This is a genomic window from Virgibacillus ainsalahensis (assembly GCF_055380755.1).
Genome location: NZ_AP043943.1, coordinates 980,413 through 1,038,083 on the forward strand (window position 1 = coordinate 980,413; position 57,671 = coordinate 1,038,083).

Annotated in this window: 52 protein-coding genes, 1 pseudogene and 1 riboswitch (1 of these 54 running past the window's edge); of the genes and pseudogenes, 45 read left to right on the forward strand and 8 right to left on the reverse strand. The window is 40.3% G+C overall.

The window, feature by feature from the left end; genetic code table 11:
• On the reverse strand, positions 1-661 hold the 5' portion of the coding sequence (locus ACZ427_RS04535; protein ID WP_461179899.1) for a CvfB family protein. 194 nt of this gene lie to the left of the window's left edge; only the first 661 of its 855 coding nucleotides appear in the window; its start codon is at positions 659-661; its stop codon lies beyond the left edge, outside the window.
• Positions 662-1,441: 780 nt separating this feature from the next.
• Here ACZ427_RS04535 and speG point away from each other — a divergent pair.
• The 3 genes from speG (at position 1,442) to ACZ427_RS04550 (ending at position 3,954) form a co-directional block, all read left to right on the forward strand.
• Entirely contained in the window at positions 1,442-1,960 is a 519-nt protein-coding gene (gene speG / locus ACZ427_RS04540) for a spermidine N1-acetyltransferase (RefSeq protein WP_461179898.1), read from the forward strand.
• Between the two features lie 24 nt (positions 1,961-1,984).
• Complete coding sequence (locus ACZ427_RS04545) at positions 1,985-2,884, forward strand: AEC family transporter (RefSeq protein WP_461179897.1); 900 nt, start codon at positions 1,985-1,987, stop codon at positions 2,882-2,884.
• 278 nt (positions 2,885-3,162) lie between these two features.
• Positions 3,163-3,954, forward strand: a complete 792-nt coding sequence (locus ACZ427_RS04550; protein ID WP_461179896.1) for an SDR family oxidoreductase — start codon at positions 3,163-3,165, stop codon at positions 3,952-3,954.
• Here the strand turns inward: ACZ427_RS04550 and ytaF are convergent.
• The gene (gene ytaF, locus ACZ427_RS04555; protein WP_461179895.1) at positions 3,949-4,548 is read right to left on the reverse strand and encodes a sporulation membrane protein YtaF; all 600 of its coding nucleotides are present in this window, start codon (positions 4,546-4,548) and stop codon (positions 3,949-3,951) included. The two genes, ACZ427_RS04550 and ytaF, sit on opposite strands and share 6 nt — an antisense overlap.
• Before the next feature lie 168 nt (positions 4,549-4,716).
• Here ytaF and ACZ427_RS04560 point away from each other — a divergent pair, with 168 nt between their 5' ends.
• The gene (locus tag ACZ427_RS04560) at positions 4,717-6,888 is read left to right on the forward strand and encodes a DNA topoisomerase III (protein ID WP_461179894.1); all 2,172 of its coding nucleotides are present in this window, start codon (positions 4,717-4,719) and stop codon (positions 6,886-6,888) included.
• A gap of 32 nt (positions 6,889-6,920) precedes the next feature.
• Here the strand turns inward: ACZ427_RS04560 and ACZ427_RS04565 are convergent, their stop codons facing one another.
• Both ACZ427_RS04565 and ACZ427_RS04570 read right to left on the reverse strand, forming a co-directional pair.
• Positions 6,921-7,391: a hypothetical protein gene (locus tag ACZ427_RS04565; protein ID WP_461179893.1), complete on the reverse strand. Its 471-nt coding sequence runs from the start codon at positions 7,389-7,391 to the stop codon at positions 6,921-6,923.
• A 92-nt stretch (positions 7,392-7,483) separates the two neighbouring features.
• Positions 7,484-7,681 carry a DUF2188 domain-containing protein gene (locus ACZ427_RS04570; RefSeq protein ID WP_461179892.1) on the reverse strand — a complete coding sequence of 66 codons (198 nt, stop codon included), beginning with the start codon at positions 7,679-7,681 and terminating at the stop codon, positions 7,484-7,486.
• 185 nt (positions 7,682-7,866) lie between these two features.
• Here ACZ427_RS04570 and ACZ427_RS04575 point away from each other — a divergent pair, with 185 nt between their 5' ends.
• Positions 7,867-8,196, forward strand: a complete 330-nt coding sequence (locus ACZ427_RS04575) for a CHY zinc finger protein (RefSeq protein WP_461179891.1) — start codon at positions 7,867-7,869, stop codon at positions 8,194-8,196.
• 94 nt (positions 8,197-8,290) lie between these two features.
• On the forward strand, positions 8,291-8,530 hold the full coding sequence (locus ACZ427_RS04580; RefSeq protein ID WP_461179890.1) for an indolepyruvate ferredoxin oxidoreductase subunit alpha: 240 nt from the start codon (positions 8,291-8,293) through the stop codon (positions 8,528-8,530).
• A gap of 239 nt (positions 8,531-8,769) precedes the next feature.
• Here ACZ427_RS04580 and ACZ427_RS04585 read toward each other — a convergent pair whose 3' ends face one another.
• Entirely contained in the window at positions 8,770-8,907 is a 138-nt protein-coding gene (locus tag ACZ427_RS04585; protein WP_461179889.1) for a hypothetical protein, read from the reverse strand.
• Positions 8,908-8,989: 82 nt separating this feature from the next.
• The gene (locus ACZ427_RS04590; RefSeq protein WP_461179888.1) at positions 8,990-11,056 is read right to left on the reverse strand and encodes a thioredoxin domain-containing protein; all 2,067 of its coding nucleotides are present in this window, start codon (positions 11,054-11,056) and stop codon (positions 8,990-8,992) included.
• A 173-nt stretch (positions 11,057-11,229) separates the two neighbouring features.
• Positions 11,230-11,330: riboswitch (purine riboswitch) on the forward strand.
• 113 nt (positions 11,331-11,443) lie between these two features.
• Here ACZ427_RS04590 and ACZ427_RS04595 point away from each other — a divergent pair.
• From ACZ427_RS04595 to ACZ427_RS04660, 14 genes are all read left to right on the forward strand, one after another.
• The gene (locus ACZ427_RS04595) at positions 11,444-12,739 is read left to right on the forward strand and encodes an NCS2 family permease (RefSeq protein WP_461179887.1); all 1,296 of its coding nucleotides are present in this window, start codon (positions 11,444-11,446) and stop codon (positions 12,737-12,739) included.
• Positions 12,740-13,141: 402 nt separating this feature from the next.
• Positions 13,142-14,416: an extracellular solute-binding protein gene (locus ACZ427_RS04600; RefSeq protein ID WP_461179886.1), complete on the forward strand. Its 1,275-nt coding sequence runs from the start codon at positions 13,142-13,144 to the stop codon at positions 14,414-14,416.
• A gap of 117 nt (positions 14,417-14,533) precedes the next feature.
• Complete coding sequence (locus ACZ427_RS04605; protein ID WP_461179885.1) at positions 14,534-15,814, forward strand: ABC transporter permease subunit; 1,281 nt, start codon at positions 14,534-14,536, stop codon at positions 15,812-15,814.
• Between the two features lies 1 nt (position 15,815).
• Positions 15,816-16,658, forward strand: coding sequence for a sugar ABC transporter permease (locus tag ACZ427_RS04610; protein WP_461179884.1), 843 nt, complete (start codon positions 15,816-15,818; stop codon positions 16,656-16,658).
• Between the two features lie 133 nt (positions 16,659-16,791).
• Entirely contained in the window at positions 16,792-17,811 is a 1,020-nt protein-coding gene (locus tag ACZ427_RS04615; RefSeq protein ID WP_461179883.1) for a LacI family DNA-binding transcriptional regulator, read from the forward strand.
• A gap of 884 nt (positions 17,812-18,695) precedes the next feature.
• Positions 18,696-19,160 carry a flavodoxin gene (locus ACZ427_RS04620; protein WP_461179882.1) on the forward strand — a complete coding sequence of 155 codons (465 nt, stop codon included), beginning with the start codon at positions 18,696-18,698 and terminating at the stop codon, positions 19,158-19,160.
• Between the two features lie 132 nt (positions 19,161-19,292).
• The gene (locus ACZ427_RS04625; protein ID WP_461179881.1) at positions 19,293-20,273 is read left to right on the forward strand and encodes an N-acetylglucosamine kinase; all 981 of its coding nucleotides are present in this window, start codon (positions 19,293-19,295) and stop codon (positions 20,271-20,273) included.
• Between the two features lie 3 nt (positions 20,274-20,276).
• Entirely contained in the window at positions 20,277-21,131 is an 855-nt protein-coding gene (locus tag ACZ427_RS04630; protein WP_461179880.1) for a MurR/RpiR family transcriptional regulator, read from the forward strand.
• A gap of 327 nt (positions 21,132-21,458) precedes the next feature.
• Positions 21,459-22,364 carry an N-acetylmuramic acid 6-phosphate etherase gene (gene murQ / locus ACZ427_RS04635; protein ID WP_461179927.1) on the forward strand — a complete coding sequence of 302 codons (906 nt, stop codon included), beginning with the start codon at positions 21,459-21,461 and terminating at the stop codon, positions 22,362-22,364.
• Between the two features lie 78 nt (positions 22,365-22,442).
• Positions 22,443-23,801 (forward strand): ABC transporter substrate-binding protein, encoded by a 1,359-nt coding sequence (locus tag ACZ427_RS04640; protein WP_461179879.1) that lies wholly within the window; start codon positions 22,443-22,445, stop codon positions 23,799-23,801.
• A gap of 76 nt (positions 23,802-23,877) precedes the next feature.
• Positions 23,878-24,771 (forward strand): carbohydrate ABC transporter permease, encoded by an 894-nt coding sequence (locus ACZ427_RS04645; protein ID WP_461179878.1) that lies wholly within the window; start codon positions 23,878-23,880, stop codon positions 24,769-24,771.
• Between the two features lie 38 nt (positions 24,772-24,809).
• Complete coding sequence (locus tag ACZ427_RS04650) at positions 24,810-25,652, forward strand: carbohydrate ABC transporter permease (RefSeq protein ID WP_461179877.1); 843 nt, start codon at positions 24,810-24,812, stop codon at positions 25,650-25,652.
• Between the two features lie 659 nt (positions 25,653-26,311).
• Entirely contained in the window at positions 26,312-27,811 is a 1,500-nt protein-coding gene (gene putP / locus ACZ427_RS04655) for a sodium/proline symporter PutP (RefSeq protein WP_461179876.1), read from the forward strand.
• A gap of 16 nt (positions 27,812-27,827) precedes the next feature.
• The gene (locus tag ACZ427_RS04660) at positions 27,828-28,787 is read left to right on the forward strand and encodes an agmatinase family protein (RefSeq protein WP_461179875.1); all 960 of its coding nucleotides are present in this window, start codon (positions 27,828-27,830) and stop codon (positions 28,785-28,787) included.
• A gap of 96 nt (positions 28,788-28,883) precedes the next feature.
• On the opposite strand, the gene ACZ427_RS04665 is transcribed toward ACZ427_RS04660, so the two are convergent.
• On the reverse strand, positions 28,884-30,989 hold the full coding sequence (locus ACZ427_RS04665; protein ID WP_461179874.1) for a catalase: 2,106 nt from the start codon (positions 30,987-30,989) through the stop codon (positions 28,884-28,886).
• Positions 30,990-31,128: 139 nt separating this feature from the next.
• Complete coding sequence (locus tag ACZ427_RS04670; protein WP_461179873.1) at positions 31,129-31,575, reverse strand: SgcJ/EcaC family oxidoreductase; 447 nt, start codon at positions 31,573-31,575, stop codon at positions 31,129-31,131.
• Positions 31,576-31,869: 294 nt separating this feature from the next.
• Here ACZ427_RS04670 and ACZ427_RS04675 point away from each other — a divergent pair.
• From ACZ427_RS04675 to ACZ427_RS04795, 25 genes and pseudogenes are all read left to right on the forward strand, one after another.
• A pseudogene (locus ACZ427_RS04675) lies at positions 31,870-32,241 on the forward strand (protoglobin domain-containing protein); the annotation flags it as partial.
• On the forward strand, positions 32,236-33,054 hold the full coding sequence (locus ACZ427_RS04680) for a methyl-accepting chemotaxis protein (protein WP_464883572.1): 819 nt from the start codon (positions 32,236-32,238) through the stop codon (positions 33,052-33,054). The pseudogene ACZ427_RS04675 and the gene ACZ427_RS04680, both read left to right, overlap by 6 nt.
• A gap of 906 nt (positions 33,055-33,960) precedes the next feature.
• A complete protein-coding gene (locus ACZ427_RS04685; RefSeq protein ID WP_461179871.1) occupies positions 33,961-34,209 on the forward strand; it encodes a hypothetical protein in 249 nt (82 codons plus the stop codon).
• A 235-nt stretch (positions 34,210-34,444) separates the two neighbouring features.
• Entirely contained in the window at positions 34,445-35,359 is a 915-nt protein-coding gene (locus tag ACZ427_RS04690) for a DMT family transporter (RefSeq protein ID WP_461179870.1), read from the forward strand.
• Positions 35,360-35,555: 196 nt separating this feature from the next.
• Positions 35,556-36,017, forward strand: a complete 462-nt coding sequence (locus ACZ427_RS04695; RefSeq protein ID WP_461179869.1) for a chemotaxis protein CheX — start codon at positions 35,556-35,558, stop codon at positions 36,015-36,017.
• Between the two features lie 22 nt (positions 36,018-36,039).
• On the forward strand, positions 36,040-38,025 hold the full coding sequence (locus tag ACZ427_RS04700) for a chemotaxis protein CheW (protein ID WP_461179868.1): 1,986 nt from the start codon (positions 36,040-36,042) through the stop codon (positions 38,023-38,025).
• A 19-nt stretch (positions 38,026-38,044) separates the two neighbouring features.
• On the forward strand, positions 38,045-38,524 hold the full coding sequence (locus tag ACZ427_RS04705) for a chemotaxis protein CheW (RefSeq protein WP_461179867.1): 480 nt from the start codon (positions 38,045-38,047) through the stop codon (positions 38,522-38,524).
• Position 38,525: 1 nt separating this feature from the next.
• On the forward strand, positions 38,526-38,882 hold the full coding sequence (locus tag ACZ427_RS04710; protein WP_461179866.1) for a response regulator: 357 nt from the start codon (positions 38,526-38,528) through the stop codon (positions 38,880-38,882).
• 68 nt (positions 38,883-38,950) lie between these two features.
• Positions 38,951-40,654 (forward strand): methyl-accepting chemotaxis protein, encoded by a 1,704-nt coding sequence (locus ACZ427_RS04715; RefSeq protein WP_461179865.1) that lies wholly within the window; start codon positions 38,951-38,953, stop codon positions 40,652-40,654.
• Positions 40,655-41,186: 532 nt separating this feature from the next.
• Entirely contained in the window at positions 41,187-41,255 is a 69-nt protein-coding gene (locus ACZ427_RS04720; protein WP_464883573.1) for a putative holin-like toxin, read from the forward strand.
• Positions 41,256-41,694: 439 nt separating this feature from the next.
• Positions 41,695-42,912, forward strand: coding sequence for a CynX/NimT family MFS transporter (locus ACZ427_RS04725; RefSeq protein WP_461179863.1), 1,218 nt, complete (start codon positions 41,695-41,697; stop codon positions 42,910-42,912).
• Between the two features lie 69 nt (positions 42,913-42,981).
• Positions 42,982-43,740 (forward strand): 5-oxoprolinase subunit PxpB, encoded by a 759-nt coding sequence (gene pxpB / locus ACZ427_RS04730; RefSeq protein WP_461179862.1) that lies wholly within the window; start codon positions 42,982-42,984, stop codon positions 43,738-43,740.
• A 43-nt stretch (positions 43,741-43,783) separates the two neighbouring features.
• Positions 43,784-45,010, forward strand: a complete 1,227-nt coding sequence (locus ACZ427_RS04735; protein ID WP_464883535.1) for an MFS transporter — start codon at positions 43,784-43,786, stop codon at positions 45,008-45,010.
• A gap of 286 nt (positions 45,011-45,296) precedes the next feature.
• A complete protein-coding gene (locus ACZ427_RS04740) occupies positions 45,297-46,034 on the forward strand; it encodes a LamB/YcsF family protein (protein WP_464883574.1) in 738 nt (245 codons plus the stop codon).
• Between the two features lie 49 nt (positions 46,035-46,083).
• Positions 46,084-47,025 (forward strand): 5-oxoprolinase subunit C family protein, encoded by a 942-nt coding sequence (locus tag ACZ427_RS04745; RefSeq protein ID WP_461179859.1) that lies wholly within the window; start codon positions 46,084-46,086, stop codon positions 47,023-47,025.
• A gap of 14 nt (positions 47,026-47,039) precedes the next feature.
• Positions 47,040-47,636, forward strand: a complete 597-nt coding sequence (locus tag ACZ427_RS04750) for a pyroglutamyl-peptidase I (RefSeq protein WP_461179858.1) — start codon at positions 47,040-47,042, stop codon at positions 47,634-47,636.
• A gap of 41 nt (positions 47,637-47,677) precedes the next feature.
• Complete coding sequence (locus ACZ427_RS04755; protein WP_461179857.1) at positions 47,678-48,415, forward strand: Cof-type HAD-IIB family hydrolase; 738 nt, start codon at positions 47,678-47,680, stop codon at positions 48,413-48,415.
• A gap of 327 nt (positions 48,416-48,742) precedes the next feature.
• On the forward strand, positions 48,743-48,925 hold the full coding sequence (locus ACZ427_RS04760) for a cold-shock protein (RefSeq protein WP_461179856.1): 183 nt from the start codon (positions 48,743-48,745) through the stop codon (positions 48,923-48,925).
• Positions 48,926-49,200: 275 nt separating this feature from the next.
• Entirely contained in the window at positions 49,201-50,721 is a 1,521-nt protein-coding gene (gene exaC / locus ACZ427_RS04765; protein WP_461179855.1) for an acetaldehyde dehydrogenase ExaC, read from the forward strand.
• Between the two features lie 55 nt (positions 50,722-50,776).
• Entirely contained in the window at positions 50,777-51,136 is a 360-nt protein-coding gene (locus ACZ427_RS04770) for a DUF779 domain-containing protein (RefSeq protein ID WP_461179854.1), read from the forward strand.
• 279 nt (positions 51,137-51,415) lie between these two features.
• Positions 51,416-52,456 carry a hypothetical protein gene (locus ACZ427_RS04775; RefSeq protein WP_461179853.1) on the forward strand — a complete coding sequence of 347 codons (1,041 nt, stop codon included), beginning with the start codon at positions 51,416-51,418 and terminating at the stop codon, positions 52,454-52,456.
• A 226-nt stretch (positions 52,457-52,682) separates the two neighbouring features.
• Entirely contained in the window at positions 52,683-53,126 is a 444-nt protein-coding gene (locus ACZ427_RS04780; protein ID WP_461179852.1) for an IDEAL domain-containing protein, read from the forward strand.
• A 288-nt stretch (positions 53,127-53,414) separates the two neighbouring features.
• Complete coding sequence (locus tag ACZ427_RS04785; protein ID WP_461179851.1) at positions 53,415-53,861, forward strand: IDEAL domain-containing protein; 447 nt, start codon at positions 53,415-53,417, stop codon at positions 53,859-53,861.
• A 92-nt stretch (positions 53,862-53,953) separates the two neighbouring features.
• Positions 53,954-55,396, forward strand: a complete 1,443-nt coding sequence (gene aldA / locus ACZ427_RS04790; RefSeq protein WP_461179850.1) for an aldehyde dehydrogenase — start codon at positions 53,954-53,956, stop codon at positions 55,394-55,396.
• A gap of 702 nt (positions 55,397-56,098) precedes the next feature.
• On the forward strand, positions 56,099-57,268 hold the full coding sequence (locus tag ACZ427_RS04795; protein WP_461180031.1) for an IS256 family transposase: 1,170 nt from the start codon (positions 56,099-56,101) through the stop codon (positions 57,266-57,268).
• Positions 57,269-57,671: the final 403 nt, after the last annotated feature.

The following is a 57,671-nucleotide window of genomic DNA, read 5'->3' on the forward strand; positions in this document are numbered from 1 at the left end:
TGCTATGTTTTTTAAGTGGACGCAGTGAGACATTTAGAGTGCCGTCTTCTTTTACATCAATGACACGGCCATGGACAAGTTCACCAAGACGCGGTTCTTCTTTCCGCTCCGTGTAATGAATAAAACCACGATAATCATCATCTGTTATAATCGCTGAACCTTCACGACTTGTATGATAGACAGTGCCAGTAATCGGTTTATTCAGCAATTCTTCCGGTGCCAACTCAATTTCCCTTGCGATAATCCCTTCAGTTGCGGGAAGCGCGAGCAGACGCCCTTTTTGGTCTATTCCCAATGTGATAAAAAGCCAGTCACCAGTTTCAGGCCACACATCTTCAAATAATGGCAAGTCGTCTGTGGACACAAGTATTTCTTTCGATGTTCCAATGTTGACAAAGGCACCTAATTTCGGAATCACTTCCACTACTTCCGCCCATCCATATTCATCCATCACGATTGTCGGCAGTTTTGTTGTAGCAATCATCTGGCTTTTTTTATCAAGATATAGAAATACCTCAATATCCTGATCAATTTCTAATTCTTTCTCTGTTTCATTATGATGTAAAAGCACTTCCTGCATATCCTTTTTCAACACATAGCCCGTTTCAATTTTCCTTAGTACGTTCAGTGTTTGGATGGTGCCGGCCTGTAGTTGATTCATGTTAAAACCCTCTTTCATAATTGTATATGTATTGGAAAAGGGGTACCCCTACTATAAGAGTACCCCTTTAATTTCTAAAGTAACACATAAGTTTTATATTCATTTTAATCCCGATTTTTTTCGGGTGGGAAATTTTATCTTTCAATTTCACTTTACCGCGGTACATGTTCCACAAGTCACAACATAGCAACGATTGGATTGTGACTTTCTAACTTAAGCAACGTAAGCCCTACCTGCTCTTACATCCTTGCGGCCCTTTAGCCGCGCCAGTGTGAATAAGCATCTTTTTTTCTAAAAGATTACGTAGAATGCCAGAGTTACTTATTTGCTACTTCTTTGTTAACTTTACAATAATCTCATAAAATTCATCGCTTGTCAACTTTTCATGCGTGTACCAGTTGAAATAGATTGAGTATACGTAAACATTTATGCTAAGATTAAGTTTTAAAGAAGGCTTTTTCGTAAAAGCATTTTCAAGGTGTCTTGCATTTTAAGCAGCTTAGAATCGCTTTCTGTTTAAGTAAAAAAAATCCATAAAACATAATTTCCTTGAAGTTTTATCCGTACAAAAGAACACCGCTCCCAGCGAAGTATTCTGCCGAAGCGATTGTATAGAGCTGATTCAAAAGGAATGGAAGAAAGCAAAACCACGATAAAGTTAGATGTCGCACTATATGGTTTTTGTGTCAAAGTAACATTTCTTTTCAATGGGGTGAGTAATCGCAGTCCAAACTATTAGAAAACAGTCTTCATGAAAGTTTTGAAAAGGGGGGATAGGCATTGAGTGAACAATTAGGACTTCGTACATTGGAAAAAGAAGATTTGGAATTCATACATAAGCTGAATAATAATGCGGAGATTATGTCGTATTGGTTTGAAGAGCCTTATAAATCGATGGCAGTGCTGAAGGATACTTTTGATAAAAACATGGACAACCCGCATAAAAGACAATTTATCCTCTATAAGAATGAAGAAAAACTGGGGTTGGTTGAATTGGTATCGATTGATTATATTCACCGAAAAGCTGAATTTACCATCATCATCGATCCCGAGCATCAAGGAAAAGGCTATGCAGGGACTGCAACACGTCTTGCCACTGACTATGCTTTCTCGCATTTGAATTTACATAAGTTGTATTTAATTGTAGATAAAATAAATGAAAAAGCCATTCATATTTACAAAAAGTGCGGGTTCGAGGTGGAAGCAGAACTAAGGGATGAGTTTTTTGTAAATGGTATGTATCACGATGCTATATTAATGTGTATGTTTAAAGAAAATTATAGGAAGATGAACGGATAGTTTCATCGTTTTGGAGATGTCATCATGAGTTTATTTTTTAATGTTATTTTACCAATTATCGCAGTGTTTGCTACAGGTTTTATACTACAACGGATACGGATTTCCGATGTGAAAACATTATCAACGGTTACGATCTATATACTGACACCTTCGCTCGTGTTCGTAAATCTGTCGGAGGCCGATTTTGATAGAGGTTATTTAATTATTGTTATTTTTATGCTCGTTTTATTTTTCATCATCGTTTTTCTCAATAAAATACTGGCACGTATTTTCAAATGGTCGCCTTCTGTAGAAAGTGCGTCCATCTTATCAAGCGGATTTATGAATTCCGGGAATTACGGGCTTCCGGTTGTCCTGTTTAGTGTGGGGAATGCTGCCTTACCGTATGCAGTATTCATTATGGTAGTACAGTCAATGATGAATAATTTTTTTGGTGTGTATTATGCATCACGAAGTACAAGCGGGATGAAGCGATCATTGCTTAATATATTGAAAATGCCTGCAACCTATGCAGCGATTCTGGCTTTTATGTTCCAGGGGTTTTCATGGGGACCGCTTCCTGAATCCATCCATTCCACCTTATCTATGGTAGGGAACGCAGCTATTCCTGTTATGATGATTATGCTTGGTATGCAGCTTGCTTCGATTACATCACTTCGAGTGAATTGGCAGGTCATTGCTTCATCTGTCACATTGAAAATGGTCATCTCACCAATTATTGCGTTTGGGTTTGTTTCCCTTGTTGATGTGGATCCGATAATTGCCTCTGTCATTATCATCATCTCGGCGATGCCAACTGCAGCCACTACAACGATGTATGCAATCGAATTTGATACCGAGCCGGATCTTGTGTCGAGTATAACATTGGTAGGTACATTAATTAGTATTTTATCATTGACGGTGTTACTGAACCTCATTGCATAAATTCTGCAGCATGTTTTCAATCAGGAACTTCCGGGTAACTTATAGTATTGAGCGGGATTTCTTATGAAAGGATGAAAATGATGCTACGTACGATTTTAATGATTATTGGTGCTATTGTTGTGATTGGATTTATTCTTTCGCTGCTGTAAAAAGCTATATAGGTACATTTGTTTTAAAAATCCGAATTCTGCCTTATGATAATAGTAGGGTTGAATTTGGATTTTTTTAGTGGTTTAGAAAGTGCAAAACTATTGATAACTCAAAAAGGAGTGTTGATATTGGATCTTGAATTAAAAGGGAAATCAGTCATTGTAACAGCTGCGAGCAAAGGGCTTGGCAGGGCTGTCGCCTTAGAGTTTGCAAGGGAAGGAGCGCATGTCCTGATCAGCAGTAGAAATGAGGAAGCGCTTGAGGGGGCAGTGAAAGCGATAAAGGAGGAAACAGGAAACAGCAATATTGATTTTGCAGTGTGTGATATGAAACAACCGAAACAAATCAAACAGTTGGTGGATAAGGCAGTGGCTTGGAATGGAGGGGTGGATGTCCTAATTAACAACGCCGGGGGCCCGCCAGCAGGAAAGTTTATGGATATGGCAGATGAGGACTGGTACCATGCATTTGAATTGAACTTACTCAGTTTTGTTCGTACCATTCGGGAAGCTGTTCCATACATGAAGAAACAAAAATATGGACATATCGTAAACCTTGCTTCTTCTTCCATTAAGCAAACACTTGATAATCTTGTGCTATCCAATACGATGCGGCCGGGGATTGCAGGATTGGCCAAGACATTGTCTCAGGAACTTGGAGAGGACAATATTTTGATAAATACAGTTGGTCCGGGAACAATTGAAACAGATCGAATCATGGAACTTAACCAGTCCAAAGCAGACATTCAAGGGGACACACCGGAAACCATCAAAAAAGAAGCGCAACAACAGATACCGATGAAGCGATATGGAGAACCACATGAGTTTGCCAAAGCGATTGTATTTCTGGCATCCGGAGCGAATACCTATATTACAGGACAATCACTGATTGTGGATGGTGGTTTGGTTAAGGCATTATAAAATATTGGAAATACCAATGGCAATCAATAGAACTGGTGGAAGGAAGACCATTTGCCGGAGCTTTTTGTTTTTTGCCAATAGAGCTCCTGTTTGAATACCGCAAAACACGAATAATCCGCTCATCAAGGCAATGAGTATAGCGGTAAGCACAGGGGAATAGCCTAACATCGATGCCCCAATTCCTGCTCCGAATGCATCCAGTGCCAATGCCGCCCCAAGTAGAACAGCTTCGCCGGGAGAAATGATACCTGAGTGATCGATGTCCGCTTTGTCCGGTGTTGTCAGGACAGTCGTCCATATGTTTTGGTTTTTCTTCGTCTCTTTCTCCGGCCGGATGATAGAATAGAGGGAGAAGAGGCCAAGAAAAATTAAGATGCTTCCACCGAGTATTTTTGTCATGTCGGGAGAAATAATGTAGCCCAGCATCTGTCCGATTGTCATTGCCAATAATACAATAATCCCGGAGCATAACATGATAATCGCTAATGCGATGATTGGAACACGGATTTTTCGCAGCCCATAAGTTACTCCTACACTAAAACCATCTAAACTTACGGCAATGACTAATAAAAATAATCCGATATAATAGGCCATAACATCAATTCCTTCAAATAATTTCTAGGTTAGTGTATGGTACAGTGCTATAGGGTGTGCGTGAGCAGAAGAAGGGAATAACAACAATCTTTACGAAAAGAGTCTTGCGAGAAGAGCCTTTATGATAAAATAGAATTAGATGTTTCTTTAAAGAGAGGATTTTAGGAAATGAGTAAAACAGTAGTACTTGCAGAGAAACCTTCTGTGGGCCGTGACATTGCACGCGTATTGAATTGCAGCAAAAAAGGCAATGGCTTCATGGAAGGTTCAAAATATATCGTAACATGGGCGCTGGGGCACCTGGTGACACTGGCTGACCCGGAAGTTTATGACGATAAATACAAAACATGGAAGCTCGATGATTTGCCAATGCTGCCGGGAAAACTGAAATTAGTCGTGATCAAAAAGACCGGAAAACAGTTTAATACAGTGAAAACGCAGCTAAACCGGAATGATGTGAGTAATATCGTTATTGCCACAGATGCAGGAAGAGAAGGAGAGCTTGTTGCACGCTGGATTCTTGAGAAAGCACGTGCGAAAAAGCCGGTGAAACGTTTGTGGATATCATCCGTTACCGATAAAGCAATTCGTGATGGGTTCAAAAACCTGAAGCCTGGACAGAAATATGAAAATCTCTATGCTTCAGCGGTGGCTCGTTCTGAGGCGGATTGGTATGTTGGCCTGAATGCGACTCGTGCCTTGACGACGAAATTTAATGCCCAGCTGTCAAGTGGGCGTGTACAGACACCGACACTTGCAATGATTGCCAAACGGGAACAGGAAATCAGGGAATTCAAGCCAAAGAAATTTTACGGTATCGAAGCAAAGACGAATAAAGGGTTTACATTGACATGGCAGGACACGAAAAAAAATAGCCGGATGTTTTCCAAAGAAAAAGCAGATGCAATTCTCAAAAAGCTGAAAAATAAACCGGCTAACGTTACGGATGTGGCTAAAGCATATAAGAAAAAATTTGCACCACAGCTTTATGATTTAACCGAATTACAGCGTGATGCCAACCGGATATTCAATTTTTCAGGGAAACAGACCCTGTCTCTCATGCAGAAATTATATGAGCAGCATAAGGTTCTGACATACCCACGTACCGATTCAAGGGTCCTTTCCAGTGACATTGTGCCGACATTGAAGGATCGTGTGAGGGCCTGTGGTGTGGATCAGTACGCGAAACCCGCTACAAAAATAATGAAAAAAGATCTGAAACTGTCCAAAGCAGTTGTGGACAATGCGAAAGTCAGTGATCACCATGCAATTATTCCGACAGAAGAACCGGCCATTCTGGAAGACCTTAACGACAAAGAACGTAAAATTTATGATTTGGTTGTGAAACGGTTCCTGGCCGTGCTCTCTGACCCGTATGAATATGAACAGACTACGATTACAGCAGAAATTGCAAATGAGCATTTCACAGCAAAGGGTAAAATTGTCAAAAAACAGGGTTGGAAAGAAATTTACGATAATCGCCTGGACGATGAGGACAGTCAGGGAGATCAGCGTTTACCTGCAGTTGAAAAAGGAGATACCTTCAAAGAAATGAACGTATCAATGACATCTGGTGAAACGAAGCCGCCAGAGCGCTTTACGGAAGGGGCTTTGCTTCAGGCAATGGAAAATCCAGTTCGTTATATGAGCTCGGATGAACAGCATTTGGCTAGGACGATCAATAAAACAGGAGGGCTTGGAACGGTTGCAACAAGGGCGGATATCATTGAAAAGCTGTTCAACAGCATGTACATGGAAATGAAGGGGAAATATATTTTCATCACAGCCAAGGGCCGACAGTTGCTCGATCTGGTACCCGAAGATTTAAGCTCACCTGCATTGACAGCAGAATGGGAAAATAAGCTGAGCCTGATAGCGGAAGGGAAATTAAAAAAGGATACATTCATTAATGAAATGAAAAGCTATTCCCGGGAAGTTGTCCAGGAAATCAAAAATAGTGATGAAACATTCAAGCATGACAACATGACAGGGACGAAATGTCCGGACTGTGGAAAACTCATGCTTGAGATTAAGAATAAACATGGACGTATGCTTGTCTGTCAGGACAGGTCCTGTGGGCATAAGAAAAATATTGCCAAAAGTACCAATGCACGCTGTCCAAACTGCCATAAGCGCCTGGAACTTCGTGGGGAAGGCGAAGGGAAAATGTTCATCTGCAAATGTGGTCATAGAGAAAAACTTTCTACATTCAATGAACGGAAACAACGGGAGAAAAAACATAAGGTATCGAAAAAAGATGTAAATAAGTATTTGAAGAATCAGGATGATGGATTTGCGAACAATGCACTGGCGGAACAACTTGCAAAACTGAAGAAATAAAAAAAGCTGTGAGAGGAATTACCTTTCACAGCTTAAAATTTATTTATCGGTTCATCGAGTACATGATGATCGGTTTCTTTGGACTTTTTCTGTTGGGAAGAGGGTTTCATCTCGTTTTTTGCATCTTTCATATCACTGCTTACTTCTTTCAAATCTTCTTGTGCGTCTTTGGCAGTTGAAACAACGTCCTTGGATTGTTCCACCATATCCTGTGTCGTTTCCTTGATTTCCTGCCCTTGATTATCCAGAATTTGCTGGATTTTGTTCACGGCATCTTTCGTAATTTCGGTGGTACGCTTCACTTTATCAATAATCATATTTTTTGTCCCGGCAGGATCTTCTTTCACAGTTGAAGCATAATTGCTGACGGAATCCTTCATCTGACTAGATGATTCCTTTAGTTTCTTCCGGGCTTTTGTATTGCTTAGAATCAGGATTAAACCTGCTGCTACAGTCCCTGCTCCAACAAGCAGGCCTGTCTTATTTTTGTTTTTCTGTACCATCTCCGTCTCACCTTTCAGTGAAAAATGTATTTAATGGGTATTTACCCTGATTGTTAAAGGGAAATTCCTCCAACCCTGCTGTAAAGTGGTGTTTAGTATCTTTTTTCTTCAATGATATTATGGTACTCATCCAGGATTTCCACTTTACTTGGACTATTTTCTTTCGCCATCTGTTCAGCTGCTTCGATGGCTGCATCTTTTGCATCATAGACTTCTTCTGGTGCAACATCTTCCAGTTTAACAAACCATCCTGTTGCATCTACATTTGGTGCTACACTATACGTTTTCATGTTTTAATAAAACTCCTTTTTCGTTTGATATTAATATTTACCCATGCAGTTGATAATCAAAACTTATGATCTTTAAATTAGCGAGAAACCATTGAACATGTACAGAAATAATAATTTTCTGTATAATATATGGATAGAAATTTTTCGGTAAATCGTTAAGTTTTGATAGAAAGGGGGAGGTTAAAATGGAAATCCATGATAAACAAATAAAAGGTGCAATTGATAAAGAAACCCGATGCAGGCATTATCACCAGTCAAACGACCGTATCGCAATCAAATTTTATTGTTGCGGAGAATATTTCCCATGCTATCAGTGTCATCACGAGTATGGCTGTGGTGGGGGACAGGTTTGGCCACGCAAGCGATTTGATCAGAAAGCAATTTTATGTGGATCCTGCGGTACGGAGCATACGATTAAGCAATATCTAGAAAGCGGGAATGTTTGTCCTGAATGTGAAGCATCATTTAATCCAGGGTGCTCGTTGCATTATCATTTGTATTTTGAAAGGATTTAATGGATTTACCATAAGCTGTTTACTTGCATTAAATAAACCCTTATCATTAAATAGAGATAGATAGTTTTAATGAATATAAGGAGGTACACCATAGATGGCTTTCGTTATTTTGGATCCGTGTGGACCGGAGAAATCAGCAGAGTGTGTGAGTGTTTGTCCGGTTGACTGTATCGAAGAAGGTCCGGATCAGTTTTACATAGATCCAGACGTTTGTATAGATTGTGGAGCATGCAAAGCGGTTTGTCCGGTTGATGCGATAGAGGAAGAATATGATTTGGAGCCAAGCCAGGAAGTATTCTTGGATAAGGCAGAAGAATTTTTTGCCAATAGATAGATGCAGAAATAAGGCCGCCTTTTGTGAAGGTGGTCTTATTTTTTTGGCAGTTAAGAAAACTTTCTTACTGTATAAATGTAACTAAGGCTTTTCGTCATAAAAGCTTGGGTGTTTAGCCAAGTTTTCTAATAAGGTGACTAAGTTTTATGTCATCGTTCCACAACACCTGTGTGTTAAGCTAAAAAACAGTCAACAGATTGTCCTGATGACTGTTTTTCTCCTTCAATCTATATCACTTACTATTCTTCTTCTGTTTTTTCGGCTATTTTACTGGCAATCCAGCGCTCTGCAATTGCTTCATCAATTTCATAAACTTTGCCGGCACGAAGCAGTTCACCGTGGTATGCGGTTTGGACATTCATTTTTATTTTCACCATATTAATTTCCCCTTGTTATTCATTAATGATTTAAGTATACAGGAAAAGTGACGTTTCATGCAGTTGAAACGTCACTCCACCGTTAATGTTCCAGTATCATTTCCAGCGCCTGGTTAATATCTATTGTTGGCTGTTTACAGGCAAAGTTCTCACATACATAAACCGTTGTTTTACCAGCGGTCTGTTTATATCCGGAGGCAAATGGAGCGACAGTGGCGAACTGCTCTGGCTCTTCTCCTGCGAGTATCATGACATTTGGCAGGTATCTTTCCTGCAGCTGATGAATCAGTTCAATTCGCTCGGGGTCATCGCTTGCTCCGAGTATGACAACTTCTTTTGTCGGGTTTTTCCGGAGCTGCAGGCTTTGAATGAAGAAAGGACTTGCAGAAGCCATTCGATTTATATCTTCATAAAATGTCCCATCCATTTCCTCCACTTTATCGAGATAAGATGTGTCACCTGTTAAATAGTTTAGATGGGTAAGCATAACTGCTGCAACACTATTCCCTGATGGAATCGCACCATCATAGACTTCCTTATCTTCGGCGATCAGTTTTTCAGCGTCTTTTCCGCTGAAGAAAAAGCCACCATTGGTCTCGTCCCAAAACAGATCAATCATTTGGTCAGCGAGTGTTTTGGACTTTTTTAGGTAATCCAGGTCAAATGTGGACGCGTATAATTCGATATAGCCCCAAAGCAAAAATGCGTAATCGTCAATATATGCTTTATACTTTGTTTCCCCGTCCCGGTAGCGGGCCATCAGGCGGTTTTCTTGAAACAGTTTTTCCTCAATAAATTGCATTGCTTTTTCAGCGAGGTTCGTATATTCCTTATTTCTAAAAGCCTTTCCTGCTTTTGCCAATGCTGCAATCATCATGCCATTCCAACCTGATAAAATCTTATCATCGACATGAGGATAGGTGCGTTTTTCTCGTTTCTCCAAAAGTTTTTTACGGGCATTTTCCAATTGTTCCTGTAATGCTTCTGGAGACAAGTTATTTTCCCGTGCTTCATGTTCTATATTTTTGCCAATCAGATTCGGGATGTTTTGCCCTTCAAAATTTCCCTGTGGTGTGATGGAATATACAGAGCTGTACAGATCACCGAGTTCTTCGCCAAGGATGTCGAATATTTCTTCATACTCCCAAACATAATATTTGCCTTCCACACCTTCTGAATCCGCATCGATAGCTGAATAAAATGCCCCTTCGTCACTCGTCATTTCCCGCTTGATAAAGGTAATGATCTGTTCATTTATCTGTTTATAGAAGGGGTCTTTTGTAACCTGATAGCATTCGGTATAGACGGTTAACAGTAATGCATTATCATAAAGCATTTTTTCAAAATGGGGGACAAGCCATTCCTCATCTGTGGAATAACGAGAGAACCCAAATCCAACATGATCGAATATTCCTCCTTGTGCCATCGCCTTTAAGGTGTTTTCGACTATTTTTAAGGCAGGTGTCTGCCCTGTGAAATGATAATGTTTTAACAGAAACAGCAAATTTTGCGGCATCGGAAATTTAGGTGCACTCCCAAAACCGCCATTGGCTAAGTCAGAGCTTTTGGCTAACTGCTGATAGGCTTTGTCCATTGTATCTTTGGGCAGGCGGTGTTCACTTTTCTCTGTTACTGTCCGATTCAGTGCATTTGTTACACTCTTTGTGACTTCTACTATATGGTCAGGATCCTGATGGTATTTTGCATGGAGTTGTTCCAATGCGTCCATAATTCCAGGTATGCCATATTTACTGTTTTTTGGAAAATAGGTGCCTGCGTAAAAGGGGACTTTATCTGGTGTCATAAAAACAGTAAGCGGCCACCCACCATGACCTGTCATCATCTGACATACTTTCATATAAACAGAATCCACATCCGGCCGTTCTTCCCGATCAACTTTAATGGATACATAATGTTCGTTTAAAAGGGAAGCCACTTCCTCGTCTTCGAATGATTCTTCGGCCATAACATGACACCAATGGCAAGTTGAGTAGCCGATAGAAAGGAAGATCGGTTTATTTTCTTGTTTAGCTTTTTTGAATGCTTCATCTCCCCATGGGTGCCATTCCACTGGGTTATTGGCATGTTGGAGCAGGTATGGGGATTTTTCATTGATTAATCTATTTGACTTGCTATTATTTTCAACCATATATTACCGTCTCCTTTTAATAATATTTATATATGTATGTTACCCAAACAAAAAGAAAAAGACACGCATTGAATCTAAAGTGGATTAGAAAAAGGATTTCGCACTGCCTACAGAAATTGCTTGGAAAGTTTCCCATTGACGTATTAATGTAAACTTGTTATTATTCTTCTATTATTTAAATGAATAGTTTACCTTGTATAAGTTCAAGAATACGGCTTGGACGTTTCTACCAGTTACCCTAAATAGCTAGTCTACAAGGAATGGAAATATAAATGATATTTTTTAATTCCTTGTAGAGAAACTTTGGCATGTTTGTGGCCAAAGTTTTTTTAGTGGATAGGAACCTCCTTCATACGTGTAATATAGCAGAACAGGAGATTGTATATCATGAAGAATTTTTTTCAATTTAAAGAACGGAATACTTCCTTTAAACAGGAAACCCTGGCAGGTGTGACAACCTTCCTTTCCGTTGCGTATATCTTAGTCGTAAATCCACTTATCCTCAGCCAGGCGGGTATGGATAGGGGCGCTGTATTTACCGCAACGGCTGTTACTGCTATCATCGGTACACTACTGATTGGTTTACTTGCTAACTACCCGATCGCTATTGCGCCTAGTATGGGATTGAATTCGTTTTTTACTTTTTCCGTTACTATCGGGATGGGGGTAGATTGGGAAGTAGCCTTAACGGGGGTCTTCATTGCCGGGTTCATTTTTATGATATTAAGTTTAATGAAAATCAGGGAGAAGATTATTAATGTCATTCCACAGAATTTAAAACTTGCGATTTCTTCCGGGATCGGATTCTTCATTGCATTTATTGGGTTGAAAAACGCAGGTATTATTGTTTCCAATCCAGATACGTTTGTTACGGTTGGAAACCTGACAACACCTACGACCGCACTGGCTGTATTTGGTCTGGTCATTACGATATTTATGTTAGTACGTGGAATCAATGGGGCGATATTCTATGGTATGGTAATTTCAACGATTATCGGGATGATAGTGGGATTAATTAGTATTCCTTCATCCATCTTTGGGGAAATACCGAGTATAGAGCCAACATTTGGTGTTGTGTTTTCTCACTTAGATGAGATTTTTACCCCTGAATTAGTAGCAGTTATCTTCACATTTCTATTTGTTGCCTTCTTTGATACAGCTGGCGCATTAATTGGGCTTACCAGTCAAGCAGGAATGGTGAAAGATAATAAGATCCCAAATGTAGGAAGAGCATTGCTTGCTGATTCTTCAGCCGGGGTAGTCGGAGCCATATTGGGAACATCCACACCTGCCACAAGTGTTGAATCTTCTGCTGGTATATCAGTCGGTGGAAGAACAGGTTTTACTGCAATCATCATTGCTGCTTGTTTTGCGATTGCTTTATTCTTTTCACCCGTTCTTGCTGTTATTACTACGGAAGTTACGGCACCTGCATTGATTATCGTGGGGGCGTTGATGGCGATGGAAATAAGTAAGATAAACTGGAGTAAATTAGAAATCGTAATCCCATCGTTTTTAACGATTATCATGATGCCTCTCACTTCCAGTGTAGCAAACGGTATTGCATTTGGCTTTGTGCTTTATCCCCTATCTTTAATTGCACAAAAGCGCTTTAAAGAAATACATCCGATTATGTATGTGCTTTGTCTTTTATTCATTTTGTATTTTGTTTTTGTAGCATAAAACGTTTGTCTTATAATTATAAACAACTTCATATTTTGTAAAGAAATAGCTAACATAGCCTGAGAGACTCTTTTTAAAAGGGTCTTTTTTTATGAAATATTTAAAGCGGAAAGGAGGACAGGGAACTTTACTCAAGTAAACAAACGATTGCACAAGTGAGTAACGGGAGGAAATCATAATATTAATAAGTTGCCGAATTTGGGTAAAGCCAGCGGCAATGCTAACTCCATTCATGTAAGCGATACCTTTGCTGGTGTAATAATGATTAATCAATCTATATATTTTAAATTTTATGTTGATTTTTTATAAAAAGGATGTATAATACAAATATAGCATATGTGCAAACGTTTTCATTCATGTATATGATCAAACGTTTGCAAAAAATCAGGGGAGGTCAATAAAATGAGAAAGGGATTCATGGCTTTATTTGCAATGCTACTTATTCTTGGAATACTTGCTGCGTGCGGTCCGGACGATGAACCGGCTAATGAAGGTACGGATGACGGCGGAAGTGCGGAGGGAGAAAGTACGGAAAAACCGGAAAAATTGATTGTCTGGGAAGATCAGGATAAAGGAGCTGCATTGGAGGATGCTGCAGCGAAGTTTACAGAGGAACATGGAATTGAAATTGAATATGTGGAATATAACATTACGGAAATGCAGGAAAACCTTGCATTGGATGGAAATACGGAAAATGCGCCTGACGTTGTAACGATGTCACATGATGGGGTGGGGCCATCTGTTGTTAAAGGATACATATCACCGCTTGATGTAAGTGATGATATCCTGGACCAGTTCACAGAATCATCTGTGGAAGCGTTTGAATATGAAGGTGAGCTTTACGGATTGCCAAAAGCCACGGAGACTACTGTATTTATTTACAATAAAGAACTGTTGGAAGAAGCACCGGCATCCATGGATGAGGTTTATGAGTTGTCCGAAGAAGCAGCCGCAGGAGATGATTATGGGTTCCTGGCACTTTGGGATGATTTTTATCATAGTCATGGGGTCTTTGAAGGATTTGGAAGCTACGTATTTGGTGACGATGTAACAGATATAGGGTTAAACAATGAACAAGGTGTCCAAGCGCTTGAATATATTAACACCTGGTATGATGAAGGGTTATTCCCAAGTGGGATCATCGGGGAAACTTCGAATGATCAGATGAATGGTCTTTTTAAAGAAGGCAGAGCAATGGCGGTTCAGAATGGCCCATGGGCGTTCAAAGATTATCGTGATTCCGGAATTGATATTGGAATAGCATCAATGCCTGATTTACCGAATGGAGAGCCAATGGGAACTTACATGGGTGTTAAAGGCTGGTTTGTTACGAATTTCACTGACAATAAAGAGTGGTCACAAAAATTTGTTGAATATATTACAAATGAAGAAAACGCCTTAAAACGTTATGAATTAACAGATGAAATTCCTCCATTGGTATCACTGTTGGAAGATGATCAATGGGTTAGTGAAAATGAAGGAGCTGCAGCAGTTATGGCGCAGTCAGAAAATGCTGTAGCAATGCCGTCCATTCCAGAAATGGCAGAGGTTTGGGATCCAATAGCAGAAGCGGTACAAACCGTAGCTACCGATAAAGCGGAACCGAAAGAAGCATTGGAACAATCAGTCGAACTGATTATCCAAAACATTGAAACAAACCATGGTGGAGCTAACTAATTAATTATTGTCGGTAGTATCTTATCCAATTAAGATACTACCTGCATATTCACTAGATTCATTGTCTGCCTGGTTTTAAAAATAGCAGACGGCTTTAAAGAGGGGAGTCTCTTTCAAATGAAAAATGTTTACAAATCCAATCACAGAAAAACGGCAACATGGCTTTCCATTATACCTGGGTTGGGACAATTTTATAATCGGCAATTTCTGAAAGGATCGTTGTTTTTAGTGTTAGGAGCAGCTTTCCTCATTGCCTTTTGGGACTTTATTGATATCGGGATATGGGGGGTTCTTACACTTGGTGAGCAGCTGCCTAGGGATAATTCGATTTTCTTGATGGTATATGGAATCATAGCGATATTTCTACTTATATTAGCTGCTATTTTTATGGCACTCAATTTACGTGATGCATATAAAAATGGCGAAAGGCGCGACATGGGGCAGCATCTTAACACTGTCCGTGAGCAATACCATAATTTAATAGACAGCGGGTTTCCGTATTTGATGTTAACACCAGGTTTCCTTTTACTTTTATTTGTCGTAATTTTGCCAATTATATTTGTGTTTTTACTTGCGTTTACAAATTATGATTTATATCATACATGGCCGGCACAGTTAACAGATTGGGTTGGATTTGATAACTTTGTAAATCTGTTTACAACTGAGGTATGGCGTGAAACGTTCTTCAGCGTGTTTGCCTGGACGCTTATTTGGACGTTTGGAGCCACCACACTGCAAATCGCATTGGGCATTTTTTTGGCGGTTATAGTTAACCAGAAGGATTTAAAAGGAAAAGCAATCATTCGTACCTTGCTTATCCTGCCATGGGCGGTTCCTGCATTTGTCTCCATCCTGATTTTTTCCGGGATGTTTAATGAGTCATTCGGTGCTATTAATAATGTGATTCTGAGTGCGCTGGGGATTGATGCAATTCCATGGATGACCGATGCGCTTTGGACACGGATTGCTCTGATTATGATTCAGACATGGCTTGGTTTTCCGTTTATTTTTGTTATGGTAACCGGTGTCCTGCAGTCAATACCGGATGAACTATATGAAGCGGCAACGATTGATGGGGCCAATGCTTTCCAGAAATTCAAGCAAATTACCATGCCATTGATCATGTTCTCCGTCGCACCGATATTGATTACACAATATACGTTTAACTTTAATAACTTTAATGTGATTTTCCTGTTCAACAGTGGCGGACCTGCAATGCCTGGACAAAATGCCGGCGGAACAGACATTTTAATTTCGTGGATTTATGATTTAACGATGTCGACACAGCAATATGGTATGGCAGCAGCGATTACGATGATTATGTCCGCGTTTGTTATAGCTGTGGCGATTTGGCAATTCAGAAGAACGAAGTCATTCCAGGAAGAGGATATGATGTAATATGGATATGAAAAAATCAAAAATCATCAGATTGACAATAACCTATTTTATTGTAGCAATCATGGCCGTGGTTATCATCTACCCACTAATATGGGTTTTCGGGGCATCACTGACACCTGGAACAAGTATTTCCAATTTCAGTATCATTCCCCAAAATCCGACATGGAATCATTATAAGGAAATATTCAATACGGATGAAAGTCTGTATCTGGTGTGGTATTGGAACACGCTAAAAGTAAGTATTATTGCGATGGTTGCCTCTGTCATAACCGTTAGTCTAATGGCATATTCCTTTTCCCGTTACCGTTTTATTGGCAGAAAAAATGGATTGGTTACCTTTTTGATTCTGCAAATGATCCCTAACTTCGCCGCATTGATTGCAATTTTCGTATTAGCCAATGTTACCGGTTTGATTAATACCCATCTCGGGTTGATTCTTATTTATATCGGTGGTGCGATTCCTATGAATACATGGCTGATGAAGGGTTATTTGGATTCGATCCCGAAAGAGTTGGATGAAAGTGCAAGGATGGACGGGGCAGGTCATTTCCGGATTTTCTGGCAAATTATTATGCCATTAGCAAAACCGATGATCGCTGTTGTAGCAGTGTTTTCATTCATCACACCATTTACCGATTTCATATTGGCAAAGGTTATTCTGCGCCAACCGGAACAATACACGCTTGCGGTGGGGTTATATGAATTGGTCTCTCGGCAATATGGAAGTGAATTTACACTTTTTGCTGCCGGAAGTATTTTAATTGCCGTTCCGATTGCTATTCTTTTCTTATCCTTGCAGAAATATTTCGTATCCGGATTAACGGCTGGCGGTATAAAAGGATAATCGTTTTAAAGCTGAATATAAAGAAATGTTCATAGATGTAACTGGGCGTAAGGGAGGGAAAATGTTATAATCTACGGGAGCGGAATGAGCGTGAAATTAACGTAGCAAAATAAACAATTAGAGGGTGGAGAACATGGTAACAATAAAAGATGTGGCAAAGGCAACAGGAGTATCTCCCTCTACGGTTTCCAGAGTCATCGCAGATAATCCACGGATTAGTCCCGAGACAAAGAAAAAAGTACGAAAAGCAATGAAAGAGCTCGGTTATCATACCAATATCAATGCACGGAATCTTGTAGTGAAATCGACGAAGGCAATTGGTGTTATCATGCCGTCGCCTGCTGATAAAGCATTGCAAAACCCGTTCTTCCCGGAGATTTTACGGGGGATCGGATCGGTTACACATGACATGCAGTACTCCATTACCCTTTCAAGCGGGCAAACCGAAGATGAAATTTTTTCTGAGGTGGAGCGGATGGTCTTTGGCAGAAGTGTAGATGGAGTTATCCTGCTTTATTCCCGTCTTAATGATCGGGTGATGCACTTTTTACGGGAAAATAACTTTCCTTTTGTAATTGTCGGTAAACCCTATAAAAATATCAATGAAATCACACATGTGGATAATGATAACTTCATAGCTGGGAAGGAAATTACGCAGTATTTAATCGGTCAGGGCCATGAAAAGATTGCTTTTATTGGTGGTTCGAGGGATCTGTTTGTAACCATGGACCGGGAAACAGGGTACACTGCAGCACTGGAGGAGGCGGGTATTAAACATGCTGAAGCTTATAAAATCCATGCTGAATTCCTGAAGTCAGGAGGGAAGGAAGCTGTGGAAACGCTGCTTTCCCTGAAAATTCCACCGACCGGGATCGTAGTAAGTGATGATTTGATGAGCTTTGGTGTAATCAGTACCCTGGAAGAATCCGGTGTCCATGTGCCACAGGATATTTCGGTGGTCAGCTTCAATAATTTATATCTATCCGAAATTATCCGCCCTGCACTCACAACCGTCGATGTACAAATACATGAACTGGGAGCACAGTCGGCAAAAGCACTGATTGAAAAAGCTGTAAATAAAAATGAGCCTGCGAAGCGTATTATCATTCCGCATCGAATCGTTTACCGGGATTCGGTGAGTGAGCACAGGTAAGAAGAGCCTTTGGATGGGCTCTTTTTTTGACCCAGCATCGCGATTAAGAGCATGCCGCCACCATCTATAATGTATAATGAAAACAACTAATTTAACCAGAAGACTGTCTCCTATACGCTTGGGACTGTGACATCGAAAGGCTTTCTTACTTTTGACACAAAAGATATAAAAGACGAAGTAACTGCTATGTTGATTTCCGCTGCGGACCGTTGCTTTCCGCGGGCACGGCTTCAGCCTCCTCGAGAAACCCACTCTGCGGGGTCTTCAGACACGTGCTGTTCCCGCTGGAGTCAACGGTCCTCCGCTTCAATCAACTATCTTAAAAGTGCATAACTATTACGTGACTTAAATCAAACAATAAATGCGATAAGTTGCAGTGCACAATCCAGCGAAGGAAATACACGAAGACTCCAGCGGGAAAGCGAAGACGCCTGAGACCCCACAGCGAGCGTTCTTTGCGAGCGAGGAGGCTCAGCGCGAGCCCTAAGGTGCGCGTAGTGTATTTCCGTAGCGGGTAAAGCATCAGCCTTCATTTCAAGTTACTTCGTCTTTTATATCAATTACGACGTTAAGGGGCGATAAAATTTATGAAAAGAGCCAACCAAAAAGGTATAATCTTGGTTGATGGTGGTTATTCTGAATAATTTTCCGTTCTAATAACAGTTGTTTTCATACAAAAGTTAAAACTTTCATCCTGCATAGATTCAGCTAGGCCCTTTCGCCACAAGGATTGACGAGAAGTGCTTTCTAATAGCAATGAAACTCCTTCTCCGCCACAAATTAGACATATGGATGCATTCCTTTTGTGTATAATCATTGAAAGTGATAATCGTTATCAATTATACTTGGGTTAGGGTAGCATTCTGCCTGGAGGAGGGTCAATGATGAGTAACATTTTAATGTTGTATGCAAGTGGTACCGGGAATACAGAATTGATGGCTGAAATCATGGTAGGATACCTTGAAATGAATCAGCATCAAGTGGTCACCAAAACATTTGAATTTGACCGAATCGATGAGAAAGAACTTCTGGAATATGATGCAGTGCTTATTGGAACACATACATGGGACGATGGAGAGCTTCCGTATGAAGTGGAAGACTTTTATGAAGATATAGAGGAAGTCGATATAACAGGTAAAGTCATCGGTGTCTTTGGTTCAGCAGATTCTTTTTATGATGTCTTCGGTGGGGCGGTTGACTTGATGGCTGACCGGATGAAAAATCTTGGTGCAGATCTTGTACCAAAACGACTGAAGGTAGAATTGGAACCGGATAAAGAAGATGCTAAGCAGTGTGAGCAATTTGCTCAGCTTTTAATTGATAGAATAGAAGATCAGACTGTTGCGTAGTAGTGGCTCTTGCTTAGCAGGAGCCTTTTTATATAATCAATGAAATTAAATTTCAAAAGTTCTTGTTTCTTCACGTAATATTATATAATCTAGAAAGTATGATATTTATATATATGTAAGGGGGGAACGAAAATGGGTTTCGTACTTGGCATGGATGGCGGGGGAACCAAAACAAATGCTGTGGTAGCTGATAAGAGTGGGAAGGTAATTGCCAAAGCGACGGCAGGTCCTACCAATCCGAATAGTGTAGATGATGTCACACTTTCTATGACGTTGAACGAATTGTTTTTATCACTGGAAAAACAAATTCCATCTGAATATAAAGAAATCAGCCATATTTTTGCTGGTGTAGCAGGTACAGGAAATGAGGATAACCGAATATATTTTCAAAAAAAGGTTACATCATTTTTTTCTGACCAATTGAAAGTTCAGGTGAAGGCAGACACAGTAAATGCCCTATATTCCGGTACATACGGATCCCCCGGTATTGTCCAGATTGCCGGTACAGGCTCGATTGCATATGGTATCAATCATAAGTCAGAGACTGAGCGTGTCAGTGGGTGGGGATATTTGTTAGGAGATGAGGGCAGTGGTTTTGACATCGGAAAACAGGGAGTAGTCGCAGCACTTAGAGCATATGACGGAAGAGGGCCAGCAACAAGCATACTGCAAATGTTGTATAACCATTTTGAAGTAGATCTTCCCCATAAACTAATCCAGAAGATCTATGGAGCAGCCTGCCCCAAGGATGAAATTTCTCCACTTTCTAAAATAGTTTTTCAGGCATATAAGCAGGGAGATGCTGTTGCAGAGAAGATATTGAATGAAGCTGTATCTGAACTTGTGCTAAATATTCGAACATTATATGGAAAATTGTTTGCACATGATCATCAGGTTTCAGTCGTTTTGGTCGGAGGTATCTTCAATGAGAAGCATATCATACCAAAATTGATCGACGAGCAACTAAAAGGCAATAAGGCGTTTAACCTGGTGATGCCGGTAATGGCCCCTGTTGGAGGATCAGTCATCGGTGCGTTTTTAATGGAACAGCTTCCCCTGAATGAAAATATTATCAATAATCTAATACAATCATTCCAAAGAAAGCAGGTGTAGTGAATGTCGACAACAAAAGGTGGTCTTGTCATTTTAAAAGAAATGCTGAACAGCTTGCCGCAATCAGAAAGAAAAATTGCAGCATACATCCTGGAAAACCCGGAGAAATCTATCCAATTAACCGCATTGCAGCTCGGTGAAAATAGCCAAACGAGCAGTGCAGCAGTCATTCGCTTATGCAAATCGCTGGGATTTCGCGGGTTTCAAGAGCTGAAAATACGGGTTGCCGGAGACCTGCAGGCTGAAGCGGTGAATGAATATCGTGATATCGAACCAAATGAAGGACTGAAGAATATTATCGATAAAGTCACTTCTAATACCATGCAAACATTAAAGGAAACAGCAGATATCATGAATGTGGACAACCTGCAAAAAGCTGTGAAGGCATTATCAAACGCAAAATCGATTATTATTTTCGGTTTTGGTGCATCGTATATCGCAGCAAGAGATGCGGAACAAAAATTCCTGCGCATTGATAAAGATGTCCATGCATTTTCGGATGTACATATGGCAGCAACGGCAATTGCCAATAAAGGGCCGGAGGATGTTGTGATAGGTATTTCCTTTTCCGGGAATACATCGGAAGCTGTGAAATTGATGGAACTTGCGAAACATAAACAAATTACAACCATAGGAGTGACGAAATACGGGAAATCATCAGTGGGGCAATTTTCTGATATCCAATTACATACATCTGCAGCAAAAGAAGCCACTTTCCGCACAGGAGCAACATCCTCCCGTATTGCACAACTACAAGTGATAGATATTCTGTTGATGGGACTGTCATCAGCAGAATATGATGAAACGATTAAGCATTTAGATGAAACAAGAAACGCCATCGCATTTTTAAGAAAATAAAAACCGTTCGAGCGATGCATTACTCAGTCGAGCGGGTATCATATTAAATCGAGCATGCCTATTTTAACCTTTATCCCGGTTTACAGGCTCTTGCTCGATTCGAGTCGCTTTTACTCGAGTCTGCAGTTCTGCTCGATTTATCACGCCCCTCACTTAATTATACATAGACTGAAATTTTATTACTAAATTTAAAAGTGATATTGACAAAATAATTTAATGCGCCTATAATTGAATCAACATAGGGCAAAGGTCATAATAAAAATGAAAGCGTTTTAATATGGGTTGACAGCTTTGTTTAATATTTTTATAGATGAGGAGACCGGCATGATGGAATTATCCGAACTGACTACTGAGAAAAGAAATCGGAATAGTATGAACTTAGATGAGATGGCTACATTGAAAATCTTGCAAACAATCAATGAAGAAGATAAAAAAATAGCACATGTAGTGGAAGCGGTACTGCCTCAGGTGGAAATTGCGGTCGAACAAATCTGTGAATCTCTGACAAACGGCGGCCGCTTATTTTATGTCGGTGCCGGTACAAGCGGCAGATTGGGAGTGATGGATGCATCGGAATGTCCGCCAACTTTTATGACAACGCCTGATTTGGTTCAAACGGTTATGGCCGGGGGTGACGGTGCCTTCTTTAAAGCAGTGGAAGGTTCTGAAGATGTCGAGGCACAGGGAGCTGCTGATCTGAAAGCAAGGAACTTCTCAAAAACGGATGTAGTCATTGGTATAACAGCAAGTGGCAGGACACCATACCCAATTGGTGCATTAAAGTATGCAAGGGAGGTTGGCGCGTACACAATCTCTTTATCTTGTAATGAAAATTCATTGATTTCAAGTGTTTCAGATTGTGAGATTGAGGCTGTTGTCGGTCCGGAAGTGCTGACAGGATCAACAAGAATGAAGGCAGCAACGGCACATAAGATGATTCTAAATATGATCAGCACGACAACCATGGTAAAAATTGGGAAAGTCCATGAAAATTTGATGGTGGATGTCCATGCAAGCAATTATAAATTAATGGAGCGTGCTAAACGGACGGTGATGGAGGTTACCGATACAACCTATAAGGAAGCAGAAAAATACCTTAGCATGACACACTATGAGGTAAAACCTGCGATTGTCATGATCAAAGCAGAGGTCACGTTCCAGGAGGCTAAAGATGCCATAGCCCAAAGCAAAGGGTACGTGAGAGAAGCAATTGAGTCTCTTTTAAGCAATTAATCAGTGGAAACCACATTAATGGTTTTAAAGCTATTAATGCGTTTCATATATTTATATTAATTAAAGGGGGTAAAAAGGTTGAAGAAAAAATCGAATGCGCGACTATGGTTGTTATTAGCTGCCATTTTATTACTTGCATTACTCGCAGCATGCTCATCAGATGATGGTGAGGCAACAGATGGATCTGATAATGGAGATGATACGGGCTCTGAGGAAGCTGGTGAAGATGGTGAAATTTCAGGAGAACTTGAAATCCAGTACTTCGTTGGCGGATATGGTGATACATGGTGGAAGGAAGTCATTGCTGATTTCCAGGAGGAATATCCGGATGTAACCATTACGGAACATGCTGGACCGAATATTAATGATGAAATGCGTACACGCTGGGTATCTAATGATCCGCCTGATGTCGTGTACATTGATGGGGCAGGGTCAAGTGAAGCACAAATGGTAGAAGATGGACAGTTGATGAATTTAAGTGATTGGGCACAGGAAATTGAACTAGAAAATGGCGATAAGCTTGTTGATAGTTTTATTGTAGATCCGGCAACATATGATGGAGACGTCTATACCTTGCCACTTGTGTTTGATGCATGGGGCACATGGTATGACAGAGCATTGTTTGAAGAAGAAGGATATGAAGTACCAACAGATTTTGAGAGCTTTATGAGTTCAATGGAAGAAATTAAGGAAGGGGAAGGAATCGAACCATTTGTAACAAGTGGTCAGCATCCCTATTACTTCCTGCGCGGTATGCTTTATCCAGCATTTGGTGCAGCAGGTGGGGATGAATTGCTGTCTGATTTGATTAAAGGTGAAGAAGGTGCATGGACAAGTGATGTTGTACTCGAAACCATGAAAAAGGTAGAACAAATGCAGCAGGAAGGAATGATCGACTCCGGATTGGGTGCATTGAACCATACCCAATCACAAATGAATTTCCTCTTGCATGATAATGCGTTTGTTCCGGTCGGTTTCTGGTTGCCAAATGAAATGGCGAATGATACACCGGAAGATTTTGAATATGGATTTATCCCATCACCGATGCAAGATGCGGGAGAGCCATATGCCATCGTACCGGATATGCGACCATTAGCCATTGCGGAAGAAGCTGAAAATCCGGAAGCTGCCAAGGCTTTTGTAGAATTTGCATTTTCAAGGGATTATGCGTTGTCCTTCTCAGAACATACAGGGGCTATTATGAACCTGAATGATGTTGATTTATCACAGAGTGATGAGGTTCCAGCGTATTTAACAGAGGCAAATGCAATGATTAATGACCCGGAACAGGTTCAGATCTATCATAAGCCACATCCGATGAGTGCAGATCTGGAAACACCAATAGGCGATGCATTAATGTCCTTAATGTTAGGCAACATGACAGCCGAAGAATTTGTAGAGACAGCTGAATCCGCGGCAGCAGATTATCGTAATTAACTACAGTAAAAGCGGTATGGAATAAAGGTCTCCTATATTCCATACCATTTATTCTTTTCTGAAAAGAGTGATTGGAATGGTACAGTCAAAAAAAGAAAAATATACGTTTTTGGCCTTTTGTTTAGTTCCTACTTTTATTATGTTTTCTATTTTTACACTTTATCCTTTGTTTAGTGGTTTGTACTATTCTTTTTTTGAAATGTCAGGTTCTTCCTCGAATAAGGAATTCATCGGATTCGGTAATTACATACGTTTATTTAACGATGCCATAATCCCTAACACGATTATCCATGATTATTTTCTTGTGGTGACAAAAGTTATTGGGATTATGATTATGGCAATGTTTATTGCAGTTGCCTTAACCCAGCTGAAAATAAGGGAAGCACCGTTTTACCGCATCGTATTTTTCTTTCCAAATATCATGTCGGTTGTTGTTATCGGTATCCTTTGGACATTTATTTATAACCCGAGTATGGGGCTTGTCAATTCAGGATTGGAAGCAATCGGTCTGGGGAATTTAGCACGTCCTTGGCTGGGAAGTGAAACATGGGCATTGCCGTCACTTGTTTTACCATCGATTTGGGCAGGTATCGGTTTATTTATGCTCATGCTTATGGGTGGTATTTCCAATATTTCAAAAAGCTATTACGAAGCGGCTGAGATTGACGGTGCAACAGAGTGGCAGAAATTCTGGAAGGTAACTGTGCCTCTGGTTTGGCCACAAATCAAGATTTCCATTCTTTATATCGTTATCACAACACTAAATGGATCCTTCATTATTGTACAGGTAATGACCGGGGGTGGACCAAATAACGCTACACATGTAATGGGTTCTTATCTATACCAGCAGGCATTTGTGCAATATAATTTCGGATATGGTGCAACGATTGGTGTTATGATCCTGGCCCTTTCATTAATTACCGTTTTGTTATTACAGCTATTGATGAAGCGAGACAAAGTAGAATACTAGATGCAATGGAAACATGAGTGAAAAGGAGGGAGACAGCCGTGAAACGTAGTATTGGGGAAATCTTAGGAAGAGCGGGGATACGAATTCCATTGATATTATGGACCATCGCCGTGTTGTATCCGATTTTCTGGATGTTCCTTGGATCATTTAAATCAAATGCCGAGATATACCGAAATCCTTGGGGCTTCCCTGAAACGTTTAACTGGCAGAATTTTGCCGATGCCTGGAGCAACTATAATATTGACACAAGTGTGTTTAACAGTTTAATTGTAACGGTAGTCGGTGCAATTTTGACGTTGGTGCTTGCGATCCCGACGGCATATGCAATCGAAAGACTAAAGTTTCGCGGGAGTAATTTTTTATTTACATTGTATGTATCAGCGATGATGATTCCGATGGTTCTAGGATGGATACCATTATTTTTCCTATTGATGGAAATGAATTTACTCGATAATATAATTGGCCTGGCAATTGTTTATGCGATAAGCCAGCTGCCGTTTACCATTTTTGTATTAACAAGTTTCATAAGCACGATTCCAAAGTCTTTGGAAGAATCTGCAGCAATTGATGGGCTTTCACCATACGGGGTTCTTTGGAAAGTCATCACACCACTCAGCATGTCAGGAATTATTACAGTGACCATCATGAATGCGATTCAGTTTTGGAATGAGTATTTTATGGCATTGATTTTCCTGCAGACGAGTGAAAACTATACCTTGGCACTGGCAATTGATTTCATCAGCAGTGAGGCGCAATATACGAATGCCTGGGGTACATTGTTTGCAAGTCTTGTTATCGCAATTGTTCCTGTTATTATTTTGTACGCCATCTTCCAGAGAAGAATTGCACAAGGAATGACAGAAGGAGCGATTAAGGGGTGAGGTTAATCGCCCATTGGAGCATATAGACGGTGTTGTTTACATGCCACCATCCCTCTTGTATAGTACATCAACGAATCTCCGGATGTTTAGATGTTCAATTATGCTTTGGAAGATAAGGAGTATGAGTTTTTTCAGGGAAAAGAATTACGTGAATGCTGGAGAAGATGTGTTAAGAGTGGCGTTTAAAAAGGAATACAATAATCCTTTGAAATTGTTATAAAGTAAAAAGTAACCGGCCAGGGGAGAATAGCCGGTTACTTTTTCTGCTGTTTACAACACCAAATTCGTTTGATCAACCGCTCTTCTTGCGATTGCAACTGGGTGGTTCACTCCACTCGGTATTTTTATTCTATCCTGGCCATAGTATTTTATGACTCTTATTCAAGTACACTATTTTCCATATAATTGTCCACAAGTTTTAGTGGTTTTAACATATTTATTTAACACTTAGCATATTGCTAACCATATATATTGAATATTTTTGATAAAGTGAAATATTCAGTGATTAATAGTGGGATAGTCTTAATCAAATCAAAAAATAGGAGGGGTTTTATGTTTGGACTCGACTTCTGGTCATGGTTCTGGTTCTTCGTGCCAATGCCAGTATTGCTTATCTGGGCAATTATTACCTTTTATACCGAAAAGGAGCGTGATGATTCGTGAACCCGACATTAGTGACATTTATCGCATATCTGGTTGTGATGATCACAATCGGAATCATCACATACCGTATGACGCATACATTATCGGATTATGTGCTTGGTGGAAGAAGATTAAACAGTTGGACAACAGCCTTTTCCGCGTCGGCAAGTGACTTTAGTGGATGGCTGCTGATTGGTCTTCCTGGTGCTGCATATGCGACCGGGCTTGGTGCGAACAGTCTTTGGCTTGCAGTCGGCTTGGCGATAGGGGCGATGATCAATTGGCAGTATGTGGCAAAACGGTTAAGAGTTTATACCGCCTATTCCAATGATTCCATTACACTTCCACAGTTTTTTGAAAATCGGTATCGGGATAATTCACATTTACTACGCGTTATATCCGCTGTATTCATTTTATCTTTTTTCCTATTTTATACCGCCTCCGGATTGGTTGCCGGGGCAAAGTTATTTCAAGGAACATTTGATGTTGATTACCATTTTGCTTTGATTGTTGGTGCAATTATCATTGTTGCATACACATTTTTGGGTGGATTTCTAGCAGTAAGTATAACCGATTTAATCCAAGGGGTTCTTATGTCTGCAGCATTATTGGTTACTTCGGTTTATGGTCTGATAGAAGTTGGCGGATTCGGAGGATTATTTAATCAATTGAGTTCCATCAATACCAGTCTTACCGATGCATTTGCCGCAACATCCTATGATCAGCCCGGTGGTGTCCTTTGGGGATCTGCCGGAGCGATTGGGGCGGTAGGTATTATTTCAGCATTGGCATGGGGGCTTGGCTATTTTGGACAGCCGCATATTCTGGCAAGATTCATGGCAATCCGTTCCCATAAAGAAGTACGAAAAGCGCGTTTGATCAGTGTGGCTTTAGGACTTGTCATTCCCTTGTATGGAGCATTGATTGTTGGTATGCTTGGTATAGTAACATTCAGTGAGCCACTTGCAGATTCTGAGCAGGTATTCATCCAACTGGTGCAGGTCGTTTATAATCCATGGATTGCAGGTATATTGCTTGCAGCAGTTCTTGCTGCAATCATGAGTACGGTTGATTCCCAGCTTCTCGTATCATCCAGTGCCTTATCAGAGGATTTTTACCGCAGATACTTGCGAAAAAATGCGAGCGATAAGGAGCTTGTGTGGGTTGGAAGGATTTCTGTACTCGTCATTGCACTCATTGCACTGATGCTCGCATGGAATGAAACCAGTTCAGTGCTTGATCTGGTATCCTATGCATGGGCTGGGTTTGGTGCAACCTTTGGGCCTCCGCTTTTGTTTTCACTGTTTTGGAGAAAAACCTCCCGAAACGGGGCACTGGCGGGGATTATTGTTGGTGGTCTCACCGTCTTTCTATGGCCGCTGACAGGGTCTGCATTATATGAAATTGTGCCAGGATTTATTTTATCAAGTATAGCTATTATAATTTTTAGCCTTGTCGGCAAAGGACCTTCCAGGGAAATGCAAGAGGAATATGACAAAGTTGCTGGTGTGAAATAGACGAGGAGTGATAGTAATGACAGACAGAATTTACGGTAATACACCATGCTTTTTAGGCGGAAAAAAAGTTACATTAAGAGATGATAGCACAAATGATAGAGATGTACTAATCTATGGCGTTCCATGGGAAGGATCTGTCACTTGGGGTGACTATACAGGTGCAGAGTTAGGCCCAAAAGTAATACGCCTAAACTCTGCCCGTTATTCCGGCTATCTTCCGGAATTGAATCATCTGGATGTGCTGGAGCATTACACCATCGGCGACCTTGGTGATGTGGATGTAGTACCGGCAGACACGCTTGAAACGATGCGCCGGATTGAAAATTTTTCCAGTGATGTATGGAAAACGAATAAATTTCCAGTCGCCTTTGGCGGGGATCATGGGATCACGTATCCAATTGTGAAGGCACTGAGTGAAGAAGTGGACGGTAAAGTAGGCATCATTCACCTCGATGCCCACTATGATAACCACCCAGATTATGAGGGCGACTTATATGCTCGTAGTACACCGTTTCACCGGATTTATGAAAGTGAAAGTGTAAGAAATGAAAGCATTGTTCATATGGGAATTCATGGTCCCCGGAATAAGCCGGAGACGGGAAAATATGCAGATGAAGTTGGGGCGACAACTATTTCTGTTAGGGAAATTCGCAAAGCACAAAATACAAATGATCTGCCAACACTTGCCAAGCAGGCATATGACATCGCCAGTGAAGATACCGAAGCAGTATATTTAAGTATTTGCAGTGATGTGCTTGACTTTGCTTTTAATCCGGGAGGCCCTGTAGATGGAAATGGGGTAACCTCATTCGAACTGCTGGAGCTTGTCCATGAATTTGCCAAACTCGGCATCCGCGGCATGGATTATGTGGAAGTTTATCCACAGCAGGACACAAATGATAATTCATCCCATTTTGTAACATATGCGGTGCTTTATGCATTGGCGGGAAATATTCTGCGTCAGCAAGGGGAATAATCTATCATACCAATAAAAAACAGGAGCTCATTTTTACGAGTTCCTGCTTTTTTATTGGTTCGTTTCTCAAAGCGATTGAAACAATTTTCATCCATATTATGTTCTATCCCAAAAACGCTGCTGCGCAATTGCTGAAACAAAATCTTTCCCAAAGTCAGGGTTGTTTGTAGCAAAAACCACACCAGCCAGGTTGTTATTACCTGATGCTTGAATATAAGACTGCCCGGTCGATGCAACACCAATTGGTTTATATTGTTTATATGCTTCATTGATAAAGTGCATAATGTTCTGATTAAATTTTGTTTGGTTTTTCGCGCTACCACCAACAACATAGATGGAGTCATAGAGGACAGGATACTTTGTCAGAAATGTCTCGTTGGCTTCTATTTTTGTACCATCAGCGGCTGTAATTGTGCCTAGCCTTTCACTGATAATATCCATAAACACCTCGTTTTGCTGTAAAGTGTTAAGTGTATTTCTTACCTCTTGACCATTAAATCCATCACCAATTAATACACCGACTTTTTGCGTAGCTGCATAATGCGGGGTATTCGCCTGGCTAATGGCAGGGGAGCTTTTTGTCACCGGAACGTTAGAACCCTTTGGACGATCTACACCAATATTGTCAGCAATAATACATGCCATTTCTTTATCAACGTTCGCCCACATATCGACATTTTGCTGCCTGACAGATTTACTTTTCACATATTGAAGGTGATAATTAAATGTGTCTACAAGATCTTGCTTTTCAACAGTGGATAAGCTGTTCCAAAAAAGTCTTGCCTGTGAAAAGAAGTCATAAAACGATTCGCTCGGCCGTTCCCTCGTTTTATGTCCATCGACTTTCTCTGGATAATGTGCATATCCTCCTTCTTCCGGAGGGGTCTCTGCCGGTGTATTTCCAGCTAACGAATTTTTATGGTAGTTTACGTAATCAACATCAATCCGGTATTTTGAATAGCTATCTCGAAGGTTATGATTTGTTTCAGCAATCGGCTTGTTAACTGGTATTTCATTAATATTCCCTGTGCCAAGTCGATGGTAATCCGTATCCCTGTAAGCAAAAGCCCTGCCTTGTAGAACAGGATCATTCGTGAAGTCAATTCCCGGGACAACAGTTGCAGGATCAAAGGATGACTGTTCTTCCTCTGCAAAGAAATTATCAACTAATCGATTCAACGTCAATTTACCAATAATTTCAACAGGAATTTCTTCTTCTGGCCAGAGTTTTGTATCATCTAAAATATCAAAATCAAATTTAAACTCATCTTCTTCGGCAATTAATTGTACACCTAATTCATACTCCGGATATACACCTTTTTCTACCGCTTCTACGATATCACGACGATGGAAGTCCGGATCTACTCCCCCGATAATATTTGCTTCGTCAAGTAATAATGAATGAACACCTAGTTTAGGCACCCATTTAAAACGGAAAAAGGTTGATTTGCCTTGTTCATTGATAAAACGGAATGTATTAATCGGCCAGCCTGCCATCATGCGCCAGCTTCTTGGACGCCCCCGCATGGACATTAACCACATTACCATATGTGCTGATTCCTGATTGCTTACGACATAGTCCCAAAAACCATCCTGTGCGGTAGTAGCTTGTGGTATATCTGTAATTGGGTTTGGTTTAGCTGCATGTGTGACATCCATAAATTTCATGGCATCTGCTAGTATAAAGACCGGAAATTGCAGGGACAGGGAATCGTAATTTCCATCCTGGGTATAAAACTTAACCGCAAAACCACGTATGTCTACAGCGGTATCCTTTGAACCTTTACTTCCGATAAAGTTAGAAAAACGACAAAAAACAGGTGTTTTTGAACCAGGTTCTTGAAGAAATTTAGCCACTGTATATTTTTCCATTGATTTATACAATTCAAAATCGCCATATAGCCCGAATCCTCTGGCATGAACGACTTTTTCTGGTATTCGTTCCCGGCTAAACCGTGACTGTTTTCGATAAAAATGAAAGTCCTGAAATAATAACGGACCGCGCTTTCCTGCGCGTAAGCTCCATCGATCATTTGAAATTTTAAACCCGGCATCATCTGTCATTTTCTTGCCTGGACCAGTATTTTTTTTGCGGTATTGTTCCAGTTGCTCATCTTTGGGATTGCCATCAATTGGCTTATTTTGTCTATCCTGGTCTACCTGCTCATCATTCTTTTTATTTTTTTCGTTTTCTTTATCCATTCAATCACCCAACTTATCGTAAGATTTTTTAACTCCATTTGTATGTATATGTGTCTGGTTGAAATTCAGAACACTTTTTAAAGAGCAAAAAATTTCGATTGGGTATTCTATTTTTGGCATACTGGGAGTCATCTATTAACTACAACGACTCTCGCAGTTCATTCGTCATTTCTTCCACTAACTCCGGCCGGCCATGGAACTGGGCCGGTGTATTTTGAAACAGTCGGACAAGCCATTTACCTTCATGATTCACAGCAATTAATGTATGATGTGTGTTTAAATCCGGATTGATGTCGGTTTGATCTGGAGGCACCATTCCAGCAATTGCGCGCAACACAGCTGCATCAGAACTGAGGAAATAAACCTCTTTCACCTTTGTTACAAATGGGGGTGTGGGGTGATCTTTGAAAATCGGTTCAAGATGGGAAAAGATTTCATCGCGACCGAGAATTTGACTCCCGTCAAAACCAATTTGTTCCCCGTTCTCTGTAAATACATCAGACATCGCCCTGGCATTCCGCTTGTTCCATGCATAGATTAAGTTATGATAGAGCTTTTGAATATCATTCGTTGCAGTATTTTCCATATATCTTACCACCTTATAAGTAATTTTTTGTTTGTACTAGTATAACATTTCTTCGTCAGTGTTCCCTCTCAATAACAAATGAACCTTTTTACCTAAATGAAAACCTAGTAAAATAAGACTAAACTTTATCTTTGAACCCGTCGATAATAGAAATATATTATTCTAGGGAGAGAACTACAAATGTGGAAATCCAGAAAACGAAAAGAATCGACGCCTATTTTATTTGAAAAAAGTAATGAGATGAAGCCAGTCGTACAGGTTCCTAAGCATTCAGATCTGGAAAAACAATTGAATATGCTGGATCTGAAGGAAGCTGATTTTGCCGTGGCTCAAGTTTTGAAGCCTTATGTTGAAAAAAGAATTACTGAAATTGTTGACAGGTTTTATGATAATCTAAGCTATAATCCTGATTTGATTGAGATTATTGAAACAAACAGTTCCTTTGAGCGCTTGAAAAAGACACTCAGGGACCATATTACTCAGATGTTTTCCGGTGAGATGACGGAGGCCTTCATGGAAAAGCGAAAGATCATCGCGCTCGTTCATGTAAAGATAGGGTTGACACAAAAATGGTATATTGCTTCATTTGAAAAAATATTCAGCGGCTTAATCGAAGTAATTGAGACAAACTTTGAAACGAAGGAAGACAGAATACTGGCTATAAAATTATGCCATAAGCTGTTGAATCTGGAACAGCAGGTTGTGCTTGAAGCATTTGATGATGAAGTGGCCAGGTTGCACGAACAGGAATTGCAGGAGAAGAAGAGATTGATGGAAACATTGGAGAAGACTTCTATCGAGCTTGCGTCATTGGCTGAAGAAACAAATGCATCCATTGAGGAAATGACCGCACAGGTGGATGTGATTACCTCCAGTTCTCAGGCCGGTACAGGGCTTGCAGAAGAAGCAAAAACTTCCGCTGATCAAGGTAGAAGCCGACTGACCCAAATGAATAATTCTTTACATAATATGGAAGGTAGTACGATGAAAGTGAGCGAAGAAATGACAAATCTGGAAGCGACATCAACCCAGATCAAAGACATTGTGGAAATTGTAAAATCAATCGCTGATCAGACAAACCTGCTTGCATTGAATGCATCGATTGAAGCGGCGAGAGCTGGGGAGCACGGTCGGGGCTTTGCGGTTGTAGCTGATGAAGTACGTAAATTGGCGGAACAAACAGCGAAGTCGGTAACAAATGTAAGCGGACTGGTGAATCAGACAAACGAGCAAATTGCGGGTAGTGCCTCCTCGATGCAAGAGGCCCGGCAGTTTCTGGCTGATGTCCGTGAACAAATGAAAAATACAGAAACAGCCTTTGGTAAAATTGACACAAGTATGGAAAAAACGAAAGAAAGTAATGAGAATATCCAGGGAGATCTGGAAGCGTTCGGGCAGGCAATCCGAGAGATTGAGCAATCTGCCGCGACCATCTCCGAATCTGCAGAGAAATTGAATTATATGATGGACGAACAATAAGAAATGGGGCTAACGCTGTATTTTCAATAAGAGACCAACACGGCGGCAAAAGCATGCCGCCATTATGAAAACAGCTAATTTAACCAGAAGGCTGTTTCTAAAAGATTGGGACTATAGTTACTCGCCCCACCGAAATTATTTGGGACTGCGATTACTCGTCCCACCGAAAAGATATGTTGCTTTTGACACAAAAGATATAAAAGACGACGTAACTTGAAATTATGGTTGGTGCGATTACTCGCTACGGAAATACACTACGCGCACCTTAGGGTGACCCGTGAGCCTCCTCGAACTCCGTTCTGCGGGGTCTCACTCTGGCCACTGTTCTGAGCAGGAGTCTCCGTATATTTCCTTCGCTGATATGTGCATTACAACTTCATTAAGCACTTATGTGATCGTTGATTGGAGCGGAGGACCGTTGACTCCTGCGGGAAAAGCAACAGCTGAAGATCCCGCAGGAAGTGGTTTTGCTTCCGAGGAAGCTGAAGCGTTGCCCGCGGAAAGCAACGGTTCGCAGCGGAAATCGACATAGCAGTTACTTCGTCTTTTATATCAACTGCGACGTTAAAGATCAACAAAATTTACGAAAAGAGCCAACCAAAAAAAGTTAATCTTGATTGATGGTGGTATACTGAATACTTTCCTGATTTAGTAACAGCCCTTCATACAAAAGTATAAACCTTCCTTACTGCATAAATTTTGGATAAGTCTTTTATCAGCATAAAAGCTTGGGAGATAACCTAGTATTCTAATGGCTCAACAGCGTAATTTTATTGAATAGATTTTCTTCTGAATTTCAGATATTATGACCTATATTCCGATTGAAAATAATTCCAAATACCCTTGTTACAAAAAGTAACCCCGTGATAGTATTAAATTAGATAGAAATACTTGAGGAGGGTCATCATGACAAAGGAATTATTGGAGGAGTTATTTTCCAGTTTTACGCAGATGTCTGATGAACTAATACATATACAAGAAAACAGTTATCACATGAATGAACACATCACAAATTTGGAAACCAGATTAAAGGAAGCTGGAGTTGAGTTAGAAGAACTACAGGACAATATTCTTTTATTGAATAAAAAATTAAATAGGCTAGAACCTCTCATGAGAACAAGGATGAAGCAGACGTTTTTATGGAGGGCAGTTTAACAGCGTGCATCCAGCAGGCTTATTTTTTTTGCATTATACTGTTTTCTAAAAGTTTCTGCTTGGACAAAAGAAAATGCTGCTGAAAACATTTAGAAGAAGAAAGATGCGAGTGAGCATATTTTCTCCTGTAGTCCTGCTGTGAAAAACAACAATGCATAATCCATCTGTTTGGTTCAACCTTCATTAATTGCTATCATAGTCTGTAACAGATTTTTATAAAAGGGGCGGTTTCGTATTGAATAAATTAAACGCAACATTGAAAGATAATAAAGCAGCTATCTGGCTGCTTATTTTAGTTATCACGCTTATCTGGGGTTATGCTTGGGTACTCATGAAAGCAGCCCTGGATTATATGGGTCCGTTCACCTTTTCCACATTCCGTTTCAGTGCCGGGGCAGTTACACTGTTGGTGGTTGTCTGGATTTTTAAAATAGGATTGCCGCCGAAATCCTATTGGAGGCCTCTAATTATTGTAGGCATCTTGCAGACGGCAATCGTCTTTCTGCTTGTTATGTATGGATTGCGGTTTGTTGATGCAGGAAAGTCATCGGTACTACTTTATTCCATGCCGATGTGGAGCAGCTTACTCGCGGTAAAATTTCTCGATGAAAAACTCAATCCAGCTAAATTAACAGGTCTCCTTATCGGGATGCTCGGCCTGCTCACCATTTTAGGCTGGGATATTTGGGCAGGGCAAAGTCCGGAGGTAATCTTCGGTGAGGTGCTGATAATTATTGCTGCAGTTTCATGGGCGATATCCAATACATATTACCGCCTGAGGGTACAAGACCTGCCAAAAGTTCAAGCTTCTGCATTCCAAATGCTCTTTGGGGCAATCGCCATTACCATTGTAACGTTGTTTATGGAGTGGGGAGAACCTGTCGCATGGAACGCACAGAGTATCTATTATATTCTATTTACCGGTGTACTCGCCTCGGCTCTGTGTTTCACGGTCTGGTTCATGATTATCAGTAAAATTGATATGGTAAGTGCAACGATTTCAACATTACTTGTACCGATGTTCGGTCTGATCTTCAGCAGTATTCTGTTGGATGAGAAATTGACGGCGGGCGTACTGACAGGATCTATTTTGATAATCATCGGTATTATCATTGCTACAATCACAAAGAAAAATCCTCAATCCCAATAGTCGGGTTGGGGATTTTTTTATGTTGTATGTTTCTTGAATAATAAATTGATAATTTCGATTTTATTAAATGTCTAAATTAATTTCAAATACCGCCGATAATAAAATGGTAGGATGTTTTTACTGGGTCTTTATGGCTATCCGCTGATATAAAGGGTAGCTGTGCTTTGTAGCTGAACTTTATAAAGGAGTTGGTCATATGACAATACCGACAAAAGAAACGAGCAAATATGTGACGGTTATATTAAATGGGGTACTTCAGTCTTTAAATGCGGTTATCCCTATGAACCATGAGATAACGAGACCGAAATTGACGGAAGGCTCCTTGAACCTTCAATTTGGTGTGCTTATCGGTATCACCGGAGATGTAAAAGGAAATCTGATTCTGGCGGGGGAAATACCGGTGTTTGCATTAATAGGCCAGTCCATGTATGGAATGCCATTGGAAGGAGAAATGCTGGAATCATTCAGTGGTGAGCTAGGGAATATGATTGCCGGTGGACTTGCTACGAATATCGTTGAACATGAAATCAAAATAGATATCACACATCCAACAATTGTACAAGGGAATACTAGAATGTCAGGTTATGATAAAGCCATTTATATTTCTGTTCAATTTGAGGGAAGTGGGGAAATGGAGATGTATTTATTACTAGACTAAAGGGTTAGAAAGGAAGTATTGAATGGAAACGGATCAATACATCGATGTATTTCTGGATGAAAGTCGAGAGCATCTACAATCGGTTAATGATAATATTCTTCAATTGGAGAAGCAACCAAAGGATCTTACACTTGTAGCTGAAATTTTCCGATCCGCACACACATTAAAGGGTATGGCTGCAACAATGGGATTTGAAGATATTGTTGCATTAACACATCAAATGGAGAATGTTCTGGATAAAATACGCAACAGTGAGTTGGTGGTAACTGTCGAGCTGATTGACATCATTTTTTTAGCAATCGAAGCACTTGAAGAAATGGTCGAAGCAATTGGAGATGGCAATGACGGTGAAAAGGATGTTACCAATCTGGTTACTCGATTGGGGCAACTGGAAAGTGGGGCTGGTTTCCTGGAGCAACCACCCCAGTCGCTGGATAAACACTCCCTTCATGAGTTGGAATTGGATGAATTTCAAGCTTCAATCATTGCCGAGGCTGAAGAATTAGGGTTTCATACATATCAAATCACGGTGACCCTTACAGATGATTGTATTCTAAAAGCGGCGCGTGCCTACATGGTAGTCGAGGCATTAGAAGGTCAAGGCGAATTAATAAAGACAGTTCCCCCAGTGGAAAAGTTGGAAGAGGGGAATTTTGATCAGGATTTTTCATTATTTCTTCTATCAAATGAATCTTCAGAGAAACTAAAGGTGACTGTCAACAAGGTCTCTGAAATTAAGCATGTAGAAATTTTACCTGTATCGATTACCAAAAGAGAGAGCAACGTGATGGAAAATACCGTGAAAGAATCTGATACTTCTATCGAGAAAGAGAAAACTGCCCAGAAAAACCATCATTCTTCCAAAACAATCCGGGTAAGTCTTGATCGAATTGATGATTTAATGAACTTATTTGAAGAGATGGTCATTGACCGCAGTCGATTGGAAGATCTCACATCGCAAATTGACAATAAGGAATTGGAAGAGACCGTGGAACATGTTACAAGAGTTTCAGAGGATATGCAGAGCTTAATATTAGCAATGCGAATGGTTCCTGTTGAGCAGGTCTTTAACAGATTTCCCCGTATGGTACGAGGATTAGCGAAGGATTTAGACAAGGATATCAGCCTGGAAATTATTGGAGCAGAGACAGAACTGGATCGGACCGTAATTGATGAAATTGGTGACCCGCTGGTTCATTTGATTCGAAACTCGGTGGATCATGGAATTGAATTTCCATCAGATCGGAAACAATCCGGTAAACCGGAAGAAGGTAAGTTAATCCTTCGTGCTTATCACAGCGGTAATCATGTTTTTATTGATATAGAAGATGATGGGGTAGGAATTAACCGTGAAAAAGTCGTAGAAAAAGCGATAACAAACGGTTTACTTACTGTTGAAGAAACAAAAGAGCTGACAGATGATGAAGCATTCCAACTGATTTTCTCTTCTGGATTTAGTACAGCAGATCAAGTATCTGACATATCCGGACGCGGGGTTGGACTGGATGTTGTAAAAAGTAAAATAGAATCTCTCGGTGGGAGGATTTCTCTTGAATCGAAAAATGGGGAGGGCAGTAAGTTTTCCATTCAATTGCCTTTGACGCTTTCTATTTTATCAACCCTATTAGTCAAGGTGCAACTTGAAACATATGCTATCCCGCTTTCCTCTATCATGGAAACCGCGCTGCTGCAAGAAAGTCAGGTCATGTATGCACATGGACAAAAGGTTATAAATTTCAGGGGGAACATTATTCCGCTTGTTTCGTTAAGCAACGTATTTCAAGTTTCAGGCGATGAAAGTATCAAACAGGAATTTTATGCGGTTGTAATTGTGAAAAAAGGTGAAAAATTAACAGGCCTGATTGTTGATGAATTTATTGGCCAAAAGGAAATTGTTTTAAAATCATTGGGCAACTATCTTGGAGATGTTTTTGCAATTTCAGGTGCTACGATTTTAGGTGATGGACAGGTAGCTTTGATCATCGATCCAAATGCATTGATTAAATAGGAGTAGGGGGGACGTGAGAATGGAAGAAATCAAAAAGTTTATTGTTCTTAAGTTAAAAGAGCAATCGTATGGCGTTGATGTACAACAAGTTTTATCCATTGAACGGATGCAGGAGATTACAAAGGTTCCAAGAACTTCTGAATTTATTAAAGGGCTTATTCAACTTCGTGGGGAAATGACACCGATTATTGATTTAAAGGAACGTTTACGTATGGAGGAAACAAAGCGAACAAAAGACAATCGAATTTTGATTGTCCACATCGATGGTGTTCAGGTTGGCTTAATTGTTGATTCGGCAACAGAGGTGATTGATATAGATACGAAAGTAATTGAACCAGCACCAAAGATTATTGGTGGGGTTCATGAATCATTTTTGAATGGTGTAGCTAAGTTGGAGAAAGACCTCCTGATTATATTAGATTTGGAACAAATACTGAATTTTGATGAAACAAATGAAGTTCATGAAGTAATGGAAGAACAGGAAATGGGGAAATTTTAAAATGGCAAAAATATTAATCACAGATGATGCGGCATTCATGAGAATGCAGTTGAAAGATATATTGACAAGATTGGGACATGAAGTAATCGGTGAAGCAGAAAACGGGAAGGATGCGATAAAAAAATATCAGGAACTAAGACCTGAGCTTGTAACAATGGATATTACAATGCCACAGATGAATGGTGTGGAGGCTGTAAGGGAAATAAAAAAGCTGGACCCCTGTGTCAAAATCATTATGTGTTCAGCGATGGGACAGCAAGCGCTGGTTGTTGAAGCCATTCAGGCAGGTGCGAAGGATTTTATCGTAAAGCCTTTCACACCGGAACGTATTGGGGAAGCAATCGAGAAATTAATTTAATTATTTGGCAGTAAGGAAAACATGAAGATTTCTAATAATAATTTGGAAAAAGAATTTATAGATCAGAGGTGCAGGAATTGAAAAAAGGATTACACTTTAAAAGCATAAGAGCCAGAATACTGACTGGATTTGGAGTCGTTGTTTTATTGGTACTTCTTTTAGGTATATTTAACATACTTTCTACACAGAAAACAAATAACGACATGGAAGAAATGATGGACCATCAGCTTTCCTTATTAATAGCGGATGAACAATTAGCCTTTAATATGGCTGAGAGAACAAGTATAATCCGAGGATATTTATTATATGGAGACACGTTTTACAAAGATGAATTTAGCAGTGGAGTAGAAGAGAATATCGAATTGGAGAATTTTGTTCTTGAACACAGTGGTTCCGAGCAGGCTCAACAACTTATTGATAGAAAAATTGAGTGGGGGACCCTTACAGACGAGGTATTTGCAGCATATGACAGTGGAAATGAAGAAGAAGCGATAGAACTTATGGAAACTGAAGTTCAACCAATTGCCAACGAATTAATCGACGGTTTTCAGGAAATGGCCATGAATCGGGAAGCGGAAATAGAGGAAATGGGGCAAGAAGTCATTTCAATCGGTGAAACCTTTCTGATTGTTGGTACAATCATAACCATTCTTGTTGTGATTTTAGGTGTAACAGCTGCCATTTTCACTTCTCGAAGTATTAGAATACCGATTCTATCTGTGATGAAACGAATGAAGTTAATTGCAGCTGGGGATCTCACTCAGGAACCGTTAACGGTAAAGTCACAAGATGAAATCGGTGAGCTTGTTACAGCAATGAATGAAATGAATGTGAGTATGCGCGACATAATGAATAAAATTAATGAGGTGTCGGAAACTGTTTCAACACATAGTGAAGAACTGACCCAATCTGCTAATGAAGTGAAGTCTGGTTCGGAACAAGTGGCAACAACCATGCAGGAATTGGCAGCAGGTACAGAGACACAGGCGAACAGTGCCAGTGATCTGGCTTCTGTTATGGGATCATTCGCTACAAAGGTACAAGATGCAAATGATAAAGGTGAACGTGTTCAACAAAATTCAAACAAAGTACTGAAGATGACAGACGAAGGAAGTCAATTAATGGCATCCTCAACGTCCCAAATGACTAGGATCGACCAAATTGTCTTAGATGCAGTTAAAAAGATGGAAGGATTGGATACACAGACACAGGAAATATCAAAATTGGTTTCAGTTGTTCAGGATATTGCAGGCCAGACGAACCTGTTAGCTTTAAATGCTGCGATTGAAGCTGCAAGGGCTGGTGAACATGGAAAAGGATTTGCAGTAGTGGCAGATGAAGTGAAAAAGCTCGCAGAACAGGTATCTGTTTCAGTAACGGATATCACTGGTTTTGTAAGTACGATACAGGCGGAATCCAATGCTGTAGCGGAATCTTTAAATGCTGGCTATGCAGAGGTTGAAAAAGGCACAAGCCAAATCAAAACAACTGGCGAAACGTTTCATGAAATAAATGAGTCTGTCACAGAAATGGCAGACAGCATAAAAACAGTCTCCGCAAATTTATCTGATATTACAGCAAACAGTCAGCAAATGAACGGATCGATTGAAGAAATTGCTTCAATATCCGAGGAATCGGCTGCTGGAGTGGAGCAAACCTCTGCTTCTACGCAACAGACAAGCAGTGCAATGGAGGAAATAGCAGCTAGTTCAGACCAACTATCACATCTGGCTGAAGAACTTAACGGATTGGTACGCCAATTTAGGCTGTAAATAAATGTATGGATCGTTCGTTTTCATAGTTGGACGAATGTAGAAAAGAAGATTACTATAAAAAATTGCGCTGCAAAAATGGACTGCAGCGCAATTTTATTAATTTACATAAGACTCTTTAATTTTGGTGATAGAGAATAGCATTTCATGCGTCAACGGAAATATAAATATATTTGTATTCTGAAAAGGAAGACAATTGACTGAAGATGAAAATTTTCAAGTCATATGCATTACAATGATTTGTTGTCAAAAGCATATATTAGATTATACAAGCATGTAACATTGCTTGTTTGTATAGTATGTATCGAAAAAGTAACCACTTCTTCCTAAAATTACTTCAAGGGACATGGGTGTACAAAAATTTGTGCTCAATAAATGATATGCAAACAAATGTTCTGTTTTTATGGTTATTTAAACGATATCTATGCTATACTAATACCAAGATAACGTGGTTCTTGGAGAGGATCGGCTTACCCGCCACTTGAAAAAAGGGGGGGTGACGCATTTGGGTATATACGAGGTAATAATGATTATGTTCACGTTTGGCACGTTTATTATAGCGTTGCTGACACTTGTAATAAGAATGATCAATAAAAAATAGACCTCCCGATTCATCACCGTTGGAGAGGCCTATTCCCTGGATAGCCGAACCTCTTTAAAGGAACCGCTTATCTTATGGCCACAGTTGCAGCTGTGGCCTTTCTATTATATGCATCATTCTACCTATAGTATACCATATATCCGGTGATTTGGAATAGGGGACACAGATTTAAACCACACATCCTGGGACTGCGCTTACTCTTCCCATCGAAAAGCTTTGGGACTGCGTTTACTCGTCCCACCGAAAAACTCTGGGACTGCACTGATTTATCGCACTTAACACATTTTTGACAAGGGTTGGATGATCTGTGGCCTGCAGCCCTAAACCTATCGCTTATTGAAAAATATATGATTGCTACATCATTACCTGGAAAACTATCTTTTTCTTATGTACAATGACTATGCTATATTTATAGTTAGCAGAATTTTGGAGGTACAACATGGGTACAGATACAATAGAAGAAAAATCGGCAAAAAAAGTATACCGCTTTTTATTAATTGCTGGAATCATTGTCGTTGCGTTTAATCTACGGCCGTCCATTACCTCGGTAGGTCCGCTTATCGGAATCATTCGGGATGATATTGGTTTGTCCAATTGGAGTGTTGGAATATTAACGAGTTTGCCACTTATTGCATTTGCTATAATGTCACCGGTTGCACCGAAACTCAGTAACCGTTTTACAAATGAGCGGACGATACTTTTAGGATTAATTTTACTTATTATTGGGATCAGCATGCGCTCTGTATCATTCATACTATTTCTCTTTCTCGGTACATTGTTTATCGGGCTGGGAATTGCGATATGTAACGTACTTCTACCAAGTGTAGTGAAGGAGAAATTCCCAACGAAGGTCGCACTTATGACGAGTCTTTATTCGACTGCTATGGGAATATTTGCTGCGACAGCTTCCGGATTGAGTATTCCGATAGCATCTGGTATGAATTTGGGCTGGCAGATAGCTTTACTCGTATGGACAACCCCCGCATTGCTAGGGATTATTATTTGGTTTTATATTGTGAAAAAGAATAAAGCAAATGAGGCTGTTAAAATTAAAGCCGTTAACATTGCAGACAACCGAATGTGGAAATCTTCGCTTGCCTGGCAGGTGGCAGGGTTTATGGGGCTGCAATCCTTTTTGTTTTATGTGACGATCTCCTGGCTGCCGGAAATTTTACATAATTACGGTGTGAGTATGGCAACAGCTGGATGGATGTTATCATTTATGCAATTTATTGGATTGCCCGCCAGTTTTTTCGTACCTGTACTTGCTGGCCGATTTAAATCTCAACGTGGAATCGTATTAGTTTTGGGGGTATCAGCATTCAGTGGGTATGGTGGCCTGATTCTTGGGGACTCATATGCAGTTATGGTTATAAGTGTGATATTGATTGGCCTGTCATTAAGCGGTAACTTTGCCTTAGCATTGGCTTTTTTAAGTATGCGGGCGCGAAATGCAAGGCAGGCTGCAGAACTGTCAGGAATGGCACAGTCACTCGGATACGTATTAGCTGCAGTTGGACCGATGTTCATTGGGTATTTATTTGATATCACCCATGCCTGGACAATCCCCTTAGTAGTGTTGACAGGTGTTGTGCTTACTGTCATGAGCTTTGGTATGGGTGCTGGCAGGAACACGTATGTATTGAGTGAAAATTAGTAAACAAATGAGCTGCTTCAAACAAATTTTGAATATGAAAGACTATTTTCATAACTTTATCGGAGGTGAATGTCTGTGGATTTTACGATTCATGCAGTGGGTGATTCCGCAGTGAAAGTGGTTTTTTCCAAAGAAGTGTCACCTGAGTTAAACGCGGAGGTCCGGAGGTTCTGTGGGAATTTGGAAATAGCGGACATCAAAGGGATAGTCGAATGGGTGCCTGCATTCGATTCGGTAACAATTTATTATGAGCCACAACAAATTTTATATAAAGATATTTCAAAGGAAATTCACGGGTTACATCATGTCCACGTATCTGAGAAGTTAAACCCTTCACGTCTTATTCATGTCCCTGTTTTGTACGCCGGGGAGTACGGTCCTGATTTAATACGGGTGGCTGAATATAACCACCTGACAGTGGAGGAAGTAATTAAGATTCATCAACAGCCTGATTACCTCATATATATGATTGGATTTCTTCCGGGTTTTCCGTATCTTGGTGGACTTGATAAAAGCATTGCTGCGCCACGATTGGAGGAGCCGCGTACAAGGACATTTGCCGGTGCTGTTGGTATAGCAGACATGCAGACAGGCGTTTATCCGGTTGACTCTCCAGGCGGGTGGAATATAATCGGTAAAACGCCGCTTCAATTATTTGACCGTCATAGAGAAAATAATGCTTTTTTACTTCAGGCTGGTGATCGGGTTCGATTTTACAGTGTTTCCGAGTATGAGTTTGAAAAGGTGGAAGAGCAGATAAAAAACGGCGTCTATGATGTTCGGGTGGAAGAGAGGGATTACTCTCATACTAGGAAACCGAATGTGTAAAGGACAAGACAAACCGAATTTTAAAAATATGATGTAGCAGTGTATGCACATCAATGGAAGTGAATATATGCAGCATCGACCATATACCTTAAGAGATATTAATTTCTGGAAAATCACAGTAAGTTTGGCACTTGCGTCTTTTTTTGTTTTTGCGTCTATGTATGCTGTACAACCGCTTCTCCCTGTTTTTGTCGAAGTATTTGGCGTGTCGGTTTCTGAATCAAGTTTGACTTTGTCGTTGTCGATTGTGGGACTGATTATTGGATTGCTTGTGCTCGGAATTTCATCTGACCGTGTAGGCAGGACAGTGTTTATCCATCTTTCCTTACTGGGATCAGCCCTTCCTTTCCTGATAATGCCATTTATCGATTCCTTTTTTGTCATTATTGGATTAAGGTTTTTACAGGGAATTGCGCTTGCAGGATTACCTGCTGCTGCCCTGGCTTACATAAGTGAGGAAATTGAACGTAGGAGTATGGCTGTTGCTACGGTACTCTATATATCAAGTAACGCTCTTGGCGGCATGGTTGGACGGGTTTTCACCGGTTATGTTACAGATAATTATTCATGGGAGATGGCATTTATTATTTTGGCAATCTCTGGTGTTTTTATAGCAGGCGCAGTATTTTTTCTGCTTCCGAATTCACGCTTTTTCGAGTCTGGAAACTTGACGCTTCGAAAAGATTTGGAAGGATTTCTGTTCCATTTGAAAAATCCTTCTTTGTTACTTGTATTCGGGATTGGAATTGTATTGCAATATTCCTTTACTGGAATGTGGACTTACTTACCGTTTCACTTACAGGGAGAGCCTTTTTCCTTATCTCTGGAAGCCATCTCCTATACATTTTTTGCGTATGGGCTTGGAGTAATTGGCTCACCGGTTGCAGGTTGGCTTGCTGGGAAATTTGGACTGAAACCTGTACGGGTCGCAGGTCTTCTCGTTTTAACGCTAGGTATATTTTTGACATTAAGCCCGTCGTTAACGTTCATTGTGATTGGACTATGTGTTGCCTGCTTAGGATTTTTCACAGCACATTCACTGACAGCTACTTCAGTCAGTGAACAGGTGACACATCATAAAGGGAGTGCTGCAAGCCTATATCTGGTTGCGTATTATATTGGTGTATCGCTTGGAAGTTCTGCATTGGCTCCGGTATGGGGGCTCACTGGATGGGAGGGGCTGGTTATCTTTGTAGCCATCCTGCCTGTTGCCTATCTTGTTTTCACTCAAGTCATGTCCAGTTTAATAAGAAAAAGAAAAAGAGAGTAATAGATGAAGGGAAGAGCGAGCGGCTCTTCCCTCGAACTCAAAAAGTTGTGAACTCCTTCATGAACAAAAAACACCATTGTGACTTCTTACTTAAGCTTGGCAGGATATGCCTGTAGTTTCTCGAAGTTTTACTGAAAAATATGATATGATTATTTAATGTGTACATTAAAAATGTGGAAAGTAAATTTGAATAGATAGAATAACAGGTAAAAAAAGTGGAGAATGTGAAGTTCTATATAGAAGAGAGGGATAAAAAGTGGCGAAGCGGATTGATCTTAATAGTGACATGGGGGAGAGTTTTGGAGCTTATACGTTTGGTGCGGATGAGCGCTTGCTTGAGCATATTACATCAGCAAATATCGCATGTGGCTCCCATGCAGGGGACCCGAACGTGATGGATAAGACCGTTCGGCTGGCTAAAAAATATGATGTGGCAGTAGGAGCACATCCCGGATTTCCGGATATCGCTGGATTTGGTAGACGAATGATTGAATTTTCTCCTGAGGAAATTTACCGGTTGGTCGTCCAGCAAATTGGGGGACTGCAAGCTTTTTGTACCATTCATGATGTTAAAATGCAGCATGTTAAGCCACATGGCGCTTTATATAACCTCGCAGCTCATGACCGCCATACAGCAGATGCAATCGCTCGTGCGGTTTATGACCTGGACGAGGAGCTGATCCTTTTTGGACTGGCAGGTAGTGAACTGGTAAAATCGGGTCGAGATATCGGACTTCGTGTTGCATCGGAAGTGTTCGCAGACCGTACTTATCAGCCAGACGGGAGCCTGACATCAAGAAAAGAGAAGCATGCGTTGATTGAGGATGTAGCTGTTGCTGTTAAACAGGTTAAACGAATGGTGCGTGCTGGTAAGGTGGAAGCTATCAATGGAGAGCTTATAGCAATGGAAGCAGATACCGTTTGTGTCCATGGTGATGGGCCACATGCTGTGAGCTTCGTGGAAAAGCTGCGCACCGCTCTTGAAGAGGATGGTTTGGATATCGTACAGGTTAATCAGGGATAGAAGAAAACACCCCCATTCAAGTATAGGAAATAATGAAGGAGCTGAACCCATGCAAAGTCAACAAATATTCAATGTCATCAAACCTGGGGTGCTCACAACTTTTCAGGATTTGGGCCGCACAGGCTATCAGCGTTATGGGGTGCCAGTTTCCGGTGCGATGGACAGATTCGCACTTCAAATAGCGAATATCCTTGCCAAAAACCCCCATGATACAGCAGCTCTTGAGGTTACCCTTGTCGGTCCGGAGCTAAAAGCATGTACCCCGGTAACTATCGTTATTACCGGGGCAGACCTTGAACCTAAAATTAATAATTCTGTCATTCCAATGTGGGCAACGGTCAGGATGAATAAAGGCGATAAGCTGACATTTGGCAAGCATCATTCGGGGGTTCGAGCGTATATTGCTGTTGCTGGTGGCTTTGATGTGCCGGCTGTATTTAGCAGTCAATCAACTGATATGAAAAGCGGTTTTGGCCAACAGCTTGATGATACTTCAGCAATTAAAGGCTTTCCAACGAAAATTAGACAAGGGATTGGCCTGACAAAGCAGCTTATTCCCACCTATGAAAAAGCAATCGATGTAGCCGTGATTGAGGGACCTCATACAGATGCTTTTACAGAAGAAGGTCGTAGGAATTTTTTCAATACGACACATACAGTGGATGCAAATTCCAACCGGATGGGATACCGGCTGATGTCGGAAAAAATTACACGCAAGGAAAACCCGGCTATCTGGTCCGATGCTGTTCCTTTTGGAGGTATTCAAGTACCGCAAAACGGACAGCCAATCATTCTAATGGCTGACAGGCAAACGACTGGTGGATACCCAAGGATCGGTACGGTTATTTCAACGGATCTGCCAAAAATATCCCAACTCGTACCAAAGGGCGAAATGAAATTCTATCCGATTACGGTAGAAGAAGCCCAGGACCGCATTATTAAAAGGCAAAAATTCCTGTATAAACTGGCGATGTTCAGAAATTACTTATAAGAAGGTGGTCGCTCTTGAAAAAATTGCTACTTACAGGTTTCGAGCCATTTTTGGAATTTCCTATTAATCCAACGACTGAGATTGTTAAGATACTAAACCGAGAAGTAGTAAATAACTATGAAATTATAGGAGAAATTTTAGCCGTGGACTTTTATCAATCCGGTCAACAGTTAATTGAAATGGTCGAGAAACACCAACCGGATGCCGTAGTATCACTTGGTTTGGCAGCAGGAAGAAATTGCATTACACCGGAGAGGATAGCGATTAATTGTAATGATGGCCCGATGGATAATAATGGATATAAACCAGATGGGGAGAAAATATTCCTTGAAGGGCCGGATGGTTATTTTTCACAGTTACCTATCCAGGAAATGGCAGCAAAATTAAATGAGGCAGGCCTTCCTGCAAGGATTTCCAATACAGCCGGGGCATATCTTTGCAATAATGTTATGTACCATGGGTTACATTATTTTAAAGAAAATAATCTTAAAGGAAAGTCGGGATTCATACATATTCCAGCATCCCATGCATTGGCTGTCGAAAAGAATATGCCAAGCTGGTCTGAAGGTGACCTGCTTCGTGCTGTGAAAATCGCGATTGAATGTATGTAAAGCTGAAAAAATAAATGCCTGACTCATAGGGAGGAAAAGTTATGACGAAAAAAGCGATTAAAATTATTGCATTGGATATGGATGGCACATTATTAAACGATGAGCATGTAGTATCCGAGTCCACACAACAAGCAATTACAACCGCACTGGAAAATGATATTCATGTTGTATTGAGCACAGGGAGAGGGTTGAAGACCTGCTATCCGTACGCTGAAAGCCTAAAACTTACATCCTACCTCGTTACGGCGAATGGTGGGGAAATTTGGACGGTTGATAAGAAATTGTTGCAGCAGCATTTACTTGAAACCGAAAAAATTGAAAAGATGTGGAGGTTGGGAAAGGAAATCGGTCTGGAGATGTGGATGATTTCCACCTCAGGTGTCTTCAGGGAAGAAAGACCGGATAATTTCCAGGACTATAAATGGTTGAAGTTTGGTTGTAATTCCTTTGATAAAACAAAGCTTGATAAGATGGTAAAAGAGCTTTCCTATTTTGAAGGCCTGGAAATGACCAACTCACTGCCGACAAATGTGGAAGTCAATCCAGCAGGTGTCAGTAAAGCAGCAGCATTGAAATTTGTATGTAAGGAAATCGGAGTTACGATGGATAATGTGCTCGCTGTCGGTGACAGTCTGAATGATATTAAAATGATTCAGGAAGCAGGCGTTGGCGTTGCGATGGGGAATGCCCAGGAAGCAATAAAAAACGTTGCTGATTTTGTGACCGACACGAATAATAATGACGGTGTCGCCAAAGCAATCGAGCGATTCGCACGGTGAAGGAGAAAAACAGCCCCACTCTAATCATGGAGGGGGCTGTTTTTTCGAATCAGGCGGGGACAGCAGTGTTGCTGTCCATTTGCTCGACACCATTCCATCGAGCAACGTTAGATTATGCATAAGTATATACTAGCAGACAACACGTATATTATTGTAAGAACACGTCCATCCTTGAGACAGGTAATAAAATATTCAAAGCAAAACTGGAGGGCAACGAAGAATTACTGCTAAAGGGCTGACGATAAGCTGAATTTCTAACGATATGACCTTTCTTTGTTGATGAGAAAGGAGTATAATGGATAGTGTACCAGGAAAGGGGATGCAATTTTGTCATTTTCTCGAGGACCAAAAGAACCTGTTCCAGAAGTGGACACAAACGTGTGGGCGTGTACAAGTGATGAGTGTCAGGGATGGATGAGGGAATCATACAGTTTCGATGAGGAACCGCAATGCCCACTTTGTCAATCAGCAATGGCACAAGAAGTACGTGTGCTTCCAGAAGTTAAATAATCAATAAATGCTGAAGCTAGCTTTTTCGTTCAACTATTAACATGGTTTTATATATTTTTAAATTTTGACGTTGGTGATCCAGCGTCTTTTACTATTAATAGGCAGCTTCAGCAAAAGAAACCCTGGTCCATGGCGGATCAGGGTTTCTTTTACAGTACAAAGTATCTAATTGTTGATATTATTCTGAACGGTTTGATATAATCTAAGATAGAATTACAACTTGATTCTCATCCGGTTATTGTAAGCGATTTCATTATAAAAAGAGGAGGAATCATATGAGGTACGAAAATCCGAATACAGAAGGTTCGCTTGTTACCTTCAAAAAGAAATATGATAACTATATTGGCGGGGAATATCGCCCACCTGCGAATGGAAAGTATTTTGAAAACGTAAGCCCGGTAACTGGAAAAGTATTTTGTGAGATAGCAAGATCAACAAAAGAAGATGTTCAGTCAGCTGTTGATGCAGCAAATGCCGCCAAAGATGGATGGGGAAAAACTTCTGTCGCCGAGCGGGCAAATATTTTAAATAAAATTGCGGATCGTATCGAGGAAAATCTGGAAATGCTAGCCGTTGCAGAAACTTGGGATAATGGGAAGGCTGTAAGAGAAACATTAGCAGCTGATTTGCCGCTGGCGGTCGATCATTATCGTTATTTTGCCGGAGCCATTCGAGCACAGGAAGGCGGGTTAAGCCAGATTGATGAAGATACGGTAGCATATCATTTCAATGAACCACTTGGTGTAGTGGGACAGATTATTCCATGGAACTTTCCAATACTTATGGCTACATGGAAACTTGCCCCGGCGTTAGCCACAGGAAATTGTGTAGTTTTAAAACCGGCAGAGCAGACACCGGCCTCCATTCATGTACTTCTGGAACTGATTCAGGATTTGCTGCCAGCCGGTGTTCTTAATATTGTCAATGGATTTGGCGTGGAAGCAGGGAAGCCGCTCGCAACGAACCCGGGTATTTCCAAAGTGGCATTTACTGGGGAGACAACAACGGGACGTCTGATTATGCAGTATGCTTCAGAAAATATTATCCCGGTTACATTGGAACTTGGCGGTAAGTCACCGAATATTTTCTTTGCTGATGTGATGGATGAGGATGACGGCTTTCTGGATAAAGCTGTAGAAGGATTTGTCATGTTTGCCCTGAACCAGGGGGAGGTCTGTACATGTCCGTCCCGTGCGATTGTTCATGAATCGATTTATGATAAATTTATGGAACGTGTCATCGAACGGGTAAATCAAATTAAAATCGGACATCCACTTGATACAGAGACAATGATGGGAGCTCAAGCCTCTCTGGAACAAATGGAAAAAATCCAGTCATATCTCGATATCGGTAAACAGGAAGGTGCCGAAGTTCTTGTTGGCGGAAATGTCAATAAACTGGAAGGCGAATTGGAAAGTGGATATTATGTTGAACCAACTATTTTCAAAGGTGATAACAAAATGCGCATTTTCCAGGAAGAAATTTTTGGTCCTGTGCTTTCTGTAACCACTTTTAAAGATAAAGAGGAAGCAATGGAAATAGCCAATGATACATTGTATGGCCTGGGGGCTGGAATCTGGACAAGAAATATTAATACAGCCTATCGCTTCGGGCGTGGTATTCAAGCAGGCCGTGTCTGGACAAACTGTTATCACCAGTATCCTGCCCATGCAGCATTTGGTGGATACAAAAAGTCCGGGATTGGCCGGGAAAACCATCTCATGATGCTTGGACACTATCAGCAAACGAAAAATCTGCTAATTAGTTATAGTGAAGGAGCGGCAGGATTGTTTTAATGGTATTCCCTTTTGCATAGATTATTAATGTCAGAAAAGAGAAAGGGTGGTGAAAATGGTTGAACGTGTTACCGTGACGGATGAGGCGCTGGATTTAATCAATACACTCAAGGAAACGCACGGGCCGTTGATGTTTCATCAGTCCGGCGGCTGTTGTGACGGCAGTTCCCCAATGTGTTATCCCAGGGACGAATTTCGTACGGGTGATGCAGATTATTTACTTGGGGAGATCGGAGACACACCTTTCTATATAGCAAAAGATCAATACGAATATTGGAAACATACACAGCTAATTATCGACGCTGTTGATGGCCGTGGTGGAATGTTTTCATTAGAAGGACCTGAGGGAAAACGATTTTTATCAAGATCCCGGGTGTTTACGGAAGAAGAAAGAGCAGAACTCGCAGGTAATTAAGTTAGATGAAACCGTCAAATTTCTAATCGGGAGATTTGACGGTTTTTTTACGTCTCACAACTAGAACTGATAGTCATTGCATACAATGAAAGTAAATGGAGGTATATCCGTGTTATTATTTTAGTTTAAATCATATACTAGTATTGTAACTGTAAAAATGTTGAAAGCACACCCCCTGCTTAAACTGCAGTCTCAGATATTGATATTTATAAATCACCTGCTTTGAAAGATATACATAAGATATAATAGCCCAATAAAACATAAAAAGGATGTGTCTCCTTGAATAACCATAAGTATTATGTAAGCGGAAATACCGCTGAAGGTTTTATTAATTTTCTTCCTTCAAATGTGAAAGATTTTAAGCAGGTTATTATTTTAAAACACCCTTCATTAGCATTAAAAACAGCCATTATAGAAAAAATAATCCACCGATCCAATCAACAAGCAGAAATACTTTTAAGTGCACAAGGAAATAAATATCTGGATGGTGTTATTATCAGGGGGAAGTCGTTGGCCATTATTGATGATAAAATTGCCACAGATGACCTTGCCGGTTCAATTGAACTTGATCTGAGCTTATTTTTGAAAGATAAACTTTATTTGACGGATGACTATATGGAAAAAAACAGTCAATATCAAAACGAAATCGGCTATGCGCACGCCAACTTTGCTGAAGGATTAAAAATCCACGATGACCTGGAAGAGATCTACATTGATGAAATGGATTTTGAAAAGGCGGATCAGCTTACGAAAAAATTCATAACAAATCTTCTGCAAGGTGCACCGAAGAAAAATCAATCTGCACATGTCTACCATAGGCTTTTTGGTACAAATACTTCTGATGGTGTCGTAAATGTAGTTCTGCATCTCATACAAAATATCTCCAACGTTTACCATGTCAAAGGCAGAGCAGGGACAGGTAAATCTACCTTCATGAAAAAAGTCGCTAAAGCCTGTGAAGATTATGGATTTGATACAGAGATATACCACTGCAGCTTTGACCCAAACAGCTTAGATATGGTACTTGTACGAGAGCTTGATTTCTGCATGTTTGATAGTACAGATCCCCATGCGTTTTCCCCTCAGGCAGAAGATTCAATAATGGACTTGTATGAAGAGACAGTTACCCCTGGTACAGATGAAAAGTTTGCCAGCAAAATCAATGAGGTACACACAAACTATAAGTCTCGCATGAAAAAAGGAATTCAGCACCTGAAACAAGCTGGAAAACATTTAGACAGACTGGAAGAGTCCCATAGGTTTACGGATACAGAATTGGCAAAAATAACAACCTTTATTACAGAAAATATATTTAATTAAGCTGGTCAGACAGATTCGCTTCCGGGATACTGCCCGAATTTAGAGCGTAGTTAAAAAGGTATAAAATCTTTTTACTGCATAAGTGCAACTTAGGCTTTTGCCGTAAAATCACGGCGAAAGCCAAGTTTTCTAATAATTTATTAATTTACTCTTGATATTTACGTAAAAATAATGTAAAATTAATTAACTGAAAATTTAGATACATAAAATTAGGGAGGTGGAATGGGTGGTAACTGTAAAAATGTTAAAGCCATATTATATTAAAGCCGAAGAAGATGTGGTGCGAGTCATACTGGCATATCAATACTTTTCCGTACTGATTAATAAGCAGGTCTATCAATTTATCCCCGTCGAAGCGAAGGAGATACGCATTAATCGAAGAACCAAAAAAGTCGAAAACATGGAGGCGAAATTTGCATTCCAACATGAAAAAGATATCGTCTATATGACAATTGCTGAATTAATTTCCCTTCCTGATTTCTTAGTACAATTGAATGGCATTGCTGAACCATATTATGAGAATGAGATAAGCGTTGATTCTGATAAACAAAAAACTGAAAGCGCTATCTTTATACGGGAATTAGAAAAACAAAATATTAAAAGACTGATTGATAAAGCGCTGGATGACCGCGATGAAGTAACATTTTATCAATTAGCTAAATTATTATAAATACCAAAGCATTTCCTGGTCAAAACGGGAAATGCTTTATTATTTAGCAGTTAATAAAATATAAAATCTTACTGGATAAGTTCGGACGAAGCCACACACCTAAGGTTTGGCAAGATCCAGGTTTACAACAAAAAACAGCGAAAGTAGAAGAAAATCAGTAAATTTAAAAGCAATTTGTTCTTTATTAAGAATAAAATATGTAATTTAAGACTTTCATATCTATAGTATATTTTATATAATGTTCTTTAAAAAGAACAACTTAAATTAAACCTTAATGGAGGGGCTGATATGAAAGTATCTTTGAAATTACGAAACTCCTGTCACATTAAAGCTGATTCCATGCATATTCAAGTGATGCTTGGCGATTCAGATATAACGGCAATCATTAACGGACTGAATTTTTCTTTTACACCGATGATTGCTAATGAAATTAAGATCAATCAGAAGAGCAAGCAGATTGAAAATAGAGATGCGTTATTTGCTTTTCAAAAGAAGAAAGACATCATAAGTATGACAATGACGGAGCTAATCACAGTACCAGGTTTTTTACCACAGTTATATAACCTCATTGAACCATACTATAATATAGAGGCAAATGTTGAATATCCAGATGAAAAGACCGAGATGATTGTTGAAGAATTACAACAAAAAAATATAAAAAGGCTTATTGATAAAGCACTGGATGAAAAAGATGAAGAAGCTTTTTATTTTTTAATGGGATATATGAAAATATAGAACTTTCACACTGTAAAAGCACAACTTCCTTGTTTAACTGACCCTCCAACGTGGAAGAAAATAAGTGATTAATAATCTTAGGAGGGCATTTCATGCGACCACATCAGATTTACATCAATGGGGACTATATGAAATCCAATAATGATAAAACAATAGACATTATAAACCCCGCTACTGAAGAAGTAATTTCAAAAATATTTGATGGAACAGAGGAAGATGTTAATAAAGCTGTAGCAGCTGCTAAAAAAGCACAAAGCAGCTGGGAACAGACGCCTGCAATCGAACGTGGAAAAATTGTTCGCAAACTGGGTGAAAAACTGGAAGAAAACCGTGAAACATTTGTTGATTTGCTTCAGGAAGAACAGGGGAAAGATTTTGAACTGGCTAACGGTGAAGTGGATTTGGCAATCGATTATTTTCAATATATGTCCGAATGGGCGCGCAGAATGGAAGGCGAAATTATTCCAAGTGACCGTCCAAACGAAAATATTTTATTATATAAAAAACCAATCGGTGTGATTGGGGGAATTGTGCCATGGAATTTCCCTGTATTCATCCTTGCAAGAAAAGTGGCTACCGCATTGGTCACAGGATGTACCATTGTGTTAAAACCAAGCCAGAAGACTCCGAATACGGCAGCTGAATTTACGAAGCTGGTTGATGGTCTTGAAGCGATTCCGGACGGCGTTTATAATTTCATCACTGGAACTGGCGGCAAGCTTGGAAATGCAATAGCTTCCCATCCGGATGTGGATATGATTTCCATGACGGGCAGTGTCAAAGCAGGAACAAAAGTAATGGAAGCAGCCGCACAAAGTATTACAAAAGTAAATCTGGAGTTAGGAGGGAAAGCCCCGGCTATCGTAACAGAAAATGCTGACCTTGATCTAGCTGTCGAGAACATTAAAACATCCAGACTTGCAAACAATGGACAGGCTTGTACAAACGCAGAGCGCATCTATGTCCAAGAATCAGTAGCTGATGAATTTAACAAAAAACTGAAAGCAGCTTTTGAAGCTACTTCGATCGGCAATCCCCGTGAAAATAAAGAGGCAGAGATGGGACCGCTTATCAGCAAAGATCGTCTCGAAGAAGTGGAAAGCATGCTACAGGAAGCGGTAGATGCAGGTGGAGAGGTTGTAACAGGAGGAAATCGTCCATCACTGGATAAAGGGTATTTCCTTGAACCAACCATCGTAAAAAATGTGAAACAGGACAGTAAAATTATTCAGGAAGAGATTTTCGGTCCAGTCATACCTGTGGTGCCATTTAAAACCTTGGAAGAAGCCATCGATTATGGAAATGACACGGAATATGGCTTATCTTCCTCTGTTTATACAGAGAATTTGAATGAGGCAATGAAGGTCGTGAATGAACTGAAATTCGGTGAAACGTATGTAAACCGGGAGAACTTTGAAGCGGTTCAAGGATATCATGCGGGCATGCGCAAATCCGGTTTAGGCGGAACTGACGGAAAACATGGCGTCGAAGACTTCCTTGTTACACAAACCGTTTATATGCAGTATAAAAAATAAGAAACAAAAAAGGAGTTGGATTTTAGGAAAAGTAATTCACTTTTGATGGAGATAAACTGAATTAACAAGCATACCAAATCGCATAGTGATTGGTATGCTATTTTATCATTAACCAGCTGTAAGTGGGAGCTCCAATTAGTATGTTACTTTTATTGCTAAATTGAAGTCTATTTGTAAAAGAGCGTTGAAGGATTAATCTATTGACCGAATAAGAGTTTCTCCTCAGCGTTCGGTCATTCATCACCCCGATGAGTGACCGAGTGATGGCTTTTGCTATGCGTTCGGTCGTTCAACCCCTCGATGAGTGCCCGAATGATGGCTATTGCACCTCGTTCGGTCGTTCATCCCGTCGATGAGTGACCGAATAACGGCTATTGCTCCTCGTTCGGTCGTTCATCATCTCGATGAGTGACCGAATAACGGCTATTGCTCCGCTTTCGGTCGTTCATCCCGTCGATGAGTGACCGAAAGACGACTATTGCTCCGCGTTCGGTCGTTCATCATCTCGATGAGTGACCGAATAACGGCTATTGCTCCGCTTTCGGTCGTTCATCCCCCCGATGAGTGACTGAATGACGGCTATTGCTCCGCGTTCGGTCATTCATCGATTAAGTCCGTATAATTGTGTAAAAAGGAAAAAGGGCCACATTAATTCCTATGATACAATGTTTAACAACCACGAAAAACAAGGAGGAATTAATGATGACCCAGTTACAGTTTAACCTAGATATGGACTTTTTAAAAGAATCATTAATGAATTCGAACATTGATAACGTTGTTAAATCAACTATTGTTCTAGTTTTGAACGAGTACATGGAAAAAGAACGTGATGAGTATTTAAAAGCCGGTGCTTATGAACGTTCAGATGAACGTCAAGATTATCGGAATGGCTACTATGATCGAGATTATATGTTGAGTATTGGAAAGGTTAAGTTACATGTACCTCGTACTCGCAGTGGGGAATTTTCAACTACTGCATTTGAAAAATATAGACGTTGTGATCAGGCATTTGCTTTATCTATGCTTGAAATGGTCGTCAACGGTGTGTCCACTCGAAAGGTAAAAAATGTTGTGGAACAATTGTGTGGTGAATATGTCTCTAAGTCCTTTGTATCCTCACTCACGGAGAAACTGGATCCCATTGTGAATGAATGGGCAAATCGTTCTTTAGGCACCGAATACTATCGGTATATATACGTAGACGCTATGTATATCAAAGTTCGTGAGCATCATAAAGTGGTATCTAAAGCGGTTTATATTGCTACTGGGCTTAACGAAGGAAATAAAAGAGAAGTACTAGGTTTAAAAGTAAGTCATGAAGAAAGCTACGAAGCCTGGAATGAATTTTTAAGTGAACTCATCGCGCGTGGTTTACAATCACCAAAATTGGTTATTTCAGATGCTCATTCCGGACTAAAAAAAGCTATTCCGAAGGTGTTTATCGGAACTTCATGGCAGCGTTGTACCGTTCATTTTAAGAAGAATCTTATTGATGAGCTGCCAAAGAAAAGCATGAATGATGTAAAGGAAGAATTAAAACAAATTTTTGATGTAACTACACCTGAGAAAGCAAGAAAACGAAAAGATGATTTCGTAAGTCGTTACCAAGATAATTCTAAGCTGAATAAAGTTATTGATAACCTGGAGAATGGTTTTGATGATGCCATTCAGTATCTAAATGAACCACAAGAATACCAAAAGTTTATTCGTAGTACAAATTCCCTCGAACGACTTAATCAAGAGGTAAGACGCAGGGAAAGAGTGATACGTATCTTCCCTAATACGCAATCAGCATTCCGTCTGATTGGAGCTGTATTAATGGATTATGAAGAAGAAGAGCAAAAGAAAAGACCCATATTCAAAAGGGACTAGCATGGCCTGATCGCGCGCGAAAATTTGTTTTGGAAAGGAGGGGTACCCCTCCTTTCCAAAACAAATTCAACTAAATACTATAAAGTGGTTGTAAACTTGTAAATAGAATTTTACACAATAAAAGGTACTTGACTCATTCATCCCGTCGATGAGTGACCGAATGATGGCTATTGCACCTCGTTCGGTCATTCATCCCGTCGATGAGTGACCGAATGAAGGTTGGGCCTCCGTGTTCGGTCGTTCATCATCTCGATGAGTGACCGAATAACGGCTTTTGCTATGCTTTCGGTCGTTCATCCCGTCGATGAGTGACCGAATGATGGCTTTTGCTCCGCGTTCGGTCATTCATCACTTAGATGGAGTTATTAAATGACCTGGTATTGTAGTTAAGCAATCAAATATT

Coding starts and splice junctions, on each gene's coding strand:
- ACZ427_RS04545 (WP_461179897.1), top strand. CDS start 1,985: ATGAGTTTATTTTTTAATGTTATTTTACCAATTATCGCAGTGTTTGCT.
- ytaF (WP_461179895.1), bottom strand. CDS start 4,548: ATGGCCTATTATATCGGATTATTTTTATTAGTCATTGCCGTAAGTTTA.
- ACZ427_RS04560 (WP_461179894.1), top strand. CDS start 4,717: ATGAGTAAAACAGTAGTACTTGCAGAGAAACCTTCTGTGGGCCGTGAC.
- ACZ427_RS04565 (WP_461179893.1), bottom strand. CDS start 7,391: ATGGTACAGAAAAACAAAAATAAGACAGGCCTGCTTGTTGGAGCAGGG.
- ACZ427_RS04570 (WP_461179892.1), bottom strand. CDS start 7,681: ATGAAAACGTATAGTGTAGCACCAAATGTAGATGCAACAGGATGGTTT.
- ACZ427_RS04575 (WP_461179891.1), top strand. CDS start 7,867: ATGGAAATCCATGATAAACAAATAAAAGGTGCAATTGATAAAGAAACC.
- ACZ427_RS04580 (WP_461179890.1), top strand. CDS start 8,291: ATGGCTTTCGTTATTTTGGATCCGTGTGGACCGGAGAAATCAGCAGAG.
- ACZ427_RS04585 (WP_461179889.1), bottom strand. CDS start 8,907: ATGGTGAAAATAAAAATGAATGTCCAAACCGCATACCACGGTGAACTG.
- ACZ427_RS04590 (WP_461179888.1), bottom strand. CDS start 11,056: ATGGTTGAAAATAATAGCAAGTCAAATAGATTAATCAATGAAAAATCC.
- ACZ427_RS04595 (WP_461179887.1), top strand. CDS start 11,444: ATGAAGAATTTTTTTCAATTTAAAGAACGGAATACTTCCTTTAAACAG.
- ACZ427_RS04600 (WP_461179886.1), top strand. CDS start 13,142: ATGAGAAAGGGATTCATGGCTTTATTTGCAATGCTACTTATTCTTGGA.
- ACZ427_RS04605 (WP_461179885.1), top strand. CDS start 14,534: ATGAAAAATGTTTACAAATCCAATCACAGAAAAACGGCAACATGGCTT.
- ACZ427_RS04610 (WP_461179884.1), top strand. CDS start 15,816: ATGGATATGAAAAAATCAAAAATCATCAGATTGACAATAACCTATTTT.
- ACZ427_RS04615 (WP_461179883.1), top strand. CDS start 16,792: ATGGTAACAATAAAAGATGTGGCAAAGGCAACAGGAGTATCTCCCTCT.
- ACZ427_RS04620 (WP_461179882.1), top strand. CDS start 18,696: ATGAGTAACATTTTAATGTTGTATGCAAGTGGTACCGGGAATACAGAA.
- ACZ427_RS04625 (WP_461179881.1), top strand. CDS start 19,293: ATGGGTTTCGTACTTGGCATGGATGGCGGGGGAACCAAAACAAATGCT.
- ACZ427_RS04630 (WP_461179880.1), top strand. CDS start 20,277: ATGTCGACAACAAAAGGTGGTCTTGTCATTTTAAAAGAAATGCTGAAC.
- murQ (WP_461179927.1), top strand. CDS start 21,459: ATGGAATTATCCGAACTGACTACTGAGAAAAGAAATCGGAATAGTATG.
- ACZ427_RS04645 (WP_461179878.1), top strand. CDS start 23,878: ATGGTACAGTCAAAAAAAGAAAAATATACGTTTTTGGCCTTTTGTTTA.
- ACZ427_RS04660 (WP_461179875.1), top strand. CDS start 27,828: ATGACAGACAGAATTTACGGTAATACACCATGCTTTTTAGGCGGAAAA.
- ACZ427_RS04665 (WP_461179874.1), bottom strand. CDS start 30,989: ATGGATAAAGAAAACGAAAAAAATAAAAAGAATGATGAGCAGGTAGAC.
- ACZ427_RS04670 (WP_461179873.1), bottom strand. CDS start 31,575: ATGGAAAATACTGCAACGAATGATATTCAAAAGCTCTATCATAACTTA.
- ACZ427_RS04685 (WP_461179871.1), top strand. CDS start 33,961: ATGACAAAGGAATTATTGGAGGAGTTATTTTCCAGTTTTACGCAGATG.
- ACZ427_RS04695 (WP_461179869.1), top strand. CDS start 35,556: ATGACAATACCGACAAAAGAAACGAGCAAATATGTGACGGTTATATTA.
- ACZ427_RS04700 (WP_461179868.1), top strand. CDS start 36,040: ATGGAAACGGATCAATACATCGATGTATTTCTGGATGAAAGTCGAGAG.
- ACZ427_RS04705 (WP_461179867.1), top strand. CDS start 38,045: ATGGAAGAAATCAAAAAGTTTATTGTTCTTAAGTTAAAAGAGCAATCG.
- ACZ427_RS04710 (WP_461179866.1), top strand. CDS start 38,526: ATGGCAAAAATATTAATCACAGATGATGCGGCATTCATGAGAATGCAG.
- ACZ427_RS04725 (WP_461179863.1), top strand. CDS start 41,695: ATGGGTACAGATACAATAGAAGAAAAATCGGCAAAAAAAGTATACCGC.
- pxpB (WP_461179862.1), top strand. CDS start 42,982: ATGTCTGTGGATTTTACGATTCATGCAGTGGGTGATTCCGCAGTGAAA.
- ACZ427_RS04735 (WP_464883535.1), top strand. CDS start 43,784: ATGCACATCAATGGAAGTGAATATATGCAGCATCGACCATATACCTTA.
- ACZ427_RS04740 (WP_464883574.1), top strand. CDS start 45,297: ATGGGGGAGAGTTTTGGAGCTTATACGTTTGGTGCGGATGAGCGCTTG.
- ACZ427_RS04745 (WP_461179859.1), top strand. CDS start 46,084: ATGCAAAGTCAACAAATATTCAATGTCATCAAACCTGGGGTGCTCACA.
- ACZ427_RS04755 (WP_461179857.1), top strand. CDS start 47,678: ATGACGAAAAAAGCGATTAAAATTATTGCATTGGATATGGATGGCACA.
- exaC (WP_461179855.1), top strand. CDS start 49,201: ATGAGGTACGAAAATCCGAATACAGAAGGTTCGCTTGTTACCTTCAAA.
- ACZ427_RS04770 (WP_461179854.1), top strand. CDS start 50,777: ATGGTTGAACGTGTTACCGTGACGGATGAGGCGCTGGATTTAATCAAT.
- ACZ427_RS04785 (WP_461179851.1), top strand. CDS start 53,415: ATGAAAGTATCTTTGAAATTACGAAACTCCTGTCACATTAAAGCTGAT.
- aldA (WP_461179850.1), top strand. CDS start 53,954: ATGCGACCACATCAGATTTACATCAATGGGGACTATATGAAATCCAAT.
- ACZ427_RS04795 (WP_461180031.1), top strand. CDS start 56,099: ATGACCCAGTTACAGTTTAACCTAGATATGGACTTTTTAAAAGAATCA.